This window comes from Bartonella ancashensis (assembly GCF_001281405.1).
GTDB lineage: Bacteria > Pseudomonadota > Alphaproteobacteria > Rhizobiales > Rhizobiaceae > Bartonella > Bartonella ancashensis.
Genome location: NZ_CP010401.1, coordinates 325,343 through 383,013 on the forward strand (window position 1 = coordinate 325,343; position 57,671 = coordinate 383,013).

The 57,671-nt window shown below is 40.7% G+C and carries 52 protein-coding genes and 1 pseudogene (2 of these 53 running past the window's edge); 24 read left to right on the top strand and 29 right to left on the bottom strand.

Features of this window, described 5'->3' with window-relative positions; genetic code table 11:
* The 3 genes from tilS to PU02_RS01445 all read right to left on the bottom strand — a co-directional run.
* On the bottom strand, positions 1-1,385 hold the 5' portion of the coding sequence (tilS, locus tag PU02_RS01435) for a tRNA lysidine(34) synthetase TilS (protein WP_053943757.1). Its footprint begins 199 nt before the window's first position; only the first 1,385 of its 1,584 coding nucleotides appear in the window; it begins with the start codon at positions 1,383-1,385; its stop codon lies beyond the left edge, outside the window.
* A gap of 567 nt (positions 1,386-1,952) precedes the next feature.
* The gene (gene pal, locus PU02_RS01440) at positions 1,953-2,486 is read right to left on the bottom strand and encodes a peptidoglycan-associated lipoprotein Pal (RefSeq protein ID WP_053943758.1); all 534 of its coding nucleotides are present in this window, start codon (positions 2,484-2,486) and stop codon (positions 1,953-1,955) included.
* A gap of 173 nt (positions 2,487-2,659) precedes the next feature.
* Positions 2,660-3,334 (bottom strand): DUF1013 domain-containing protein, encoded by a 675-nt coding sequence (locus tag PU02_RS01445; protein WP_053944611.1) that lies wholly within the window; start codon positions 3,332-3,334, stop codon positions 2,660-2,662.
* A 380-nt stretch (positions 3,335-3,714) separates the two neighbouring features.
* Here PU02_RS01445 and PU02_RS01450 point away from each other — a divergent pair, with 380 nt between their 5' ends.
* The gene (locus PU02_RS01450) at positions 3,715-4,461 is read left to right on the top strand and encodes a YebC/PmpR family DNA-binding transcriptional regulator (RefSeq protein ID WP_053943759.1); all 747 of its coding nucleotides are present in this window, start codon (positions 3,715-3,717) and stop codon (positions 4,459-4,461) included.
* Positions 4,462-5,587: 1,126 nt separating this feature from the next.
* On the opposite strand, the gene rpmE is transcribed toward PU02_RS01450, so the two are convergent.
* Entirely contained in the window at positions 5,588-5,809 is a 222-nt protein-coding gene (rpmE, locus tag PU02_RS01455) for a 50S ribosomal protein L31 (protein ID WP_053943760.1), read from the bottom strand.
* A gap of 185 nt (positions 5,810-5,994) precedes the next feature.
* On the opposite strand from rpmE, the pseudogene PU02_RS01460 reads away from it, so the two are divergent.
* Positions 5,995-7,806: pseudogene (locus PU02_RS01460) on the top strand (ABC transporter transmembrane domain-containing protein).
* Between the two features lie 459 nt (positions 7,807-8,265).
* Here the strand turns inward: PU02_RS01460 and PU02_RS01465 are convergent.
* The 4 genes from PU02_RS01465 to PU02_RS01480 form a co-directional block, all read right to left on the bottom strand.
* Positions 8,266-9,066, bottom strand: a complete 801-nt coding sequence (locus PU02_RS01465; RefSeq protein WP_053943761.1) for an inositol monophosphatase family protein — start codon at positions 9,064-9,066, stop codon at positions 8,266-8,268.
* A gap of 3 nt (positions 9,067-9,069) precedes the next feature.
* A complete protein-coding gene (gene efp, locus PU02_RS01470) occupies positions 9,070-9,642 on the bottom strand; it encodes an elongation factor P (RefSeq protein ID WP_053943762.1) in 573 nt (190 codons plus the stop codon).
* A 283-nt stretch (positions 9,643-9,925) separates the two neighbouring features.
* Complete coding sequence (locus tag PU02_RS01475) at positions 9,926-10,975, bottom strand: tetratricopeptide repeat protein (protein WP_053943763.1); 1,050 nt, start codon at positions 10,973-10,975, stop codon at positions 9,926-9,928.
* Complete coding sequence (locus PU02_RS01480) at positions 10,972-11,658, bottom strand: thiamine phosphate synthase (protein ID WP_053943764.1); 687 nt, start codon at positions 11,656-11,658, stop codon at positions 10,972-10,974. The genes PU02_RS01475 and PU02_RS01480 overlap by 4 nt, the downstream gene beginning before the upstream one ends.
* A gap of 136 nt (positions 11,659-11,794) precedes the next feature.
* Here PU02_RS01480 and PU02_RS01485 point away from each other — a divergent pair, with 136 nt between their 5' ends.
* The 11 genes from PU02_RS01485 (at position 11,795) to tolB (ending at position 21,100) form a co-directional block, all read left to right on the top strand.
* Positions 11,795-12,925, top strand: a complete 1,131-nt coding sequence (locus PU02_RS01485; protein WP_053943765.1) for an OpgC family protein — start codon at positions 11,795-11,797, stop codon at positions 12,923-12,925.
* Positions 12,926-13,156: 231 nt separating this feature from the next.
* Entirely contained in the window at positions 13,157-13,636 is a 480-nt protein-coding gene (locus PU02_RS01490) for a DUF1465 family protein (protein ID WP_053944612.1), read from the top strand.
* 190 nt (positions 13,637-13,826) lie between these two features.
* On the top strand, positions 13,827-14,324 hold the full coding sequence (gene ruvC / locus PU02_RS01495) for a crossover junction endodeoxyribonuclease RuvC (protein WP_053943766.1): 498 nt from the start codon (positions 13,827-13,829) through the stop codon (positions 14,322-14,324).
* A 9-nt stretch (positions 14,325-14,333) separates the two neighbouring features.
* A complete protein-coding gene (ruvA, locus tag PU02_RS01500) occupies positions 14,334-14,975 on the top strand; it encodes a Holliday junction branch migration protein RuvA (protein ID WP_053943767.1) in 642 nt (213 codons plus the stop codon).
* Positions 14,968-16,053 (top strand): Holliday junction branch migration DNA helicase RuvB, encoded by a 1,086-nt coding sequence (gene ruvB / locus PU02_RS01505; protein ID WP_053943768.1) that lies wholly within the window; start codon positions 14,968-14,970, stop codon positions 16,051-16,053. The genes ruvA and ruvB overlap by 8 nt, the downstream gene beginning before the upstream one ends.
* Positions 16,046-16,219 (top strand): hypothetical protein, encoded by a 174-nt coding sequence (locus tag PU02_RS06815; RefSeq protein ID WP_158404017.1) that lies wholly within the window; start codon positions 16,046-16,048, stop codon positions 16,217-16,219. Before ruvB ends, PU02_RS06815 begins: the two co-directional genes overlap by 8 nt.
* Positions 16,212-16,655, top strand: a complete 444-nt coding sequence (gene ybgC / locus PU02_RS01510) for a tol-pal system-associated acyl-CoA thioesterase (protein ID WP_053943769.1) — start codon at positions 16,212-16,214, stop codon at positions 16,653-16,655. Before PU02_RS06815 ends, ybgC begins: the two co-directional genes overlap by 8 nt.
* A gap of 534 nt (positions 16,656-17,189) precedes the next feature.
* Positions 17,190-17,897, top strand: a complete 708-nt coding sequence (tolQ, locus tag PU02_RS01515) for a protein TolQ (protein WP_053943770.1) — start codon at positions 17,190-17,192, stop codon at positions 17,895-17,897.
* 12 nt (positions 17,898-17,909) lie between these two features.
* Complete coding sequence (locus tag PU02_RS01520) at positions 17,910-18,362, top strand: ExbD/TolR family protein (protein WP_053943771.1); 453 nt, start codon at positions 17,910-17,912, stop codon at positions 18,360-18,362.
* A 64-nt stretch (positions 18,363-18,426) separates the two neighbouring features.
* Positions 18,427-19,746 (top strand): hypothetical protein, encoded by a 1,320-nt coding sequence (locus tag PU02_RS06820; protein WP_071628354.1) that lies wholly within the window; start codon positions 18,427-18,429, stop codon positions 19,744-19,746.
* 79 nt (positions 19,747-19,825) lie between these two features.
* The gene (tolB, locus tag PU02_RS01530) at positions 19,826-21,100 is read left to right on the top strand and encodes a Tol-Pal system beta propeller repeat protein TolB (protein ID WP_236824036.1); all 1,275 of its coding nucleotides are present in this window, start codon (positions 19,826-19,828) and stop codon (positions 21,098-21,100) included.
* A gap of 447 nt (positions 21,101-21,547) precedes the next feature.
* On the opposite strand, the gene PU02_RS01535 is transcribed toward tolB, so the two are convergent.
* The 4 genes from PU02_RS01535 to tkt form a co-directional block, all read right to left on the bottom strand.
* Entirely contained in the window at positions 21,548-22,573 is a 1,026-nt protein-coding gene (locus PU02_RS01535; protein ID WP_053943772.1) for a class I fructose-bisphosphate aldolase, read from the bottom strand.
* An 81-nt stretch (positions 22,574-22,654) separates the two neighbouring features.
* Positions 22,655-23,851, bottom strand: coding sequence for a phosphoglycerate kinase (locus PU02_RS01540; protein WP_053943773.1), 1,197 nt, complete (start codon positions 23,849-23,851; stop codon positions 22,655-22,657).
* A 234-nt stretch (positions 23,852-24,085) separates the two neighbouring features.
* On the bottom strand, positions 24,086-25,096 hold the full coding sequence (gap, locus tag PU02_RS01550) for a type I glyceraldehyde-3-phosphate dehydrogenase (protein ID WP_053943775.1): 1,011 nt from the start codon (positions 25,094-25,096) through the stop codon (positions 24,086-24,088).
* Positions 25,093-27,099, bottom strand: a complete 2,007-nt coding sequence (tkt, locus tag PU02_RS01555) for a transketolase (RefSeq protein WP_053943776.1) — start codon at positions 27,097-27,099, stop codon at positions 25,093-25,095. The genes gap and tkt overlap by 4 nt, the downstream gene beginning before the upstream one ends.
* Positions 27,100-27,399: 300 nt before the next feature.
* Here tkt and PU02_RS01560 point away from each other — a divergent pair, with 300 nt between their 5' ends.
* Together PU02_RS01560 and PU02_RS01565 are read left to right on the top strand one after the other, a co-directional pair.
* On the top strand, positions 27,400-27,675 hold the full coding sequence (locus tag PU02_RS01560) for a DUF4164 domain-containing protein (RefSeq protein ID WP_053943777.1): 276 nt from the start codon (positions 27,400-27,402) through the stop codon (positions 27,673-27,675).
* Positions 27,676-27,687: 12 nt separating this feature from the next.
* A complete protein-coding gene (locus PU02_RS01565; protein WP_053943778.1) occupies positions 27,688-28,062 on the top strand; it encodes a cell division protein ZapA in 375 nt (124 codons plus the stop codon).
* A 192-nt stretch (positions 28,063-28,254) separates the two neighbouring features.
* On the opposite strand, the gene PU02_RS01570 is transcribed toward PU02_RS01565, so the two are convergent.
* Positions 28,255-28,719, bottom strand: coding sequence for a DUF1036 domain-containing protein (locus tag PU02_RS01570; RefSeq protein ID WP_144417889.1), 465 nt, complete (start codon positions 28,717-28,719; stop codon positions 28,255-28,257).
* Between the two features lie 511 nt (positions 28,720-29,230).
* Between PU02_RS01570 and PU02_RS01575 the strand changes: the two genes are divergently transcribed.
* Positions 29,231-29,488 carry a DUF2312 domain-containing protein gene (locus tag PU02_RS01575; RefSeq protein WP_053943780.1) on the top strand — a complete coding sequence of 86 codons (258 nt, stop codon included), beginning with the start codon at positions 29,231-29,233 and terminating at the stop codon, positions 29,486-29,488.
* A 165-nt stretch (positions 29,489-29,653) separates the two neighbouring features.
* Here the strand turns inward: PU02_RS01575 and PU02_RS01580 are convergent, their stop codons facing one another.
* The 3 genes from PU02_RS01580 to PU02_RS01590 all read right to left on the bottom strand — a co-directional run bounded on the left by PU02_RS01580 (position 29,654) and on the right by PU02_RS01590 (position 32,611).
* Positions 29,654-31,477 carry an ABC-F family ATP-binding cassette domain-containing protein gene (locus tag PU02_RS01580; RefSeq protein ID WP_053943781.1) on the bottom strand — a complete coding sequence of 608 codons (1,824 nt, stop codon included), beginning with the start codon at positions 31,475-31,477 and terminating at the stop codon, positions 29,654-29,656.
* A 28-nt stretch (positions 31,478-31,505) separates the two neighbouring features.
* On the bottom strand, positions 31,506-31,877 hold the full coding sequence (locus PU02_RS01585) for a glycine zipper 2TM domain-containing protein (protein ID WP_053943782.1): 372 nt from the start codon (positions 31,875-31,877) through the stop codon (positions 31,506-31,508).
* 104 nt (positions 31,878-31,981) lie between these two features.
* Positions 31,982-32,611, bottom strand: a complete 630-nt coding sequence (locus PU02_RS01590; protein ID WP_053943783.1) for a thiamine diphosphokinase — start codon at positions 32,609-32,611, stop codon at positions 31,982-31,984.
* A 93-nt stretch (positions 32,612-32,704) separates the two neighbouring features.
* On the opposite strand from PU02_RS01590, the gene PU02_RS01595 reads away from it, so the two are divergent.
* Positions 32,705-34,219: a M48 family metalloprotease gene (locus PU02_RS01595; protein WP_236824019.1), complete on the top strand. Its 1,515-nt coding sequence runs from the start codon at positions 32,705-32,707 to the stop codon at positions 34,217-34,219.
* Between the two features lie 122 nt (positions 34,220-34,341).
* Here PU02_RS01595 and PU02_RS01600 read toward each other — a convergent pair whose 3' ends face one another.
* Positions 34,342-35,253, bottom strand: coding sequence for an RNA polymerase factor sigma-32 (locus PU02_RS01600; protein WP_053944616.1), 912 nt, complete (start codon positions 35,251-35,253; stop codon positions 34,342-34,344).
* 516 nt (positions 35,254-35,769) lie between these two features.
* On the opposite strand from PU02_RS01600, the gene PU02_RS01605 reads away from it, so the two are divergent.
* The 3 genes from PU02_RS01605 (at position 35,770) to PU02_RS01615 (ending at position 38,586) form a co-directional block, all read left to right on the top strand.
* Positions 35,770-37,338, top strand: a complete 1,569-nt coding sequence (locus tag PU02_RS01605; RefSeq protein ID WP_053943784.1) for a hypothetical protein — start codon at positions 35,770-35,772, stop codon at positions 37,336-37,338.
* 21 nt (positions 37,339-37,359) lie between these two features.
* Positions 37,360-37,701 carry a ferredoxin FdxA gene (gene fdxA / locus PU02_RS01610; protein WP_053943785.1) on the top strand — a complete coding sequence of 114 codons (342 nt, stop codon included), beginning with the start codon at positions 37,360-37,362 and terminating at the stop codon, positions 37,699-37,701.
* A gap of 300 nt (positions 37,702-38,001) precedes the next feature.
* Positions 38,002-38,586 (top strand): CarD family transcriptional regulator, encoded by a 585-nt coding sequence (locus PU02_RS01615; protein ID WP_053943786.1) that lies wholly within the window; start codon positions 38,002-38,004, stop codon positions 38,584-38,586.
* Between the two features lie 520 nt (positions 38,587-39,106).
* On the opposite strand, the gene rpmF is transcribed toward PU02_RS01615, so the two are convergent.
* Positions 39,107-39,286 carry a 50S ribosomal protein L32 gene (rpmF, locus tag PU02_RS01620; protein ID WP_053943787.1) on the bottom strand — a complete coding sequence of 60 codons (180 nt, stop codon included), beginning with the start codon at positions 39,284-39,286 and terminating at the stop codon, positions 39,107-39,109.
* A 165-nt stretch (positions 39,287-39,451) separates the two neighbouring features.
* Positions 39,452-40,171 (bottom strand): biosynthetic peptidoglycan transglycosylase, encoded by a 720-nt coding sequence (locus PU02_RS01625; RefSeq protein ID WP_053943788.1) that lies wholly within the window; start codon positions 40,169-40,171, stop codon positions 39,452-39,454.
* Positions 40,172-40,250: 79 nt separating this feature from the next.
* Between PU02_RS01625 and PU02_RS01630 the strand changes: the two genes are divergently transcribed.
* Positions 40,251-41,153 (top strand): polyprenyl synthetase family protein, encoded by a 903-nt coding sequence (locus PU02_RS01630; RefSeq protein WP_053943789.1) that lies wholly within the window; start codon positions 40,251-40,253, stop codon positions 41,151-41,153.
* A gap of 191 nt (positions 41,154-41,344) precedes the next feature.
* Here PU02_RS01630 and ispG read toward each other — a convergent pair whose 3' ends face one another.
* From ispG to PU02_RS01670, 8 genes are all read right to left on the bottom strand, one after another.
* Positions 41,345-42,586 (bottom strand): flavodoxin-dependent (E)-4-hydroxy-3-methylbut-2-enyl-diphosphate synthase, encoded by a 1,242-nt coding sequence (ispG, locus tag PU02_RS01635; protein ID WP_053943790.1) that lies wholly within the window; start codon positions 42,584-42,586, stop codon positions 41,345-41,347.
* A 920-nt stretch (positions 42,587-43,506) separates the two neighbouring features.
* The gene (gene atpC / locus PU02_RS01640; protein WP_053944617.1) at positions 43,507-43,923 is read right to left on the bottom strand and encodes an ATP synthase F1 subunit epsilon; all 417 of its coding nucleotides are present in this window, start codon (positions 43,921-43,923) and stop codon (positions 43,507-43,509) included.
* A 48-nt stretch (positions 43,924-43,971) separates the two neighbouring features.
* A complete protein-coding gene (gene atpD / locus PU02_RS01645; RefSeq protein WP_053943791.1) occupies positions 43,972-45,585 on the bottom strand; it encodes a F0F1 ATP synthase subunit beta in 1,614 nt (537 codons plus the stop codon).
* A gap of 19 nt (positions 45,586-45,604) precedes the next feature.
* On the bottom strand, positions 45,605-46,519 hold the full coding sequence (locus PU02_RS01650) for a F0F1 ATP synthase subunit gamma (protein WP_053943792.1): 915 nt from the start codon (positions 46,517-46,519) through the stop codon (positions 45,605-45,607).
* A 16-nt stretch (positions 46,520-46,535) separates the two neighbouring features.
* Positions 46,536-48,071, bottom strand: coding sequence for a F0F1 ATP synthase subunit alpha (gene atpA / locus PU02_RS01655; RefSeq protein WP_053943793.1), 1,536 nt, complete (start codon positions 48,069-48,071; stop codon positions 46,536-46,538).
* Positions 48,071-48,655, bottom strand: a complete 585-nt coding sequence (atpH, locus tag PU02_RS01660; RefSeq protein WP_053943794.1) for an ATP synthase F1 subunit delta — start codon at positions 48,653-48,655, stop codon at positions 48,071-48,073. The genes atpA and atpH overlap by 1 nt, the downstream gene beginning before the upstream one ends.
* A 638-nt stretch (positions 48,656-49,293) precedes the next feature.
* Entirely contained in the window at positions 49,294-49,911 is a 618-nt protein-coding gene (locus PU02_RS01665; protein WP_053943795.1) for a hypothetical protein, read from the bottom strand.
* A 73-nt stretch (positions 49,912-49,984) separates the two neighbouring features.
* On the bottom strand, positions 49,985-52,174 hold the full coding sequence (locus PU02_RS01670; protein WP_053943796.1) for a primosomal protein N': 2,190 nt from the start codon (positions 52,172-52,174) through the stop codon (positions 49,985-49,987).
* A gap of 348 nt (positions 52,175-52,522) precedes the next feature.
* On the opposite strand from PU02_RS01670, the gene fsa reads away from it, so the two are divergent.
* Complete coding sequence (gene fsa, locus PU02_RS01675; protein ID WP_053943797.1) at positions 52,523-53,176, top strand: fructose-6-phosphate aldolase; 654 nt, start codon at positions 52,523-52,525, stop codon at positions 53,174-53,176.
* Between the two features lie 8 nt (positions 53,177-53,184).
* On the opposite strand, the gene PU02_RS01680 is transcribed toward fsa, so the two are convergent.
* Both PU02_RS01680 and leuS read right to left on the bottom strand, forming a co-directional pair.
* Complete coding sequence (locus PU02_RS01680; protein ID WP_053943798.1) at positions 53,185-53,796, bottom strand: hypothetical protein; 612 nt, start codon at positions 53,794-53,796, stop codon at positions 53,185-53,187.
* Positions 53,783-56,401, bottom strand: coding sequence for a leucine--tRNA ligase (gene leuS, locus PU02_RS01685; protein WP_053943799.1), 2,619 nt, complete (start codon positions 56,399-56,401; stop codon positions 53,783-53,785). Before leuS ends, PU02_RS01680 begins: the two co-directional genes overlap by 14 nt.
* Positions 56,402-56,547: 146 nt before the next feature.
* Between leuS and PU02_RS01690 the strand changes: the two genes are divergently transcribed.
* Both PU02_RS01690 and acs read left to right on the top strand, forming a co-directional pair.
* Positions 56,548-57,228, top strand: coding sequence for a YggS family pyridoxal phosphate-dependent enzyme (locus PU02_RS01690; protein ID WP_053943800.1), 681 nt, complete (start codon positions 56,548-56,550; stop codon positions 57,226-57,228).
* A 255-nt stretch (positions 57,229-57,483) separates the two neighbouring features.
* On the top strand, positions 57,484-57,671 hold the 5' portion of the coding sequence (gene acs, locus PU02_RS01695) for an acetate--CoA ligase (protein WP_053943801.1). Its footprint extends 1,771 nt past the window's final position; only the first 188 of its 1,959 coding nucleotides appear in the window; the start codon lies at positions 57,484-57,486; its stop codon lies beyond the right edge, outside the window.

The window sequence follows — 57,671 nt, forward strand, 5'->3', positions numbered from 1 at the left end:
TGAGGATGTTCAAGGTCAATCAACCCTGCCTGCATCCCCCTATTAAGACAATATTTTGCCGACTTTATATCGGCTGGTCCAACCTTTACTGGCTCTTTTCCATTATTGGTAATCCAGTAACGTCCATCCCAAAGCAAATTATGCCCTGGTGCAATAACTTCTTCCTTCATATTGCGTGCTTCACGCCAACAGGCAATGCCACGATGTGTAACTTCAATCACAGCCCCTGCTAAAGTAAACCGTCTTTTTTCTAGGATAGGCTGTCCTTTTTCTGGATGCGACAAATTTTCTGGATGAGGAAAACATAATTTTTGGCCAAGCATAGCCAATTTTTGGGAAGGCAATAAATAAGAACCGCCCCCCATTAGCACCGCAAATAAACCAACAATAAAGGAAAATTCTGGCTGTTCATACAAAGAATCTTCCGGTCTTTTAATGAAACATCGCCCATAATTTACAGTAATATCTAGGGCTAAAATCAAATCTGCTATTTTTTGTGCCTGCTCGCGCCGTTGCAAAGCAGCATCATCGATTTTTTTAGCAAAAAGGACGATTTTTTGCTGAGAATGAGCAAGATAATGCCTCGCACGTACACGCTCATACTTTAAATCTTCATTGGTTGGATCATCAATCCACACCAGCTTTTGTGCATTGAGATAAGCGCGTAATGTTTGGCGCTCAACACATAATAACGGGCGAATTAAACGCACCTTCCCCCGCAACAGCGCCTCACGCGGGATGCAAGCCAAACCACGTTCACAGAGCATCTCTTTACCACGGAGCATCTCTTCTTCACCATAGAGCGTCTCTTCACCACGGAGCGTCTCTTCACGACACAGAGTTTTTAGCTTTTCATCATATGCGGTTCTTTCAGAACTATTCTTTGTACCCTCTTTTTGGCTCATTTGACCATCTTGGTTCATTTGACCATCATGATGAGGGAATGAAGAAACAGATTTTTTTTGAAGCCGTTTACTTCGCATATAATAAGTTTCAACCTGATCATTAAGCGTATGCCCCGTCATAATGACCCCAGCACCTTGCTTTTCCGCCTCTTCATACAATAAATTATAACGTGCTATACGTGCTTTTTGAGAAATATTTGTCTTTGGTTTTTTCTCTTCCCACCGCACAGTGACATGTTGTATCTGGTGTGCAAAGCAAATTGCTGCAACATCTTCTGCTTCCTGAGCTGATTCTCGACGTAACTGATGATCAATTGTCACAGCAACAATTTTAGGAGCAACGGGAATTTTTCTCAAATAATCTCTGACTAAAAACAATAGCGCTAGTGAATCACTTCCCCCAGATACAGCCAAAATAAGCTTCTGGCATTGAATAAAATCTGATGGTTTAAAAAGATTTTCCGTTAACTGAACAAACACGTGGTAACAACTCTGATCCTTGTTTCATAATATAAGGAAAATATACCATATCCTTTACTTATATAAATTTCTTTTGATAATCTAAACTCTATAAGACAGCATGATATAAAACCACTTCTCACAGCTATCAGCAAGAACAGATCCATTGAATAGCAAGCCGATCTATTGAATAATGGAGGCGACATAATGCACATCTCGAACAGCAGGAACACGAGACCCTCTTCTCCAAAGCCCACACAAGCCTACCTGTAAAGAGAATTTCTCAAATGCTTATTTTTAAAGGGATCCTTCAAAGGCCTAAAGAAGAACTCCTATAACGAGAAGATCTCAAAAAGAACCCCATAATTTAAAATGTTAAGAGAGCTACCCCTTACAGACTTTCCCTTGATGCACATAAATTGCTCACAAATAGCAATTGTTCACAATAGCGAACCCTCTGAACCCTCTTTGAGAGCAGATCTCCCCTTAATGGCGATGAACCTCTCTCAATTGAAATACAGAAATTTCGTATATTGCCTTATAACAACTTCGCCTTACAACAACTTCTCGATGCTCTTCAACGGCAGATTAATGCCCTTCAACAGCAGAAATCGCAATAACGGCTCGTCGATTTTGGTTCCAGCAAGAGGCATTATCACATACAGCTACAGGTCTCTCTTTCCCATAAGAAATTGTTTCCATTCGCCGTGGAGAAACTCCGAGAGATATCAAATAATCACGAACAGAAACGGCACGGCTCTGCCCAAGAGCCAAATTATACTCGCGTGTTCCGCGATCATCCGCATGCCCTTCAATTGTAATTCTATAATGAGGATACCTCAGCAACCACTCAGCTTGACGCCTTAAGATAGGTTTAGCTTCTTCTTCAACACTAGATGAATCAAGACTGAAGAACACACGGTCTCCAACACTTACTGTAAATTCTCTCACAGAGCCTGGCATAGCCCTACTGATCTGAGCATTGTGCCCTGCCCCAACTCCTTGCATAGAAAGATCCGCATCTCTATTGTAATTAAAACCTTTCCTGCTACACCCAGCTACCGCAAACAAGCACAAAAAAACTAAACTGAGCGGGTAAATACCCTTCTGAACCGATCTCATATACTTGTTCTCCTTATTACAAAAATCACATACCACAATATTGAAAAAGTGATGAAACTCTAATCTCTCGCCCCTAAATGACTCTTAATCCCTTTAATAACTATTTCGAAAGAATATTCTCTTCTAGCAATAAAAAATAGCATCATTGTGGAATGATATTCTCAATTGATGCCTTATATTTCTTCTTCCTGCTTTTTTTGTAAAGCATTCAATTTTGCAAAAACAGTATCCGCATTAAACTCTTTGTTGATTATTTCATCTTCAATAAAATTTTCTGTTACAGATGTGGGCAATAAAGTTTCATCTTTTTTCTCAGGAATAGGGCGGTTTTTCTCTGCACGTTTCAGTTCAATATCCAAATCTATTTGCGAACATAATCTCAAACCCACAGGATCCAGAGGAACGAGATTAGCACTATTCCAGTGGGTTCTGTTACGAATTTGCTCGATGGTTGTTTTTGTTGTTCCCAACAACCGTGCAATTTGTGCATCTTTTAATTCTGGATGATTTAACACCAACCATAAAATCCCATTGGGGCGATCCTGGCGCCTGGAAAGAGGAACGTAACGGGCACCTTTGCGCTTAACAACTGGAATATGCACTTTTGTTTCAGATATTTTCAACCGCGCCGTTTGATCTGCCTCAACACGTGCAATTTCACTTCGTGTCAGTTGCCCAGAGCTGATAGGGTCCAACCCCTTAATGCCATGAGCTGCTTCACCATCCGCAATGGCTTTAACTTCCAAAACATGTAAACGACAAAATTCTGCAATCTGCTCAAAAGAAAGCGCTGTATTATCAACCAACCAGACAGCGGTCGCTTTGGGCATTAAAAGTTGCGTTGCCATTTTTCTTGTATCCTCCATTATCTCTCTATCGAAGGTAAATTATCATTTCTTTTTACTCAGTTAAAACGGGAATCGCTTACTTTGAGAGTAAAAATTGTTAAGAACTACAGGATTCGTTATCTTTTACAAAACCCTATCTCTCCACCCCAGATAAACACAAGGCAAGAGACACCCCCTGGCACAAATAAACCGCGCCATAACAGCACCCCTCATCGTCTTTATAGCGCGATTTTTATACAACGACAAGACATCTCATGATACTTACCTGAAGATCTTTACCTTTAAGGTGATTTTTTTTATAAAGACATAGCTCAATTATGAAGCTTCCTGTGCGGCATTTATGCTCACAAACAAGTTTTAGGCATACGGAGAAAAGACCCATGGCTGGCCATTCACAATTTAAAAATATTATGCATCGTAAAGGGCGGCAAGATGCGATGCGTTCGAAAATATTTTCTAAACTTGCGCGTGAAATCACGGTTGCAGCCAAACAGGGATCTCCTGATCCATCCATGAACCCCCGTTTAAGACTGGCCATTCAGAATGCTAAGTCACAATCAATGCCCAAGGATAATATTGAACGCGCTATCAAAAAAGCTTCTGGGAATGATGTTGAAAACTATGATGAAGTACGCTACGAAGGCTATGGCCCTGGTGGTGTTGCTGTTATTGTTGAAGCACTAACCGACAACAGGAATCGTACAGCTTCTAACGTACGTGCCGCTTTCACTAAAGCAGGAGGAGCCTTAGGGGAAACAGGCTCTGTTAGTTTTATGTTTAATCGCATTGGGGAAATCATCTATAAAACTGAAGCAGGTAGTGTAGAAAAAATTATGGATGCAGCTATTGAAGCAGGAGCTGAAGATGTGCAATCTGAAGAAACAGGCCACCTTATTACTTGCTCTTTCGAAAATATCGGTGAGGTCTCAAAAACCTTAGAAGCAAGTCTTGGTGAAGCAGAATCAATTAAAACAGTTTGGAAAGCAAACATTCTTACCTCTGTTGATGAAGAAAAGGCACTTTCCATTTTACGTCTCATTACTACTCTGGAAGAAGATGACGATGTCCAAAATGTTTATGCTAATTTTGATGTGAGTGATGAACTTTTAGCAAAATTATCAGCCTGATTTTAGCAAAATTATTAATCTGAGGTCTCAACTATATCACGAGTATTGGATGTGGTAACGTGGGTTTGAGATCTAGAATGTTGTCAGCTTCAAGCCATCATTTTCGGCACACTCAACATGAAAGAGGCTCAACGTGGTTGCCATATACGAACAGACAGGCAGATGCTCCTTCTACACAGACAGGCACCCTCTTCCACACAGGCAAGAGCATTCCTTCCACGTAGCAGGTGCCCTTTCTATATAATAGGCGCTCTTTCCACGGCAGAGCCTCTTTCTACACAGGCAGGCACCCTCTTCCACACAGGCAAGAGCATTCCTTCCACATAGCAGGTGCCCTTTCTGCATAATAGGCGCTCTTTCCACGGCAGAGCCTCTTTCTACACAGGCGGCAGGCACCCTCTTCTACACAGGCAAGAGCGTTCCCTCCACATAGCAGGTGCCCTTTCTACATGATAGGCGCTCCTTCCACAGCAGAGCCTCCTTCTACGCAGGCAGACTCTCTCTTCTACACAGGCAAGAGCATTCCTTCCACATAGCAGGTGCCCTTTCTGCATAATAGGCGCTCCTTCCACAGCAGAGCCTCCTTCTACACAGGCAGGTACCCTCTTCTACGCAGGCAAGAGCATTCCTTCCACATAACAGATGCCCTTTCTACATAATAGGCGCTCCTTCTACAGCAGAGCCTCCTTCTACGCAGGCAGACTCTCTCTTCTGCACAAGCAAGCCCTTCTTTAGGGAATCTAATTTTTAAGGGATCAAGTTTTTTGTCAAAAACGAAAGATGTTTCTTTTTGTCTTCCAGAATGAAATTACGTTTTCTGAAAGAAGGCTTTTAGAAAATTTCCCCTCTTCCCTGCAAGGCTTTTCACACGCTACCTTTGTCTATCCTCACATTGCACCCTTGTTTACCCTCACGCAGTCCCCCTATCTATCTCACGCGGGCACCCTTGTCTAAAGAATCACAGTCGGCAACATCACCAGATAAATTGCAAAGAGCATTTTGCCAAAAAGCCGCAAACCTATCCGAAAAAGCGCAAGCGGCTCACCATCTATAACTAAAAACGGGCACCCTTCTTAGAAGGAACCCGCATTATCCTTGATCCTCTTCAAGACCAAGATCAAATCATTCAAACACCAAGACTACCAAAACGGCTCTTAAATTTCGAAACACGTCCCCCACGATCCACCAGTGTTTGAGAACCACCAATCCACGCCGGATGAGTCTTTGGATCAATATCCAAACGAAGAGTATCTCCCTCTTTTCCCCATGTAGAACGTGTGGTGTACTGGGTGCCATCAGTCATAACAACGCTAATCTTGTGATAATCAGGATGAATATCAGCTTTCATGCAGCAAACTTTCTATTTTTAAAAAGCAAAAAAGAGTTTTTTCGGTGTACTCTCTTCACCTTTTTGATATATTAATCGGATATCGCTCTCCCCCTATAACTGAGCATACATCAAAAAACAAGGGTTTAGGCAGTGTCAATCAATCAAAATTTTAAGCCAAATAGATGAAAAAACCTTCTCTCCAGATGTCCACTCCCCCTTCTGGACAGAAAAAGAACAGTGCTGATAAAAAGCGTTCTTTCTCTTTATTGTCTAATCTACGTCCCTATCTCTTTCGTCATCCCTGGCTTATTTTCTTTTCACTTATCTCTTTGTTCACAGCTGCCTTAGTCACACTCGCTTTCCCCATTGCCATTCGCCAAACGCTGGACCATTGTTTTACCTTTTCTCAGCATGACACAATCTCTCAGCATGACACAATCCATTTTTATTTTGGCGTCTTGTTGATATTAGCCTTTCTCTTGGCCCTTTCTTCGGCATGCCGCTATTATTGTGTCCTCACCCTAGGGGAACGCATTATTGCTGATCTACAATGTGACATTTTCTCCCATATCATCCACCTTTCACCCGCATTTTTTGACCATGCACACTCTGGTGATATTATGTCCCGGCTTTCAGCAGATGCAAGCCAATTGAGATTGGCCATTGGATCCAAAACTTCCACGGCTCTGCGCCATATTATTGTGGTCATTGGTGCCTTTGTCATGATGGTCGCGACCAATGCCAAATTGTCACTGCTTGTTATACTTGCAATCCCCTTCATATCTCTGCCTCTGGTTATTTTGGGGCACAGAGTCCGCAAACGCACACGGACAGCACAGGCTCGCTCGGCTAATGCTACTGTCTTGGCTGCAGAGCAAATGAGTGCCATTCGAACTGTGCAATCTTACACTTGCGAGAAATTTATCAAAACCCAATTTGTAATCCTGATTGAACGAGCTTTTCAAGCAGCACAAACTTCAGTGAAGCTGCGTTCTTTTTTTACAGGATTTGCTATTTTCCTCGTTTTCAGTAGTGTGGTTACCATTCTATGGATTGGATCTCAAGATGTCTTAAATGGAACGATGTCTGGCGGAACGCTTAGCCAATTTCTCCTCTATGCTGTTTTTGCTTCCGCAACATTTGCACAATTATCAGAAATTGGTGCTGAATTAATGCAAGCAGGGGGAGCAGCAGAACGCTTGTTCGAACTTTTGCAAGAAAAACAACCATTACCACCCTTCATCCTCCCCTCATGCTCAAAAAACCAGCCAGAGGTGAGATCTCTTTCAACAAAGTTTCTTTTCATTACCCTTCAAGACCGCAAAAAAAAGTCTTACAAGAGATATCTTTTTACAATAAAACCCGGAGAAACGGTTGCATTCGTCGGATCATCTGGGGCTGGTAAAAGCACTCTTTTTTCCCTCATTTTACGTTTCTATGACCCAGTAAGTGGTCACATCCAGTTTGATGGTCTTGATATTAGACATCTTTCTCTTCACGATTTACGCTCCTCAATTGCTTATGTTCCGCAAGACATTGCCATTTTTGATGGTACATTGCGTGATAATATAGCTTTTGGAACCCAACATGCATCTCAAGAGCAGATCATAGCCGCAGCTAAAACGGCCAACGCATATGAATTTATTGAAAATTTACCAGACGGCCTTGATAGCCATGTTGGAGAAAAAGGCGTTATGCTTTCCAGTGGGCAAAAACAACGCATTGGTATTGCACGGGCTATCTTAAAAAATGCTCCATTATTACTCCTGGATGAAGCAACCTCAGCCCTAGATGCAGGAAATGAGCATCTCGTACAAAAAGCTTTAGAAAAGCTCATGCACAACCGAACAACGATAATCATCGCTCACCATTTGACAACAGTTCTAAAAGCAGACCGCATTCTCATGATCGATCAAGGCGAACTTGTTGAAGAAGGAACTCATGAACAACTCGTTTCCCAAAATGGTATCTATGCACAATGGATTCAATTGCAGTTTTCACCCATAAAAAATTGAAGAGAGTAAAACATCACTTCCCCTTACACTACGTTCCTCTCACACCATAAATGTCATTTCCTTATCTTATCGTAGGCAAATATCCTGCTTCGCTTCGTCCTAGCTTATTTTGCCAACATTCTCCCCTCTGCATAAGCCATGTTCCACTTGCCACGAATAACATTCCCTCAAATGCAAACAATATTGTCCCTGGTACAAAATTGTCTCTGGTGTCAATAACTTGGTGTAAACAATATTCTGTGTAAAAAATATTCTCTCCCCCTCAGCGGTGCACCCTCTCTTCCTCTTTAGCAGTCTCTTTAGCAGTGCATTCTCTCATTATCTCTATGCTAGGCGACCATTAACGCGATAAATGCGCTCTTTCGCTCAAAATAAGCGCCTTTATATGCAAATTAGTGTTTTTAAAAATCAGCGTCTTTATGTGATAAGTCTAACAATATAATTGGATGATGGGGTATTTCACGATTTTCTTAAGGCAGATTTTGCAAGAGTTTTTTCTAACTCTGAACAGATTATTTCATTTCCAGAAACAATATTTTTAACGTGTGAAGGGTTCTTTTCATCTGCCTGAATATTGACAAACCCCCCAGCTTCACGCATCAGCACAGTGCCAGCGGCAACATTCCACATGGACAACGCATCATCCCAAAAACCATCTAATCTTCCAATTGCAACATAAGCCAAATTAAGAGATGCAGCCCCGAAACAACGTACTCCTGCAGCTTCAACCGTCACCGCATGAATACTAGAAAAAGAACCATTATACACTTTCCCCAAACGAGGCATCCCCGTTCCAATAACGCAACTTACGAGCTTTTTTCGCCCAGCCACACGACAACGTCGGTCATTAAAGAAAGCCCCGTGGCCGCGTTCAGCTGTAAAAAGTTCATCTAAAATAGGATTATAAATCACAGCTGCGACAAACTGCCCTTGACGTTCTAAAGCAATTGAAACAGCAAAAAAAGGGATCCCATGTGAAAAGTTGGTCGTTCCACCTAAAGGTTCAATAACAAAACGATGCTGGGCATCTTCTCCTATGATCTCTTCTGAATGTTCTGTAGAAAAACTAAATTTTGGCCGTGCTTTCATCAATTCAGTCAGCAAGGTCCTTTCAGCTTTGTGACTTGCCTGACTAACATAGTCCGCTGGTCCCTTCAAAGAGACCTGCAAATTTTGAACTTCACCATAATCGCGTATTAAAGAGCGACCTGCCTTGAGAGCTGCTTGAACCATGACATTCATGAGAGCAGAACGCGCCATATTTTATCCCTTTTCACTTGCACGACGAATATAAGTTAATTCATTCGTATCAACAATAATCCTCTCCCCCGACTGAATAAAAGGAGGCACAAGAATGCGCATACCATTATCAAGAACAGCAGGTTTATAGGATGCTGTTGCCGTTTGTCCTTTAATTGCTGGATCAGCTTCAGCAATAGTAACCGTTACCTGATCTGGCAATGATATCCCAAGGGGCTTTTCTTGGTGTAGTTCAACTGTAACTGTCATACCATCTTGTAAAAAAGCAGCACGATCTCCGACAAAATCTTTTTGCAATTCAAGCTGTTCATATGATTGCGTATCCATAAAAACCAACATATCGCCCTGTTGATAAAGAAACGTGAAATCTTTTTGTTCGAGCCGCACTTTTTCGACAGTTTCTGCTGCACGAAATCTTTCATTAAGCTTCGTTCCATCGACGATATTTCTCATTTCAACCTGATTGAAAGCACCACCCTTACCAGGTTTTACAGCATTACACTTCACAGCAACCCAGAGGCTCCCTTGATGTTCAATCACATTACCGGGCCGAATTTCATTCCCATTAATTTTCATTGTTTACATCCAATTGTCGTTTAAATTCGATTTCATTGTTTCAATATCTCTTCATTATTTGAGAGATTTTGCATTGTGTATCTCAGCTTTTCAACTTTTTGCAAGAATATTAAAAAAGAAAACTTTTTAAAAATTCTGTCATTAAAATGATCTCAAGCCCTCTCACACAAATATCTTAAAGACCTCTCTTATAGCATCCTATTTACTGATAAATTTGAGAAGTCTCTATACCATGAGAGGCAAATTATTTATCCTATATTCTCTTTTATTCTCTTAATGTGATTTAAAGCCATGACGTTAGCTGAATAGCTTTATTTTGGGATTCTTTTAACTGGGCCTCTGTCATATTTTTCAATATCTTATCAAGATCGGGTGCCTGTGCATCGCTTCTTTGTGCTACCATGTACCATGCAGCGGCCATAACCACATCCTTTTCAACCCCCATACCATTCAAATAAAGCCTTGCCAAATTAATCTGCGCCGGTATTGCGCCATTGTGGGCATTCTGAAAGAGCAGAGAAAACGCTTTTTTAAGATCAACCTCTCCTCCACGGCCTTGTATTAACCATTGTGCCAAAATAATTTGGGCTGTTGCATTCTTATGCTGTGCTGCAATAGAGATGAGCTGCCGCGCATATCCTTCATTTTTGGGATATTTTTTAGTTCCAACAACCAAAATCTCTGCAGCAGCCAAAGCAGCCTCTGAATCTCCCAAAGCAGCGCCTTTCAAGAAAAGTACCAAAGCTTCATTGGTATTTGTTTCATCATCACGCTTAGATACATCTGCCACTTGGAGAGCTGATTGAGGAGGTGCGCTTTTTTTAAGGAGCAATTGCCCAGCATAAAAATAAGCCTCTCTCAGTCCGGCTTGCACAGCTTGATGGATCAATTCTTCGCCTTTTTCCTGATTTTTTGGAACAAATGTTCCATTAAACATCATCAATCCATAGCGTAATTGTGCGTGTGCATCGCCTTGTTCCGCAGCACGCCCAAGCCATAAAGCTGTACATCCCCCATCAAAAGGAAGAGCATAACCTTCCATACATATTTTTCCGACTAAGGTTTGCGCATATGGGTCACCATTTTCAGCGCGCTTAAGAGCTAAACGCAAAGCCGTCGAATAATAACCTTGGTAGTAATAATCATAAGCTTCATCATATTCTCCTGGCTTGATAGGTTGGGATGCACTCTTTCCTTCACCAATTGTTGAATCTTGCAACATCTTTAACGGACTCTGCAATTTTTCTATTTCACTTTTTTCAGCATGAGCTGCATTCGTCATAAAAAACGAAAAAATTGCTAGAATTATCCTACGCACCAAATATTTCATCATGATAGAATCCTTCCTCTAGGCAAAGGTGCATTCCTGCATTTTTGTACTATTTTTCCCAAAAGAGCTACAGCATTTTCATGAGCGAAAATCATCTCTTCAATAGCTATAAACTCACACGCTGTTTTTATGGCTTCATCGACCATTCCTTCATCACTTCCTGCCTGAATAATAGCAGGAATTTCCATTATTTCTGCCCACCATCGTGCTAGAGAAAGATTGCGTGAATGAGCGTGTGGTTTTTTATCCGCACCTAATTTTCCAAAAAATAAATAATCGACACCAGATTCAGCAACAACCATCGCCGTATGACGATCGCGTATATTACCAAAACCAATAATTTTATTTTCTTCTTTTGCCCGATCCTTAAAATTTTGGCAAGCGTCAATATCTCCCTCAAAATGTATCCCATCTGCTTTAACGCGGCCAGCAATACGGCTATCATCTACAACAATAAGGGCTGCACCATTTTGCTGAATTGCATCACCATAACGTTGAATTTCTTTTTGTAAAAAAAATTCATCACCCTGGCATTTCAATGAATCATAAACAATTACACAAGGAAAAAACCCTGTCTGCAACACCGAATGCAAATATGAAGGCTCCAAATTACGCCGAACATCCACAGTTAAAACCAGCTGAGGATAGAGGTGCGAAGCCGTTATCTCTTTGTTGTATTGTACCATAGACTATCCTTGCATACTTGCAGTGTTTTATCTTATATAGCCGATGTAATTGACTCTAACCACCAACGCGTTTTGCCTTTATTCATTTAAAAAGAAATCAATCTCACTGATCTCCTCACAGAAAGCCTCTTTCTCGATGACCTATAACAATGTTGTTTCCCATTCTTCAGCGTCATCTCACCGGAACACACATGTTGATGTTTTTCGTTCTTTAGCGCTATTAACAATTTTCATCAATCATATTCCTGGAACAATCTATAGCCATATGACACATAAGAACTTTGGCTTTTCTGATTCGACAGAGGTCTTTGTTTTACTCTCAGGAATTGCACTTGGACTAACATGCAAAGAAGATTTTCCTCAAGAGATAAAAATAACAACGCATATACGCAAATCTTTTAAGAGAGCTTTAAAATTTTACACAGCATATCTTTCAACCAGTTTTATTACATTGTTCTTTTTTATAGGAGCTTTTTTTATTTGGCAATGTGATCAACTTATCGCAAAGAACAACATTAGTTTATTTATCACAGATCCCTTCATTGCATTTCTCAGCTTGCTGAGTTTTGGTCATCAATTAGGCTATAATAATATTCTTTCTCTCTATATCGTTTTCGCATTATTTTCTCCTTTTGCTCTCTATTTAAGCAGCAAGAATAAAGGGCTCTTTCTTTTGGGTTCATTTGTCCTTTATTTGGTATGTAGTTTTTATAGAACTGCTCCTCCCTCCTACCCACTTCCTGGGCATTGGTTTTTAAACCCCTTATCGTGGCAATTTCTTTTCGTCATTGGTCTCACATCCACCTTATACATCAAGCAGGGTGGACGCATTATCTGTCGCCCCTTGATTATTTTTGCTGCAATCAGCTATCTTATCTTATCGTTATTATGGGTTCGTCTTCACTGGTGGGGCAGTTTGGCGTGGATCGGCTGGTCTTGGCCATTATTTGACTTTAACAAAACATTTTTAGGTATTCCCCGTCTCCTGCATATCATCTCTTTATCCTCTCTCATTCTCTGTCTTCCATGCTTATATGAACGGTTTAACCTTTCCAATAGACATTGCCTGACAATTTTAGGAAAACACGGGTTACCAGTTTTTACAACTGGTACTGTTGTTGCGATGGCTGCACAAGTCATCAATATTTTAACAACAAGAACATTCTTATCCGACAGCTTCTTGGTTTTTGGTGGTATTGGTTTGCAATTTGCCGTTGCCTATTGTTGTGAATATTATGCAAATCGGAAATTTCGCCTTTCTTCATAGCTTCACGCTTTCAGTGTCCTCCATTAACTTTGGTATTAACCTTGGTTTTAAAAATGCCTTGCACAATCTGAAAAGACAAGGCATTGTAGGCTCTGATGCAATTGAAAGAAACATGTTTTATGTGGTATTTCTTTCCAGTTTTATCGTCTTTCCTTTTTCATATTGGAGAATGAAAACGTGAAATCTTACGACGACCACTCTCAAGATGGCAGCGCAGATGATCCCATTATTATGGTTGAGCATAATGCGTTCGATGCCACGCTGGACCGCCTTTATGATGAGACAATGTCGTTAATCGAAGAAACTGCCGATTATATTGACCGAGAAGGTAAAGTAACAGCACGCGACCTTCCGTTTGAAATATCAACCCTTTATGCGAAAGAAGCAATGTATCTCAGCACACGTCTGATGCAAATTGCCTCTAGGCTCCTCTTATTTCGTGCAGAACGTGAAGGGGAAATGTCCCCTGAACAAATAGAGAAAGAAATTGCCAAAATATCCTTTCGCACACTCTCTCTTGGGCCACAGGCTGTGTACTGGCAAGAATTACCAGGAATTTTTCGGGACTTTGTTACACGCTCTCTGCGTTTAGAAGAACGCATGCGGCATATTCATCACAGTAAAGATAAAGGCTTTGTTCATAATCTGAAACAGATCAATCCTGTAAATGAGCATATTCAAAAGCTTAAAAGAGCCTTCCAGCATTCTTAGACCAATATTCTTAGAATTGTGACGATAAATCGATAAATCACTCCTCCAGAGGCTTTCATTTTTTCTCAAGGGCTTCCATTTTTCTTCTTTAATCCTGGCTCTCATTTTTCCACATTTCACGCGATTGTGGCATTTTCTGCCTCCACCACTCCATCTATCCAAGGGCAAAAAAATAACATAAAGTTCTTTCATGTTAGAAGTGATTCGTATTATAGGCATTGACCCAGGGTTACGACGAACAGGCTGGGGGATCATCGACTTTTCTGGAAGTCACCTTCAATTTGTTGCAGCCGGAACGATCCATTCTGATGCACAGAATCCTCTTGCTTCAAGGCTCTGTCAGCTTCATCAAGGTCTTTCAGACGTCGTTCATCAATTTATGCCTCACGAAGCAGCTGTTGAGCATGTTTTTGTCAATAAAGATGCTACAGCCACTTTAAAACTTGGTCAAGCACGCGCGATTGCACTTCTTGTCCCCGCACAAAGTGGACTGCCCGTTTTTGAATATGCACCAAATACAGTTAAAAAATCTGTCATTGGTGTTGGTCATGGAACAAAGGAACAAATCCATAAAATGGTTAAGATGCTTCTTTCTCGTGCTGAATTTGATGGTTCTGATGCTGCTGACGCACTTGCACTTGCATTGTGTCACAGTATGCATCGCAAAAGCCTTTCTCATCAACGATAAGGAAGGGTCATGATTGGCAAATTAAAAGGTATTCTCGATGGTGTCTTTGAAGATCATATTTTGCTAGATGTTCAAGGCGTTAGTTATGTTATTTTTGTTTCCAGCCGTCTACTTGCTTCTTTACCAGCAGAGGGAAGCACCCTTCATTTATTTATCGAAACGCATGTTCGTGAAGATGCAATTCGTCTTTTTGGCTTTGAAACAAAGGTTGAGCAAGATTGGTTTTGCCTTTTGCAAAATGTTCGTGGTGTGGGAGCTAAAGTTGCTTTGGCAATTTTGGGTACATTGTCTCCTTCTCAGCTTGCACAAGCGATCACACTCAATGATATTGCAATGATCAGCCGTTCCCCTGGCATAGGAAAAACTGTCAGCGAAAGAATTATCAATGAGCTTAAAAATAAAGCATTGCCATCTCAAGTTTCTCATCAGAGCATAACTCATATTCCCATGAAAGAATCAGACCCATCCCACCAAATGGTCACTGATGCACTTTCTGCCTTAATGAAACTTGGATTTGAGCGTGATAAAGTAAGCTATGCTCTTTCTAAAGCTATGAATAGCCTTGAAGGAAAGGACATATCTTCAGCTCTTCTCATTCGCCATAGCCTACAACTTCTTTCTTCTCATTCGACAAAAGGTTCAGATGCATAAAAACGATAATCAACGTCTTCTTGGCAATTCTTCTTTTCCGGATGATCCTGATCGTTCCCTAAGACCACAAATTTTAAGTGACTTCATTGGTCAAGAAGCAGCTCGCGCTAATTTAAAGATATTTATTGAAGCCGCAAAGGCACGTCATGAAGCTCTCGATCATGTTCTTTTTGTGGGACCTCCTGGCTTGGGGAAAACGACCCTATCGCAAATTATGGCAAAAGAGCTTGGTGTTAATTTTCGTTCCACTTCTGGTCCTGTTATTGCTCGAGCAGGTGATCTAGCGGCTCTTTTAACAAATTTAGAAGATAGAGATGTTCTTTTTATTGATGAGATTCATCGTCTAAGCCCAGCTATTGAAGAAATTTTATATCCTGCCATGGAAGATTACCAACTTGATTTAATTATTGGAGAAGGCCCTGCAGCCCGTTCAGTAAAAATTGACCTGGCTAAATTTACTCTAGTAGCAGCCACAACACGGTTAGGTTTACTGACAACTCCTTTACGAGATCGTTTTGGCATTCCCATTCGGCTAAATTTTTATACCATTGAAGAATTAGAATATATCGTGAAACGCAATGCACGTCTTTTCTCTGTTCCCATCAGCGACGATGGAGCGCATGAAATTGCTCGTCGCGCACGCGGAACACCACGTATTGCAGGTCGTCTTTTGCGCCGTGTTTGTGATTTTGCTTTAGTTAAAAACGCCTCAACCATTGACCGAACCCTTGCTGATAGTGCTCTTTCCCGGCTTGAAGTTGACCATCTTGGCCTTGATCCACTAGATCGTAATTATCTCACTCTGATTGCAGAAACTTTTTTAGGAGGCCCCGTTGGTATTGAAACAATCGCCGCAGCTCTTTCAGAGCCACGAGATGCCATTGAGGACATTATTGAGCCTTACCTTTTGCAACAAGGTTTTATTCAACGCACCCCTCGTGGACGCGTGATTACAGAAAAAGCATGGGCGCATTTGGGGCTGCCTGCTCCAACGCAGACTGGATCAAGGCAAGACATTGCAGCACCCCATTCTCAATCATCAAAACAACCTGATTTGTGGGAACAAAATAATGACTGACACACCGCAAAACACCTCTTCTTACATTCACTCCTTTCATAATCTTCAAGCATGGGCGCATTTGGAGCTGCCTGCTCCAACGCAGACTGGATCAAGGCAAGACATTGCAGCACCCCATTCTCAATCATCAAAACAACCTGATTTGTGGAAACAAAATAATGACTGACACACCGCAAAACACCCCTTCTTACATTCACTCCTTTCATAATCTTCAAGCACGTGTTTATGTTGCAGATACTGATTTTTCTGGAATTGTTTACCATGCACGTTATTTGGAATTTTTTGAACGCGGTCGTTCAGAATTTTTACGAACAATTGGTTTAGATAATATTGGTTTGGCATCGAATTCACAAAGTGAAAAGCTTTTTTTCGTTGTGCGACGCATGAATATTAATTTTTCCCGCCCTGCCCAACTTGATGATCTTCTAACAATAAAAACACGGATCAGTCATATACAAGGTGCTCGTCTTTTCATGGCTCAATCAATCATGCGAGACGAAATACTCCTCGTTGAGGCCAATGTTGAAATTGCCATTATCAACCAAGAAGGAAAACCAAGGCGCATTCCCCAAGATCTCTTTCCTCCTCAAAAAAGCACTTAAAACAAACCTACAGCTACGAACCTGAAATCTTCTTTCCGCAAAGGAACATTGCAACGTCACAAAAGGTTGGAGCGTTGCAACATCTCGCAAAGGGCAGGAACATTGCAACATCGCGAAGAGATCGGAAGAAGAGAGAAGAGCAATTGCCTTCTTGTAGTTTGCAAAAAATGATGTCCTTCTTCTGATCTCTTCTCCCCAATCTTTTCCTCTTCCAGCTTTCTTTCATCAAAATCTTTTTTCTAGAAAAGATCCTTTTAAGAAAACTCTAATATCCACTCTTTCCCCCAGATTATTGTTTTTTGTTCTCCTTAATCTATATAATCCTGCTTTGTTCACATCTTTCAAAACTATTTTATATTTTCTAAAACTGCTTCACATTTTCTAAGAGAAAATCACTCTTTACTTATCATAGCCATTTTTATGGAAAATAATTTACTTTTTCAAATTTTAAAAATGACACAATATATCAAAAATTAAGACTTATGAGATATATGAGACCCCTCAGAAACACGTAATTTGTAAGGAATAGAATTTATGCCGCATGTAGAACTTGCCAATCCAGAGGTCATGGGTATGTGGGCTTTGTTCGCGCAAGCTCATTGGGTTGTTAAAGCTGTAATGATTGGCCTTATCATTTCTTCTGTATGGAGTTGGAGCATTATCCTAGAAAAGATGTTTATTTACCCCAAAATACGGCGTGATATAAAACAATTTGAAAATTTTTTCTGGTCTGGACAGACTTTAGAAGAACTTTATGCAACATGCAAAAATAAAAATGTCACGAGTATCTCTGCAGTTTTTGTTGCCGCAATGGTAGAATGGAAAAAGTCTCTTACAAAGGGCATTCATAGTTCTCTCAATCTACAAACGAGAATTGAAAAAGCGATGGACCTCACCTTGGGACGTGAAAGTGCAAAAATAGAATCGAAGTTGATCTTTTTAGCAACTATCGGATCAGCAGCTCCTTTTATAGGCTTATTTGGAACAGTTATTGGTATCATGAATTCGTTTTTATCAATTTCGGCTTCTCAAAATACATCTCTTGCAATTGTTGCCCCTGGTATTGCCGAAGCACTCTTGGCAACAGCAATTGGCCTGTTCACAGCAATTCCAGCTGTTATAGCTTATAATAGATTAACTCATGAAAGCGCCAAAATCATCGCACAGATAGAAGATTTTGCTGACGAATTTTCAAGCATCATATCGCGCCGTATTGATGAAAAGGTTGCGTCAAATTTGTAAAGGAAAAATTTTATGGCCCTTTCTGTTTCTCCTATTTCTCGGAAAAGCTCTCGAAGGCGGTACCGTTCCCACAACCATTTAATCAGTGAAATTAATGTCACACCCTTTGTTGACGTCATCCTGGTTTTATTAATTATCTTTATGGTCTCTGCCCCTCTTTTAGTTAATGGTGTTCCGCTTGATTTACCGCAAAGTCATGCTGCTCCCGTAAAAATTGATCGTTCTCCTTTAACCATCTCCCTTGATGAAAAGGGGCGCTTAGCTATCAATAATGATTACTATGATAATTCTGAAGCTCTCATTGCACAATTGCAAAGCCTCCTAGTAACTGATCCTGCACAAAGCACACAGCGTATTTTTGTCCGTGCAGCTAAAACGATTGAATATCAAAAAGTTTTGCAGCTTCTTGCAGATATTCAAAAGGCTGGTTTTTCAAACGTTGCACTAGCCAGTTTAGCATTATAGGATGTGCGATCCCCTGTAATTAGGTGAACCGCTACAGAATTGACACGAACATGGACAACAAATAATGGTGGATACTCGCCAGCAAAGAGATGTAACGAACAATTCTTCTAATAGCTCCATAAAATGGAGCTTAGCATCCTCTTTTGCGCTTCATGGTCTCTTGCTTAGCTTTGGAGTGATGAATTTTACTCATCCCACACCTCCTCCCCAGCAGCTAGAGGCAGTCCCTATTACTTTAGCTCCTCTTAGTCAAGAACTTTCCCTTCTGCAAGGTTCTCTGAGTGCTCCTCTTGATAAAACTCCTAGTGTTAAACCCACAAAAAACCTCAGTGAACTCGAAGAAGCACGTCATATAGGGGATGGAACATTAGATCATAAGACTCCTTTAAACCCTCGAGAAAAACCACGTGACATTGAAACATATTCCCCTTCATTTGGTGAAAAAAGCGCTCTAGAAGCACCACAAAAAACAGAGCCTAAAACAGAGCCTAAAACAGAGCCTAAAACAGAGCCTAAAACAGAGCCTAAAACAGAGCCTAAAACAGAGCCTAAAACAGAGCCTAAAACAGAGCCTAAAACAGAGCCTAAAACAGAGCCTAAAACAGAGCCTAAAACAGAGCCTAAAACAGAGCCTAAAACAGAGCCTAAAACAGAGCCTAAAACAGAGCCTAAAACAGAGCCTAAAGCGGCTCCAATAATACCCAAAAATGCGCCTGAGATCCCTCTTTCAGAAACCCACAGCGACACGATAGCAGATCTGCCCCTGAAGCTACCAGCTCCAATAACGCCACAAAGTAAGCCTAAATCCGCAGAGAAGAAAGCTCACGATGAAACAACAGTAATGCAAATACCAGAAAAAGCTCCTCTACCACAAATTAAAATACGCGACAAAAAATCACAAAAACCTGCAGATACCTCTCCTAAAAAAGGTGAGCAAACCATTGACGATATCCTCGCAATGGACGAACAAAATCTTATAAATCGCGCAGCCGCACAGGGTGGTGGAGCAAAACGCTCTCACAATCCAGAGGCCCAAGGTGCTCGAGAAAAAAGTGGAAATTCAACAGATATAGCCCAAACACTTGTTAATCTTGCAGGTGCCTGTATTCAAAAAAAATTGAAACTTGTTGCAATTGGAAGTAATTTACAAAATCGCCCGATTGTACGACTACAGTTTCAATTAGACTATAATGGGATGGTACAGGGAGAACCAATTATCGATACACTGCAAGGAGATGAAAATCAAAAAGGCGTCATGATGCAGCAGGTGTATGCTGCTGTTTTTGCATGCCAACCCTATGCAGATCTCCCACGTGACCAATATAATTTATGGGGGCAAGGATTTGATTTCAATATTGATCCTCTTCAAGGAAAGGCTTCATAAAATGGTTCTTTATTTGTTTCAGATAAAAGGGGGGAAATTTATGACAACCATAAAAAAGAATTTTCTTTTTGCCTGGCTTATGATCAGTGTGTCTATGGGTTTCTTCTCTTGTTTTTCTGCCCATGCACAACTGAAAGGAACCATTGCTGACGCTGACTTTAACCCCATTTCTATTGCTATCACAGACTTTGTTTCCAATGATTCAACGGGAGAGAAAATCGCTGCTGTTATCACAGCAAACCTTGAACGCTCAGGGCTTTTTTTGCCACTTCAAAAAACCTCTTTTTCTGAACATATTACCGACCCAAATAGTCAACCTAATTTTTCAAATTGGCAACATGTTCAAGGGCTAGTCACTGGGCATGTTCACCGAGAAGTCACAGGACGGTTAAGAATTGATTTTCGTCTATGGGATGTTGTTAGCAAAAGGCAGCTCAAAGGAAAACGCTTCTACACAGCACCAGAACATTGGCGACGTGTTGCGCATATGATCTCGGATGAAATCTATAGCAAAATGACAGGAGGAGGTGGGTATTTTGATACACGCATTGTTTTCATCGATGAAACAGGCCCACAAAATGCACGCATTAAACGACTAGCTATCATGGACCAAGATGGAGCAAATTTGAGCCACCTCTCTGACGGTAATGAACTTGTTCTCACCCCACGCTTTTCACCCAATAGGCAAGAAATTACCTACATGGCTTACGACAGTAATAAAACGCTCAATATCTATCTTCAACAAATTGAGATGGGGCAAAGAGAATTAATTGGAACCTTCAACAATATGACTATTGCTCCGCGCTTTTCGCCTGACGGACAAAAAGTGATTATGAGTCTCTTACAAAATGATGGGAGCGCAAATCTCTATACCATGGATTTACGCACACGGACCACAACGCGTCTAACAACTACAAAGGCTATAGATACATCCGCCTCCTATTCGCCAGATGGAAAGAAAATTGTCTTCTCATCTAACCGTGAAGGAATGCCACAGCTCTATATCATGGATGCAGATGGAAAAAACCCTCATCGTATTTCTGAAAATGATGGTAGTTATTCCACGCCGATCTGGTCACCACGGGGTGATTATATCGCTTTCACGAAGCAACATCAGGGCCAATTTTCCATTGGCGTCATGCACCCTAATGGAAAAGGTGAAAGGCTTTTAACAACAGGATTCCATAATGAAGGGCCTACTTGGGCACCAAATGGCCGCATCCTCATGTTTTTTCGTCAAGACGCAGAACAAGGAGCATACCTCTACACCATTGACATCACCGGACGTAATGAGCGTAAAGTACCCACAACCCATAACGCTTCTGACCCGGCATGGTCCCCTTTGTTAAACTAAACCAAAAGACATCATAACCGGAACAGTCTTCACAATATTTTGTAGAGTGATCTCCCTTAAGATTTTATAGGCCGACCTTCCCTAAGTAAGACTAACCTTCCTTAAGTAGATGTGCACAACAGTGGACAGATGATAGAAAGCCTTTTGCGCCACAGTAATATTTTCTCGCTTTCCACTCAATGTAATAAATCCCAAATCAAAGGATAATTCACCATGTTACATTTGTCCCTATTGCTCCTCTTTTTTCACTTCACGAATATTCTTTTACTTCATGAGTAATCGAGGGAACAAAACATAGTGCACACCCATTCCACAGGCAAAAATCTAACAAGATTCCCCCATTAGCGCTTAACATAAACTGCCTTTATATTTAACATAAATTGCCTTTACATCAGGAATGCAAGCACCAAGAAAATGGGGAGATATGCCCTTAATTATACTAAAATCTCAAGATTTTTCTTGTTCTATTGTCCATTTTCCTAAGGCAGCAAGATGATTCATCCTTGCACGATGATAAAAAGCCTTTTGCGCCACAGTAATATTTTCTCGCTTTCCACCCCAAGCCTTCAAAGCAGCAGCCTGTAATGCGCGCCCATACGAAAAAGTTAATTTCCAAGGCATAGCTCCCAAAGCATTCATAGCAGATAAATGAGCCGTTGCCTCTTCATCTGATTGCCCACCTGAAAGAAAAGCAATTCCCGGAACAGCAGAAGGAACTGTCTGTTTGAGAGCATGAACGGTTTTTTCAGCAACCTCCTCAACAGAAGCCTCACGCGCATCTTTGCCGTCAATCACCATATTAGGTTTTAGAATCATTCCTTCACATTGAACACGCGCCTCAAAGAGTTCTTCGAATACCATTTTTAAAACAGTATGCGTCACATCAAAACAGCGTGTAATAGAATGCCGACGAAAGGGACCATCCATCAATACTTCAGGTTCCACAATCGGTACGAGACCAACCTCCTGACATAAAGCAGCGTAGCGTGCCAAAGCTTGCGCATTTTGGCGCAATGCACCTCTTGTCGGTAAAGAGCTATCATCAATCGCAATAACAGCACGCCACTTAGCAAAACGAGCCCCTAAAGCGTAATAATCTTTTAAACGCTCACGCAATCCATCCAACCCTTCAGTAATTGTTTCATGCGCAAAAGCTGCTAACGGCTTTGCTCCTGTATCTACTTTGATCCCCGGTAAAGCACCCACATCACGGATGAGATCTGTCAAATTTTGACCTGTTGATGCCTTTTGGCGTATCGTTTCATCAAATAAAATCACACCAGAAATAGCACATTCCATAGCTTCTTTTGCTGTAAACAGCATTTCACGGTAATCACGACGGCTCTCTTGGCTTGACTCAACACCGATAGCTTCAAAACGCTTTCCAATCGTAGCCGTACTTTCATCTGCTGCTAAAATTCCCTTTCCTGCATTGACTAAAGCAAAGGCGATATCTTCAAGACGTTCTCTCATTAAAAGCTCCTCTCTTTCCTATTTCAAAACGAGCGTAATAAACTCTCATATCTCACTTAAATATACTAAAAACATCAATTTTTAGGTCTGTATCAAAACAGATATTCCGGGGAGTGTCTTTCCTTCCAGCCACTCCAAGAATGCTCCACCTGCTGTCGAAAGATAGGTAAATTCATGAGCAACCCCGGCATGATTAAGAGCAAAAACTGTATCACCACCTCCAGCAACCGAAATCAACTGCCCCTTCTGGCTACATGCTGCAACATGGCGTGCCACTGCAATTGTCCCACGATCAAAAGGAGGTATCTCAAAAACACCAAGTGGCCCATTCCAAAGAAGCGTTGCAGCAACACCAACAACCTTGTTGATATGCTCGATAGCGCGCTCTCCAATATCCAAAATCATCTCATCTTCAGCAATAGAATCGACAGAACAACAGCGGTGTGGCGCATCTTTTTCACATTTCGACCCCACTACAACATCCACTGGTAAAACAAGCGTACAATGAGCTTCCCGTGCCTTTTCAGTGATATTTTTAACCGTATCCATAAGCATTGGTTCACACAGAGATTTTCCTATAAAACAGCCACGCTCCATCAAAAAGCTATTGGCCATTCCCCCTCCAATAACCAAATAATCAACCTTTGAGATTAAATGATTAAGCACAAAAAGCTTACTTGAAACCTTAGAACCCCCAACAATAGCAACCACAGGATGCTTAGGCTCATCAAGACCTTGTTTTAAGGCATGGAGCTCATTTTGAAGAGCATAGCCTGCATAAGAAGGCACATAGCGCGTAATAGCCTCAACAGAAGCGTGCGCTCGGTGAGAAACAGAAAAAGCATCATTAATGTAAAGATCCCCATATTCTGCTAATATTTTAGCAAAATCACCATCATTTTCTTCCTCACCTGGATAAAAACGGAGATTTTCGAAAAGGAGAATTTCACCATTCTGCAGAGCTTCAACAGCCACACGAGCTGAAGGTTCTAAGCATTCCTTTACGAAGCGAACTTTTTGCCCCATAAGGGTTTCTAGTGCCGTCGCAACAGGAAGCAGTGACAATTCTGGTACAACCTTCCCCTTAGGCCGACCACAATGTGAAAGGAGAATGAGCCGTGCTCCCCGCCTTTGAAGCGCAACCAGTGTTTCCTTGTGCCGTTCAAGACGCGTCTGATCGCAAACCTTGCCTTGTGACATCGGCACATTAAAGTCCACCCGTACTAATACGCGTTTTCCTGTAACATCAACGTCATCAATTGTACGCAATGTCGTCACTATCCTTTATGCTCCTATCTTGTCCACTTCATTGCTACCATCTCCCCTTTAACTCTCCCTATTTTTCAAAAACTTCTCAAAAAGTCTTATACCCCTTATTAACGAATATTCTTCTCCTATAAAGAGCAACCTCTTGATATCGAGACCATACCCCATATCATTTGAAAACATGCTCTTTTGTTTTTTTATGAAGAGTCTTCTCGTAGTCTTTTTTTCAAAAAATCTGATCATTTTTTACAGAGTTTTAGCGAGAGCAACAGCTGTATCACTCATGCGATTTGAAAATCCCCATTCATTGTCATACCAAGCAAGCACCCGACATAAAAGACTGTCAATTACTTTAGTTTGGTCCTCTTGAACAACTGCTGAATGAGGGTCATGATTAAAATCACAACTAACGAGTTTTTCCTTTGTATATCCTAAAATTCCCTGAAGCGCCCCTTGAGAAGCAATGTACAAAGCTTCATTGATCTCTTCCACTGTTGTAGAGCGCTTAGCCACAAATGTTAGATCAACAACAGATACATTAGGCGTTGGAACACGCAAAGACACGCCATCTAACAAACCCTTTAGTTCTGGCAAAACCAACCCCACAGCCCGAGCAGCCCCTGTTGATGTTGGAATTATTGAAAGGGAAGAAGCTCGTGCACGATAAAGATCATGGTGTGTTGCATCCAAAATTCGTTGATCCCCCGTATAAGAATGGATCGTTGTCATAAACCCTTTTTCAATACCAACAGTTTGGTGTAAAACTTGTGCGATAGGCGCCAAGCAATTGGTTGTACAAGAAGCATTTGAAACCACTTTATGCTCTTTATTGATAGCTTGGTGATTAACCCCATAAACTACCGTTAAATCTGCACCCTCAGATGGTGCAGAAACGAGAACACGCTTTGCTCCTGCTTTTAAATGAGCGCTTGCTTTATCCCGCGAGGTGAAGTGGCCTGTACACTCCAACGCAACATCGATATTGAAATCCTTCCAAGGCAAATCTATTGGGTCACGTTCTTTCGTTATACGAATCGGGCCATATCCAACATCAAGAGCATCATCACCTACCACTTTGACAGTTGCAGGAAAATGTCCATGCACTGAATCATGGCGCAACAAATGTGCATTTGTTTCCATTGGAGCTAGATTGTTGATAGCTACAACTTGAATATCCTGACGCCCACTTTCAACAATAGAACGCAAAATATTCCGTCCAATACGACCAAACCCATTAATTGCGACACGAACACTCATTTCACGTTTTCCTTATTGATCTGTGCAAGCTTTTCTTTCGCACTAGTTATCACTTTTTCGCATGTAATACCAAAATGTTGATACAAAGTATCTATTGGTGCACTTGCACCAAACCCCTCCATTCCAATAAACACACCATCTGTTCCAATGAAACTGTCCCACCCCTGTCGAACGGCAGCTTCAACAGCAACTTTAACAGGCGAATTACCAATTAACGCCTTCTGGTAAGAAACAGACTGTGCGAAAAACAACTCAAAACAAGGAACAGAAACCACACGCGTTGCAATTCCTTCTGCTTCCAGGACAGCATGTGCTTTAACGACAATATCAAGCTCTGAACCTGAAGCAAAGATTGTCACCTGAGCTTCATCACTGGCTGCCAATAATTCATAAGCCCCTAATGCACAAAGATTATCTTCTACATTTTCTTGGCGTACAAGCGGCACATTTTGTCTGCTTAAAGCCAAAGTAGAAGGTGTCTTGAGAGATTTTAAAGCCAATTGCCAACATTCTACGGTCTCAACAGCATCAGCTGGTCTAAAAACATAGTGATTTGGTAGAGCACGTAGTGCCGCTAGGTGTTCAACCGGCTGATGCGTAGGCCCATCCTCACCAAGACCAATAGAATCATGGGTCATCACATAAACAACACGCAATCCCATTAAAGAAGACAACCGCATAGCAGGACGCATATAATCAGCAAAACACAAGAAGGTCCCTCCATAAGGGATAAACCCTCCATAAAGAGCCAACCCATTCATGATGGCTCCCATAGCATGTTCGCGAATACCATAATGGAGATAACGCCCTGAAAAATCATCAGCGGTAATAGATTTCATTTGGCTGCTTTTGGTCAGGTTAGAACCTGTTAAATCAGCTGACCCACCAATTGTTTTGATAACAGCATCATTGATAACTTCAAGAACCATTTCTGAAGCTTTACGCGTTGCAACAGCAGGACACTCCTCAACCAATTGCTGCTTATAAGCATCAAGCACTTGATCTAAATCGCTTGAAAGCTCCTCTCGCATAAAATATTCAAATTCAACGCGCTTTTCGACTGGTAAAGCGGATAATTTATTCTCCCATTCTTGCCACTTTTTAGATCCATTCAAACCAGCCAAACGCCAAAGATCAAGAATATTTGGTGGAATGGAAAATGGCTCAGCATCCCAACCCAAAGCTTTTCTGGTTGCTGCACTTTCTGCTGCCCCCAAAGGTGCCCCATGTACCTTATTTGTTCCCTCTTTTTGTGGAGAACCAAAACCAATCTTTGTTTTACAAGCAATAAGCGTTGGTTGATCGGAGTTTTTTGCTTTTTTTAATGCTCGTGCCAGTGCCTTTTGGTTGTGCCCATCAACCTTTATCGTATGCCACCCAGACGCTCTAAAACGAGCTTCCTGATCTGTACTATCAGCAAGCGAAATGGACCCATCAATTGAAATTCCATTATCATCCCACAGCACAATCAATTTATTCAACTTTAAATGACCTGCCAAAGCTATTGCTTCTTGGGAAATCCCTTCCATTAAGCACCCATCACCAACAAGTGCATAAGTGTAATGGTCAATCAAATCACCAAAACGCGCATTAAGCAGGCGCTCACCCAATGCCATTCCAACAGCATTAGCCAACCCCTGTCCCAATGGCCCAGTTGTTGTTTCAATTCCCGCAGCATGCCCATATTCTGGATGACCTGCAACAGGAGACCCTAATTGGCGAAAATTGCGAATATCTTCGAGAGAAATATCTTCATAACCCAACAAATACATAGCAGCATAAAGCAGCATAGAACCATGCCCTGCTGATAAAATAAAGCGATCACGATTAAACCAACAAGGTTTTTTGGGATCATGAACTAAAAATTGTGTGTAGAGAACTGTCGCAATATCTGCAGCTCCCATCGGCAAACCGGGATGGCCAGAATTTGCTTTTTCAATTGCATCAATCGCAAGAAACCGGATGGCATGAGCCATTTGATTTTGTCGTTCAGTATTTGTCATGAGCGATAGACCATTTTATATTGGGTTCCATTGTTATTCTTTCGACAACGCGAGGCATAGCCCTCCCACTCATATAGACCTCTCGAAATCATGTATTAACGTTATTTCCACCTTACTAGATCCATAGTCATTTATGCTAACAATCCTTAAAAATCCAGTTTTTAATGACAATTTCTTACAGTTTCTTACTGCTTTTCTTGCTAAAACAGCTTACATGTTCCAAAATACAATAAACGTCTGAAAAAAAGTGTGTAGTGATTCGTTTTTGCACAGAAATTTGATAATTAAGGTAAGATTGCAATGAATCAGGAAACGCAAATGCTGCCAGAAAAGCTAAATCAGTTGAATAATGCTCTCAAACATTTAGAAAAAACTGTCATGAATCACACTGTTGTTATTGACAAGCACAGTGAGTTGGAAGAAGAAGTGCAAAAAATCAATGCTGACCGAAGCCACCTCGCTCAAGAGCTAGACAGAGCTGAAGCTCATGCAGAACAATTGAAAACAGCGAATAAAGAAGTTTCCAAGCGGCTTATTCATGCAATGGAAACGATTCGCTCTATCCTTGATCGCTAGAGGATGAAGACCATGGAAACTGTTTCTGTCACGATTGATGGAAAAATATATCGTATGGCCTGTGATAAAGGGCAAGAAGACCATCTCACCCATCTTGCAGCCCAATTAGACAAATATATTTCTCATCTCAAAAGTAATTTTGGAGAAATTGGTGACCATCGTTTATCTGTCATGGCTGGCATCATGATCCTTGACGAGATGGAAGAGCTCAAAAAAGAGCATCAAAAATTGAAAGAAAATCATGCACTTTTTGTGCAAGAAAACCAAGAAAAAGACCAAAATACGAATAAAATTTTACACAATTTAACGCAACGCGTTGAAAAACTTGCTCATCTTCTCAACAGCAAACAATCTCAGGAAACAGAACAACAAGAGCTTCTTCTCTAAATGTTGTCGATCTTAAGATCCACAAAGCCCTTGGTAAAAATTTAAAAAGAAAAGCCGACCGACGGCTCGCATTAAAATCTTAAAGATCTCCCTTAAAATTTTCTATCTCCATAAGGTTTTTCAAGCTTTTTTCAAAGATTATTTTGCCTAAATACTTTCCCACCTTTTATTTGGAAAAGAGAAGATTATCGGCTATTCTCTGTCTGGAGAATTTAACATTCCCTCAGGAAGTTTTAAAGCAGGGTTATTAAAAAGAAAGCTATCTGTTAGCTGAACTGTCCAGTTTGCTTGATTTTCTGTGTCAATTTCTTCAAATTGAGCCTTCTGAAATCCTCTCGTAAAACAGTCACGAACCCCTTCAATGAAAAAAGAACTGTCTTTCACACACATTGTCACAGGGCCATTCCACTTTCCCTTTTTTTTCGCATCCTCAGCATGCATGTAATAAAACCGCGATGCCAGTGGGCCATCAATAAGAGTTTTGCACTCTTCTGTCGGAATAACCCACCATCCCTCGCTCACCCATCCTGCAGGTGTGCGATAGCCAAGAGCAACGCCCACGGTTCCTTGTGTCTCATTACAAACCCTAAAATCGGCTTTTGCACCATTAACGAAAAACAGCAAAAGGAAGATATTTAAAAATATCCATCCCAACATTTGCCTTTGAACAATGCTCCGAAAAAAAATCTTTTGTTGTTTTGTTTTTTGCAAATGCCCCTCATAACAACAACCTTTATCTTCAGCCATAGATCTCTTCTCTTTTCTTAAGACCTTCTAAATCGATCCATAATGCACTATTATTATTTTAGTTTCCCTCTTCCCCATCCTTTTTTCCATTATCCTGCAAATTTAAGGATTCATTTTTCTATTTTTCCCTGCAAGATTAAAAATTTCCCCTCTAATATTAAAAAGTGTTTAATATCATGATGTTAAGAAAATATTCTTAACAGAATCACCTCAAAAATTCACATTATTTTTTAGTACTCCTTGTATATATATCGCTTCATCCCCATTACAAAAAGATTAAAAATCTTGGAAATCCTAAAAAATGCTTCAATTTGAAATATACGTAAAAAGAAACTTTGAATCTTTCCTTGTTTTTCAAGCATCCTCAACATAGATTCTTACCGTAAAGATTCTATGGATAACCCTCTTGGAGACAATGATCATGAACACTGTAGCTGACCAAACTCACGCAATATCCGTTAACCAATTACGTTCTTTTGTTGAACGCATTGAACGATTAGAGGAAGAAAAAAAAGCAATCGCTGACGATATAAAAGACGTCTATACAGAACTCAAAGGTTCTGGTTTTGACAGCAAAGCTGTGCGCAGCATTGTAAGACTAAGAAAAAAAGAAGACCACCAGCGCATCGAAGAAGAAACCGTCATTCAACTTTACAAAAACGCTCTTGGCATGACCTAGTAACCCTTCAGGACAGCACCTTCAAGACGGTACCCTCAGGACAGCAACCTCAAGGTAACAACCCCAGGGCAGCAACCCCAGGGCAGCAACCCCAGGGCAGCAACCTCAGGACAGCAACCTCAGGACAGCGCTATCGAGACTGCAACCCTCAGGGGACATACACCATTAATGAACATTTTGTGCAATTTCTTCACGCAAAAGTTCCAAGTTCAACCACTCTTCCTCTTTTTGTGTGCAAGAAGTTTTCTTCTCTTCAAGCATTATGGATAGCTGTTCAAAACGTATCTTATCATTACAATAGAGCATTGGATCAGATAATTCTTGCTCAATATTTTTAATCTCATCATGTAAAAGAGCGATCTGTTTAGGTAGTGTTTCCAACGCATATACCTGCTTATAAGACAATTTACGCAATGGTGTTTCCGCACCCAGTGGTGTTTGTTTATCCTGCTCACGAATATGCGGTTTTTTTTGTCCCTGATGGGGCGATGGTGATAATGCGCGTTGTTTTCTTTGCGCTATCATATCACTGTAACCGCCAGCATAGAGAATCCAACGTCCATCTCCTTCAGGTGCTAAAGTATGTGTAACAGTCCGATCCAAAAAGTCTCTATCATGACTAACGACCATTACTGTTCCTGAAAAATCAGCAATAAATTCTTGCAATAAATCCAATGTTTCAATATCAAGATCGTTAGTTGGTTCATCTAGAATTAAAAAATTTGTCGGCTGAGATAAAAGCTTCGCCAACATTAAACGAGCTCTTTCTCCACCTGATAATTCTTTCAAAGGCGATCTCATTTGCTCAGGTAGAAACAAAAAGTCTTTCATATAAGAAACGACATGTCTTTCTTTCCCATTTATCAGTAAATGCTCTCCTCTCCCACTAGTTAAATAATGGGCCACTGTTTCATTATCATTCACAACACGCTGTTGATCCAATAAAGCTGGTATTAAGCGATACCCATGTTTAACAAAGCCGCTATCTGGCCTTTCTTTACCAATCAAAATCGAAAGTAATGTTGTTTTACCGACACCATTTGACCCCACAAGACCAATTTTGTTACCACGCTGAAGACGCAAGGAAAAATCTTTTATGATCACACGTTCACCGTAAGATTTTGAAATTTTCTTAGCCTCAAGTACCAATTGTCCAGAATCTTGGCTTTCTGAAGCAGCAAAAACTGCCTTCTCTGTCGGACCTTGATAAGTTCTGTACTGCTGTCTCACCTTTTTTAAGGCTTCTAAACGTCGCACATTACGCTTTCGTCGTGCTGATACTCCATGGAGCAACCAATGCTCTTCACGTTTAATATGGCGCCCCACTTTATGCTGATGACATGCTTCTTCTTCAAGCATTTCATCGCGCCAACTTTCAAATTCAGAAAAACGCTTTTCAAGCTTTCTTGTTGTGCCACGATCAAGCCAAATGACTGAACGTGTTACTGTCTCTAAAAATCTCCTATCATGAGAAATGACAATGATAGCTGAACGCAAATTACATAAAAACTTCTCGAGCCATTCAATAGTTGTTAAATCAAGATGATTTGTAGGTTCATCTAACAAAAGAATATCTGGTTGTGCTGCAATTGCACGTACCAAAGCAGCACGCCGCCTTTCACCCCCAGAAAGAGTTTCCATTTTTTCTGTTCCTGAAAACCCAAGATTATCCAATAATGTCCTAACAAAAGGCATATTATGCGCCTCACTCAAACCATCTTGTACATAAGCCCGTATATTTTCAAACTCTGAACAATCAGTCTCTTGCGATACATAACGCATCGTTGCTGAAGGATGCCGAAAAACTTCTCCTTCACTTGGTTCTAACATCCCAGCAGCAATTTTTAAGAGTGTTGACTTTCCGCACCCATTGCGCCCAACAAGAGCAACACGCTCTCCCTGCCCCACCGACAAACAAGCTTGGTCAAGCAAAGGAAGTGTTCCAAAAGTTAAGACAATGCGATCAAGACGAAGGAGCGGTACTGTCATAATCAGAAATGCAAATTACTGGATAAGATTACTGGATACAAGGTGCTGTATAAAGCGTCCCGTCTCTTTGGCTGTAGGTACATAATTGCACAGTTTGAGGACAAGGCATTTGATAGATCTGACCATTGCTATGACGGTACTGACACATTGGTTGCAATGATATGCTCTTACGCTCTTTTTTCTTATTTTGAGCAACCCCAGAAAATGTTCCGACAGCAGCTCCAAGAACCGCACCAGATGCAGCTCCATCTGTTGTTCCGGTAAGAGCTGCCCCTGCAATGGTTCCCAACGCTGCACCGCCAACACCATATTTAGCCACTCTTCTCTCTTCATCTAGACAAGCAACAGAAGAAAAACCGATCAATCCTACAACTGCCATTTTAAAAATTGGTTTGGACATATCTAACCCTTTCTTTATGAAAACCAAGCCCAATCGACAGCTCTTCTGTCGATTTATATTTTATTATACAGGTTCCATTCAACTTTTAAGAATGCCTCTATCAGTCAAAGCACAGAGGCAAGGATTATAGCTTTACCATGCTGTAAATGGCAACAAAAAGCACCGTCTACACGATTAGAAAGTGTCAATGACGATCCCAATGGTACATCTTTATCGCATAACGGCCATTGCACCCCTTGCAAAGTGAGACCTTTCAGATCAGATAAACCAATTAGACTAAACAAGCAACCATCAAGCAAGTCATAAGGATGAGCATTTGGCACAACAGGCCACCCCTCTTCCCGACCACTCGTCAAGAAAACTGGAATACCCTTTTCTGCTACCATAATTGCCTGTACTATGTGTGAAAAGCTGTGATCACTTCTATCATTTCCAAAAGCACCACATAAAATGAGCCTTTGGGCTCCTTGCTGCAAAGCTTTCTCGCAAGCCAATGCACCGTCAGTTGCATCTTTATCGACAGAAAAAACTTCACGAGGAACATCCCCATATTTCTTCAATAAGGCTTCATCGGAAGAATCAAAATCCCCTATCCAAAGCTCAGGCATCACACGAAGTGCTTCAGCATGCCGCATCCCACCATCCGCGGCGATGACTCGGCTTTCACGAATTTGGGAACATAAACGATCCGTGACATAAACATCCCCATTTAGTAATATTGTAAATGTCTTCATAACGTATTATGCTTTTTATGAAATTTCTCCTATTTACTCCTATAGACCATTATCATGAAAAAACAAAGGATCTTTGGAAACCAAGAGCGCATAATGACCAGCAAAAGTCTTAAAGGAAATTCACATAATCAAACAAAAAATATGAAGCAAAATCTTAAATCTCTTCAAGCTGCACTCTGTTTGGTAACATCTCTAGGTTTTACACTTCTCCTTTCTGCCTGCCACAACATATTTAATGTGTCACCCTTTTCTTCTTCAGAAAAATTTTCATCTCAGCACACAAATGACATCTACGCCACATTAGCTGCTACACATCATCCACGGATCTTACAAGCTCATGGTGGAGCTTATCATAACCCAAAGCTCGAACGCCTATTAATAGATATTGTTAAAAAGCTTGCTGCTGTCTCCCATAATCCCGGGCAGACTTATAAAGTCACAATTTTAGATTCAAGTAATATTAATGCCTTTTCCCTGCCAGGTGGATATCTTTATGTCACCCGCGGTATGCTCACTTTAGCTAATGATTCTTCAGAAGTTGCAGCCGTTTTAGCTCATGAAATTGCGCATATCACAGCACATCATGGCATTTTGCGCTTCCAAAAAGAAGCACAGCTTAAGAAAACTCCTCTGACTCACACCGACATTGTGTCATCTGCAAACTCTCAAACTGATGATACACTTCAAAAAAGAGAAAAAATGGCACAATTTTCGCGTGATCAGGAATTGCAAGCCGACTCTATTGGTATTGAAATGCTCTCTGAAGCCGGATATGATCCCTTTGCTGCTTCACGCTTTCTTCAATCAATGGAAGCATATAATGCATTTCGCAATATTTCAGGTAATGCGCAATCTTCATTAGATTTTTTAGAAACACATCCAACAACTCCGCAACGCATCCGTCTTGCACAAGAAAAAGCACATCTTCTCAATACAAGAAATAGCAACGAAATAAGTCGCGACACATTTTTACACTCTATTGATGGTATCATTTTTGATGGAGGCCTGCATGAGGGTTACATACGTGAACGAAAGTTTATTTACCCGCGATTACGCATCTCCTTTGAGATCCCGGATCGCTTTATCGTAAATACATCCCCCCATGCTGTTATATCCAGTGGTCCAGACAAAATTGCATTTCGTTTTGATGCCGTTCCTATTTCTGGCACTATATCTGCAAGCGATTATCTAAAAAGTGGCTGGGTAGCAAACCTCGATGAAACTTCTGTTAATCTTATCAAAATCGGAAATTTAGAAGCAGCTCGTGGCCGTGCATTTAATGAACATTGGCAATTTAGCATTATTGTCATCCCTTATGACAACCATTTTTTACGCTTTGTTACTGCAGCACCACACCAATCAGAAAACTTTCATCACATTGTTGAAAATATTCTACGAGGCTTTCGTCCCCTTTCATGGCTAGAACTGAAACGGATCAAGCCCTTAAAAATCCGAACTGTCCGCGTTAAAAAGGGAGATAGTATCGTCAATTTTTCCCAAATGATACAAGATGTACCCGACAAAGAAAAACTCTTCCGTATCCTGAACGGACTTACATCAACCGAAACCTTACAGGTAGGAAGCTTTGTCAAGATCATTACAGAATAAAAAGATCCTCTATTTCCTCTCATACCCTTTTGCATGAGTAAAGCATTCTTATTTCATGATAATTCGCAGAAAACACCCCTTTCATTGTAGAAAAGGCTCCTTTTATTGAAGTCACTTTTTTCTTAAAGATCGTAGGCTTCTTCAGAATTAGCTGTCAACAAAGCCTGACGTAATTTTTGCAAAGCACGTACTTCAATTTGACGGACTCTCTCTTTAGAGATTCCAAATTTTTCTCCCAAAGATTCTAAAGTTGCTCCCTTTTCACTAAGACGGCGAAAGCGAATAATTTCCATCTCACGCTCGTCAAGAATGTGCAGCGCATCATAAAGCCACTGTACACGTCTCTGCCCATCGATCATCTGTTCAATGACAGAATCTGGTAAGGGATTGTCATCAACCAAAATGTCCATTTTGGCTACGGGGTTATCGTCATATTCGGAAACAGAAACATTTAAAGAATTATCTACCCCTGAAAATCGAAAATCCATTTGTTCAACATCGCTTACTGAAACACCAAGCTTTTCAGAAATTGTCTTGAACATATCTTGTTTACTCAAAGTGCTGTCATTTTGTGCTAATTGAGCCCGCAGACGCCGAAGATTGAAGAAAAGAGCCTTTTGTGAAGAGCTTGTTCCTCCTCGAACAATAGACCAATTGCGTAAAATATAATCCTGAATAGACGCACGTATCCACCATGTCGCATAGGTTGAGAAACGGATTTCCCTATCTGGCTCAAAACGCGTAACAGCTTCCAAGAGTCCAACATAACCCTCTTGTACCAAATCTCCCAAAGGCATTTTAAAACTTTTAAAACGATTCGCAATCGCAATCACCAAACGCATATGCGCTGCTGCAATTTGGTGCATCGCTTCATCATCATTTTTATCTTTCCATCGCAGAGCTAAATCATGTTCTTTTTCCCACTCTAAATATGGTGCTTGCATCGCAGAACGCATCATATTGCGTCCCAAACTTCCATCAGTATTTTTATAATTATTGCTATTCTTATGAACAACATTTGAAATATTACCCATGACAGCCTCTAAAATCGAAAAGACAACAGACGTCTTCACAACAACGCTTTCCAATGAAAACGCATAAGTTGTATTCATGCGTAATACTCTTTAAAAGAGAGTTTTACAATCTAAAATTGTTTTTTTGTTACATAAATATTTCTAGATAAAAAACAGATATACTAAAAATAATTACTTTTATTCATGTTTTTCTAGGAAAAACTTGCGTATGATGTGAATCTCAGCGACGAATATTCACTAACAACTAATACAACCATAGCGGGAAATTTTATCATGGTCATCCCCCCTTAAATTGACACATAACACCCTATGCAACTTCGTATATTTGCAATAACGGTTTAAACGTCATAAAGTGCCAGGAAACAGCTTTTTAAGACGATGTAATTGATTTGAAGAAATACTTAAATATCGTAAGAGTGATTGAAGAAAATGCTCTCAATATGCTAAGGAAAGAATAGCCTGACTTTGTAACGGTCAAAATAACATTCTGGCCCAAAAACTCAGAAAGAAGTAGTTATGAATAGCGAACCAATTCAAAAAAATGATGTTTTTATCGAACAGTGCGGCCACGGTAAATTTGAAGGGTTTCGTTTTTATGCCCATAAAAATAACACGGATAAAACAACAAAAGAACAGGATATCCTGAGCGATGATGATTTAATTTCTGCTTTTTCGCAACGTGCTGCACGTTTTTGTGCTTCAGCTAACGCAGATTTTGCAATCAGTTCTGATGGTATCATTCGTTGGATTGGCCAAGCAGTTGGCAAACTCACACCGACCGAAGATATTTTAATGCCCAGCTTCATTCTTTTGGCTGATACGCAATTAACAGGGGAAAGTCGCGACAATGTCATTATACGACTAGAGCGCTTTGTTGCTTTTCATTTTGAAACTGCTTTAAAATCTCTATTTGATCTGCGCAATGCTCACCACCTTACAGGTCTAACACGTGATATTGCCTTACAACTCGTTAGCTCCTTGGGCATTATACCACGACGAAAAATTGCTAATATTGTAAAAAATATCGACCAACAATCGCGTGCAGAACTTCGACAATTTGGTGTTCGTTTTGGCGCTCTCCATATTTATGTTATACCTCTTATCAAACCAATTCCTGCTCAGGCTATAACGCTCCTATGGACACTTAAAAATGAAAGATGTGATACTACAGGCTTAAGTGAAATACTCGCTGCTTTGAGTGCTGGTCGCACCTCTCTGATTACTGACACAACCTACAACCCCCAACTCTATTCTTTGATAGGATACCAAATTTTGGGAAAGCGTGCTGTGCGTATTGATATCTTGGAACGCCTCAGTAACCTTATTCGCCTTGCTCTTAACTGGAAGCCCGGCATTAACCCTAAACCTGAAGGTGCTTACGATGGAAAGCGTTTCTTTATCACACCAACGATGATGTCTATCCTTGGTGCAAAAGAGGCCGATATGGAAGAAATTCTCAAAGGCCTTGGTTATCAATCACAACCATGTGACCTTACTCTGCTTAACAATGATTCTTCCGTTCAACAGCTCCACATCCAAAATGCAAAAACAGAGCATAATTGCCCTGAAGCGGAATGTGTAGGTGATCTATGGAAAGATATAGCATTGCTAAATATGGCACAAGAACAGGCGCTAAACAAAACACAGAAAGATAAAATATTACCAAGCCACTCTCAAGAATCTTTGAATTTTGAAAATTTTGTACCAGAAGCAGAACTCATCGGTGATTTTGCTAAACAAAAACAATCAGCCTCAGAGAGTAAAATTGTCTTATTGTGGCGTTACCAATATCGGAATACACGTCATTCCTATGGTAACCATTCCCGATCGAGAAAAAAACCGCAAGATAAACATGTAAGAACTTTCAAAGACAAAAAAAATACGACAAATGGTACTCCATTTCAAAAGAACACAGAATACACAAAAAAAACGAGAAGAACCGGCCCGACATATTCTGAATCCTCGCATAAAAAATCTTCTCCGATGCGGAATGTTCCTGACCCTCATTCTCCTTTTGCAAAATTAGCACAACTGCGTAATAGACTTGAAAATGACAAAACGGCCACTCCCCTTAAAAACAGGTAAAATAAGAAGGAGCATAAGGTTTTGACTTACGTTGTAACTGACAATTGTATCCATTGTAAATACACCGATTGTGTTGAAGTCTGCCCCGTTGATTGTTTTTATGAAGGTGAAAATATGCTTGTCATTAACCCGGATGAGTGCATAGATTGCGGCGTTTGTGAACCAGAATGTCCTGCTGAGGCTATTAAACCTGACACAGAACCAGGATTGGAGCAATGGTTAGAACTCAACCTTAAATATGCAAATAAGTGGCCCAATATTACTGCACGAAAAGATCCTCTCCCACAAGCAAAAGAGATGGACGGCGTTCCCAATAAATTAGAAAAATATTTTTCAGAAAATCCAGGGAGTGGTGATTTATAATAACAAAATGAACAAAATAACCCTTTAAATGTCCAAAATATTTTATGTACAAATGAAAAATTCTTGCGTGAAGTGATTGATTTTTTTCATTTAAGATGCTAGAAGTGCCTTGATATAGCTTTTCTGCTAGGTATTTTGTTTCTGCTTTTTTGCTACAAAGTAAATCTTTGTCGTCGGAGGGTGTTTGTTTTTTCGCTCTACTTAGGTAAGCATACGGGTACTTGTTCAAAAAATTTAGCTTTCAGGTGTTTGACCTATTTTCCAACAGTTGATTAGTAACAAAGGAAGTGAGTAAAAGATATGACGTCCCAGCAAAGCAAAGGTCCCCACGCTCATGGCTTCTCAGCTTCTGAATATATCGTTTATCCCACTCATGGGGTTGGGCAAATTGTAGCTATTGAAAAGCAAGAAGTTGCAGGGCAACAGCTGGAGTTGTTTGTTATTCATTTTGCTAAAGATAAAATGGATGTAAAAGTTCCTGTTACCAAAGCTCTTTCTATTGGCATGCGCAAATTATCTAAAGCTGATTCTGTTGAAAGTGCTTTAAAAGTTCTCCAAGGGAAAGCACGAGTTAAGCGGACTATGTGGTCACGTCGTGCACAAGAATATGACACAAAAATCAATTCTGGAAATTTTATTTTTATTGCCGAGGTCGTTCGTGACCTTTTTCGTTCAGACATGCAGCCTGAACAATCTTACTCTGAACGTCAGCTCTATACTGCCGCCCTTGATCGCATGGCTCGTGAAATCGCTGTTATCAATAATCTTTCTGAAACAGAAGCGATTGATTTAATAGAGATGCATCTCTCTAAAGGGCAGGAGCATAATTTTGAACCTAAAGTTGATAAAATATCTGAAGAGAATGGGGCAGTTTGCGCTGCTTAACAACGCTTTTCGCCGCTTAATAACACACGGAATTAAGGAAGCTTTTGTTTTCCAATTCTTTTTCTTGGTGTTTTTTATCTTTGATGCTTGATGTGTGGGATTATGTTTTATGTCTCTTGGATTTCGTGACATAGACGAAAGACTTCTTCTAGAAGTGTTTTTTTCATAAAGGAAGCAAGAAAATGCTGACCACATGCAGTGAAGATTGCGACCTTTTTAAAGTGAGTTGTGGCCCTTTAAAATATTAACTGTTTTTCCTTGAGAATGAAATTCTACAGGTATTTTATAATGCACGCGCTCAACAAAACGCACAAGCCCAACAAAACGCAAAACCTTTTAGTACAGCAAAGCAAGCAGAGCCTTTTAGTGCAGGGGGCAAAACCCCTCTCAAAATGAAAAACATGAAGATGTGAGTTCTCTTAATCAAGCAGAACTCCTTCTATTATAGAAGCCTTCTCCATTATAGAAGCTTTAATGGACGCGAATCTGCGAGATCTCCTCCCCTAGCAATAGCAGAAAACTATTTTTTAGGGGGTAACACGGAACGCCCACGATACATGCCTGTTTTCAAATCAATATGATGAGGGCGCCGTAATTCACCGGAATCCTTATCTTCAACATAGGTCGGTGCTTTCAGGGCATCAGCCGAACGACGCATACCCCTACGTGATGGAGAAGTTTTTCGTTTAGGTACAGCCATGAAGAAGGACTCCAAATTAACTAGAGAAAAGACAGCGCCGAGCTACAAACAAAATTTTCTGCATAGCACAACGGAATGACACCCCCCTATACACTGATTAAAGTCTTTTGACCAGAGTTTCATGCAAATTTTTATTCAATACTGCGTTTATGTTACCCACTATCATCAATTAAGGCAATATGTATAAGTTTTTGAAAAAATAATCCGCTGTTCTATAATACGAGATAACGTTAAAAAGTGATCTGTCGTTTGATATGGATTTCGCAAATGAGGATTTGGTAAACTAGCAACAAAAGCGGCAACCTGTGGAATAGTCAAATCCCGTGCATGACGAGAAAAATAGTGGAGAGAAGCTGCCTCTACTCCATAAATTCTGGGTCCCCATTCTACAATATTGATATAAATTTCCATAATGCGTTTTTTTGGAAGAATAAAATCTGCAATGAGAGAATAAATAATCTCAAGTCCTTTACGCACGTAAGACCGACTAGGCCATAAAAAAAGATTTTTAACCATTTGCATTGTTACAGTTGATCCACCTCGCCATGGCTTTACATCATCATTTAAAATTTTCCACAAGACATCCCAATCTACACCATGGTGACTGCAAAAATTATTATCCTCCGACATAATAATCCCTGAAGGAACTGCAGAAGAAATATCCGAAAGAGCAACCCATTCACGCTGATAAGAATTGCCTAACAAAGCATCACGCATCATCAGAGTAGAAACAGGAGAAATAAAGTTCCAACGGTAAATAAACAGGAAAATAATGGGAAGACAAAACAAAAATACAAAAAGGCAGACAACCCAATTAAGGAGACGATGGCAGTGGCACCATTTTTTTTGCCTACCGCGTTCTTTTTTTACAAAGCACAAGAACATTTTCAAATAACCATTTCATTTTTTACGAGCTTATCATAAAAAGAAGCAATCTATTTTGCAAAAAATAAAGGAAGCAATCATGACTGAATTCTCGAATCTTCTTGCAAAACATGCGAACACTATCGAACAACGGCTTCACATACTCTTAAACCTCCAAGTTCAATCAGGAGAAATTTCCCGCCCTGAAGGCTTACTAAATGCCATACGCTACGGTGTTTTGAGTGGAGGAAAATGTTTACGTTCTTTTCTCGTCATTCAAAGTGGTGTGCTTTTTGGGGTTTCTCCTGAACACTCGCTTGATATTGGTGTTGCATTAGAATGTGTTCACTGTTACTCGCTCATTCATGATGACCTTCCTGCTATAGACAATGACACACTGCGTCGTGGCAAACCAACTGTTCATAAAAAATTTGGTGAAGCCACAGCCATTTTAGCAGGTGATGCTCTTCTCACTTTTGCCTTTGAAATCATTGCACACAAAGCTTGTGCGCTAACGTCACAAACAAGATTAAACCTCATCACAGCTTTGTCACAAGCAGCAGGTTTTGGTGGCATGATTGGTGGTCAATTTCTTGATGTTGATGCGGAAAATAAGTCACTTTCCCCTGACGATATTGCGACCATACAACGCATGAAAACAGCCGCGCTGATCAGTTTTGCTTGCCAAGCAGGCGCTATTCTTGGCCACGCTTCTGAAGAACTAACACAACAACTTGCTGATTTTGGAACAAAGATTGGTTTAGCTTTTCAGCTAACAGATGATCTGCTAGACGTTACCAGCAACACTCAGCGTCTTGGAAAAACCGCAGGAAAAGATAAAGCAGCCAATAAAGCAACCTTCGTTAGTTGCTATGGTATTTCAGAAACACAAAAGAAATGTGAAGCTCTCATTGCTGAAGCTGAAAAGCTTCTTCACTGTTTTGGTGATGAGGCTACTCTCCTTAGACAAGCAGCTAACTTTATTGCAACACGCAGTTCTTAAAAGCATTACCGCCCTTATAATTACCTCTCTTACAATCACTGCCCTTACAATTACTTTTTCCGCAAACCAGAGATGACCTTTTCCAAGCAAATATCTCATTTGATAACAACTTTGTGCTTTTTACATTCTGTTTTCTACAATCACAACTCATCGAGGATGAGACAAGGCAATCTTTGTTTAACCCTTTGATTTCAATTTTGCCCAAAGCGCACGTGAATATACTCCCCCAAAATTTTTTGAAATTCCTCAGCAATGTGAGGACCTCGTAGAGTTTTCACCTTTTTTCCTTCAATAAACACAGGTGCAGCCAGAACTTCTCCTGTTCCAGGCAATGAAATTCCAATATCCGCATGTTTTGATTCCCCCGGGCCATTAACGATACACCCCATCACGGCCACCTTTAAACCTTCAATACCAGGATATTTTTTACGCCAAACGGATATATTTTTACATAAATCAGTTTCAATCTTTTGCGCCAACATTTGAAACACTGTCGAAGTCGTTCGACCACATCCAGGACAAGCCGCAACAGCAGGTACAAACTGCCTAAACCCCATAACTTGCAAAAGTTCTTGGCACACTTTCACCTCTCGTGTGCGATCTCCCCCTGGCTCAGGTGTTAAGGAAATCCGGATTGTATCTCCTATTCCTTGCTGCAACAAAATTCCTAAAGCAGCAGAAGAAGCCACTATTCCCTTCGTCCCCATACCTGCTTCTGTTAAACCTAAATGGAGAGCATGATCTGAACGCTGTGCCAAAAGGCTGTACACAGTAATCAAATCTTGCACGTCACTCACCTTAGCAGACAGAATAATTTTATCCCGCCCTAAACCAATCTCTTCAGCTGCAAATGCTGAATATAATGCTGACTGAATCACAGCCTCCCTCATAATTTCTGTGGCAGACAGAGGCTCTTTTCGCTGTGCATTTTCATCCATTAATCGTGTCAGTAAAGCAGCATCCAGCGATCCCCAGTTCACTCCAATGCGTATAGATTTATTATACTGGCAGGCGATCTCTATAATCTGGTTAAATTGCTGATCTTTTTTAGCTCCAAAACCAACATTACCGGGATTAATTCGATATTTTGCAAGTGCTTCAGCACAAGCGGGGTGGTTGACCAAAAGCTTATGACCAATATAGTGAAAATCACCCACTAAAGGAACAACAATACCTAAGCGTTCTAATTTTTCTCGTATCTTGGGAACTGCCGCAGCTGCTTCGTCACGATCGACAGTTATCCTAACCAATTGAGACCCCGCACGCCAGAGCGCACCAACTTGCTCCGCAGTTGCATCAACATCAGCTGTATCTGTATTTGTCATAGACTGAACGACAATCGGATGCCCCCCACCAACAACAACATCTCCAACCATCACAGCAACAGACTGGCGACGTTTTAAAGGTTTTGATAAATAATATGCTGTGCTCATCAGCTCCTCGTCGCCTTTCAAACTCGGCTGCACCACTCGTTACCGCGGCAGTATACCGCAAAAGTTATTAGTCAGAAAAAGAAATATCAAACTCTCATGAAAAAGAATATGCCGTTGGAAATAACATGCATGACATAACAAATAATGGCCTATCCGCTATTTCATTTGTTTTAAAATTATGAACAAATCTTACATCAATATCCAAGTGCAAAATACCATCCCCTCATTGTTTTATAAGATTTTTCTAAAACTATCCTATTTTTACAACACCTTAACACCGCAATGCGCAAAGATTATTGAATCTCGGCGTTACTTAAATTCTAGAAAACACTTTCTTTTCTAACGATTGGAAAATTTATACAATACAAAAACAACCAAGATTACATCCATTTAGTTTAACTCAAACCAATCATCAGTTATTTCCCTAAAACCAAACCTTACACCATATAACAATACTCATAAAACTACAGATAAGACAGTAATATTAAAAATAACCCTAATGACGTGCAGAATCTAAATCCATAGCAAATAACTGTAAGACACTAATTAAAACAAACACAAAAATTATAACTCAGCAAAAACACATCATTCAAACTGATAACGGATCTTCAAGCATAACAGGCCATGCTCCTTAATATTGAAAATCATAAAAGCAATTTTAGAACCATAAAATAGCAACCAAACAAGTGATCTCAATAGCTGGTTACATAAAAATCACCTATAGACCAGATAAAGCTGGGCGAACCACACTCATCTTAAAACTATGAGCTGATTGCAAAACAAAAGAAGAAATAATACAGATAAAATCCTCTAACCTGGATTTTTAAAAAAATAACCACACCAGAGAAGGGCCTCTTCCAGCAGACAGGTATCATCTCACCTTCTTTGCTATTTATGCCCACTTTATTTTGTCACTTTTGTTATTTTGTCTCTGATATTCCACCAACCGCTTCTAATTGATGTAAAAAATCTTCCATTGTATAGTTAGTAGTATCGTTCAAATTTGTTTCCAGTGTAGCCCGAACATTCATCATCCTTTGTTCCAAATCATCAAAGGACAAATTATCAACTGCAATAACAACTTCAGCCAAAAGAGAACAGTGCGTTGAAGTAATGTCAACCACCCCTCCCCCAAGAGCAAATAAGCGCTCACCAGAAGAAGACAAAACACGGATAGTTCCTGGCATAAGATCCGCCATCAAAGGCGCATGACCAGCCATGACCGTCAAATAACCCGAAGATGAAGGCAATGTAACAGACAAAACCTTCTCTGAAAAAACAAGCTTTTCAGGCGACACCAGCTCAAACAAAAAACCTTCTACCCTTTTATGTTCCACAGGGACCTCTTGTTCTTTCTCCAATAACCATCAAGCAGACAACTCCCCTTATGAAGAAGCAGCTGCAGCCAAACGCTTTCCTTTTTCAATTGCTTCATCGATCGCACCGACCATATAAAATGCCGCTTCCGGTAAATCATCATACTCGCCAGCGCACAAACCTTTAAATCCTTTAATCGTATCCGCTAAAGATACAAGCTTCCCTGGAGAACCCGTAAAAGCCTCAGCTACGTGGAATGGTTGTGAAAGGAAACGCTCAATTTTACGTGCCCGCCCCACAAGCAATTTATCTTCTTCAGATAATTCATCCATTCCAAGGATAGCGATAATATCCTGCAACGCTTTATAACGTTGCAAAATGGTCTGGACCTGGGATGCAACTTCATAATGCTCCGCACCAACTATCAATGGATCTAACATACGTGAAAAAGAATCGAGAGGATCAACCGCTGGGTAAATACCCTTTTCAGCAATCGCACGGGAAAGAACTGTCGTTGCATCCAAGTGCGCGAAAGATGTCGCCGGTGCTGGGTCAGTCAAATCATCCGCGGGAACGTAAATAGCCTGAACAGACGTAATAGAGCCCGTTTTAGTACTTGTAATACGCTCTTGCAAAGCTCCCATATCCGTTGCTAAAGTTGGTTGATACCCCACCGCAGAAGGAATTCTTCCAAGAAGCGCTGAAACTTCTGAACCTGCCTGGGTAAAACGGAAAATATTATCCACGAAGAAGAGAACATCCTGCCCTTCATCACGGAAACTTTCTGCAATTGTTAGGCCCGAAAGAGCAACACGTGCACGTGCTCCTGGTGGTTCATTCATTTGTCCATAAACGAGAGCACATTTTGATCCTTCAGCAGACCCACCATTATCCCTTGGGTTAACGTTAACACGGCTTTCGATCATTTCATAATAGAGATCATTGCCCTCTCTCGTCCGCTCACCCACACCAGCAAAAACTGAATATCCACCATGAGCTTTCGCGATATTATTAATGAGCTCCATAATTAGAACAGTTTTTCCAACACCAGCCCCACCAAATAAGCCAACCTTTCCTCCCTTAGAATAAGGGGCCAACAAGTCAACTACCTTAATTCCTGTAACCAAAATCTCTGATTCAGTTGATTGTTCTACATATTCAGGAGCAGACTGGTGAATAGAACGCGTTTTTGTTGTAGCGATAGGTCCTATTTCATCCACAGGTTCACCAATCACATTCATAATGCGTCCAAGTGTTGCCTCTCCAACAGGAACACAAATTTGCGTCCCCGTATCAAAAACTTCTTGACCACGTACAAGACCATCCGTTGTATCCATTGCAATTGTTCGAACAGTATTTTCACCCAAATGCTGAGCTACTTCTAAAACCAACCGATTCCCCAAACGATCTGTCTCTAACGCATTCAGGATATTGGGAAGCTTTCCTTCAAATTGCACATCTACAACAGCTCCAATTACCTGCGTAATCCGACCAACTTCCCCTTTAACGGCCTTTTTAACAACAGAGGAAGACTTCGCAGAAGAACGAGAAGCCTTCGGAGGCGACTTAACCTCTTCTTGAGACTTCGAAGAAGCAGCCTTTTTCACATCCGAAGAACGAACAGCTGGCTTCTTTGCTTCAACTTTTGATGCCGTTTTTTTTGATGTCGTTGCTTTTACCATCAATCCTTACCTTCTTAATTTAAAGCGCTTCAGCACCTGCAATAATTTCAATCAATTCCGTGGTGATCTGTGCCTGACGTTGACGATTATACGTTATCGTCAATTTATTAATCATCTCACCCGCATTGCGCGATGCATTATCCATAGCACTCATTTTTGCACCCATTTCACCAGCAACATTTTCAAGCAATGCTCGAAAGATTTGTACGGAAAAATTCCGCAAAACGAGCTTATTCAGAAGAGAAGTAGCATCCGGCTCATAATCATAAACGGCCGCCTGCAGCTCTCTAATTTTTTTCGTATTACCAGAAAGGCTTTTTCCTTTTTTAACAGGCTCTTCTTCTACTGTTATTGGAATCAACCCTAAAGTCATTGGACGCTGTGTTATTACCGAAACAAATTCGGAATAAAAAAGCGTACAAACATCAAAGGCACCTTCATTAAACAAATCAACAAGACGCTGGCTAATTTTTGCTGCATCAGCAAAGCTAACATGTTTAACAGAACGCAAATCAATATGATCAATCATCAATTCTTTAAAATCACGCGATAGAAGATCAGCCCCTTTTTTGCCAACGGTTAAAATTTTAACCGTCTTACCCTGAACATGAAGTTGAGAAATACGCTCACGTGCACAACGCACAATTTGCGTATTAAAAGCACCACATAGCCCGCGCTCAGAAGTGCAAACAACCAAGAGATGCACAGCATCCCTCCCTGTACCACGCATTAACAGAGGCGCTTCAACTTGCCCAATATCACGCTTTACATTAGCGACAATGGAAGCCATCCGCTGAGCATAAGGACGTGCAGATTCTGCAGCTTCTTGTGCACGATGCAACCTTGCTGCCGCAACCATTTGCATGGCCTTGGTAATTTTTTGTGTTGCCTTGACTGAAGCTATACGGTCTCTTAAATCTTTCAGCGACGCCATCTAAGCATTCCATTCACTAAGAAAAACTCTTCACAAAACAATCAAGAATAGAAACTAACTGATTCTTGATTGAATCTGTTATTTGCTTTTCAGTCCCAATTGCATTGAGAAGGTCGGGATAATCATCACGCAACAATATCAATAAACTCCGCTCAAACCGCCCTACATCAGAAACAGCCAAGGAATCAAGATAACCATTAACACCAGCAAAAATAACCACAACCTGTTCTGGCGTTGTAAGCGGTGAAAATTGCGGTTGCTTTAGCAGCTCCGTTAGACGCGCACCCCTATTTAAAAGATGCTGTGTTGAAGCATCTAAATCTGAACCAAACTGCGCAAAAGCAGCCATTTCTCTGTACTGAGCTAACTCACCTTTAATAGAACCAGCAACTTGCTTCATCGCCTTAATTTGCGCAGAAGATCCCACACGCGACACAGAAAGACCAACATTCACCGCAGGGCGTATGCCTTGGTAGAATAAATTTGTTTCTAGGAAAATTTGACCGTCCGTAATGGAAATGACATTAGTTGGAATGTATGCAGACACATCATTAGCCTGTGTCTCAATCACTGGCAACGCCGTTAAAGACCCAGAGCCATTTTCAGCATTCAACTTCGCAGCACGCTCTAAAAGACGGGAATGTAGATAAAACACATCTCCTGGATAAGCCTCACGACCTGGCGGACGACGCAAAAGCAAGGACATCTGACGATAAGCCACAGCCTGTTTTGAAAGATCATCATATCCGATCAAAGCATGCTGACCATTATCACGAAAATATTCCCCCATGGCACATCCAGCTAAAGGTGCCATAAATTGCATTGGTGCCGGATCAGACGCTGTTGCAGCAACAATGATTGAATATTCTAAAGCTCCACGCTCTTCTAAAACCTTAACAAATTGTGCAACTGTTGAGCGTTTCTGACCAACAGCAACATAAATACAATAGACCTTATCCTGGGCGTTTTCAGCGCCCTTTTCATGGAAAGGTTTTTGGTTAAGAAAAGTATCCAGCAAAATGGCTGTTTTTCCCGTTTGACGATCCCCAATAACCAACTCACGCTGACCACGGCCAATAGGAATAAGCGCATCAATAGCTTTCAGTCCTGTAGACATCGGCTCATGCACAGACTGACGCGGAATGATCCCTGGGGCTTTCACATCAACACGACGACGGTTCTTTGCCTGTAAAGGCCCTTTACCGTCAATAGGATTTCCCAATGCATCTACAACACGCCCAAGCAGTTCTGGTCCAACGGGAACATCCACAATGCTCCCAAGCCTTTGAACAGTATCACCTTCACGGATCTCCCTATCTGATCCAAAAATAACAACCCCAACATTATCCATTTCCAAATTCAGCGCCATACCACGCACACCATTGGAAAAGGAAACCATCTCACCAGCTTGAACATGATCCAAGCCATAAACACGAGCAATACCATCACCCACAGATAAAACCCGACCAATTTCTGAAAACTCAGCCTTTTGATCAAAGTTTTTAATTTGCTCTTTCAGGATTTTTGAAATTTCAGATGGTCTAATATCCATCAGCTGACCTCTTTTTTCAATGCAAGCTTAAGCGACAATAATTTTGTAATAAGGGATGCATCAACCTGATACGACCCAAAACGCACGACAAGTCCACCGAGAATCGTTGGATCAATCACTGATTGTAATATAACTTTTCCTCCAAGAATATTCTCTAAAGTCGTACATAATTTTTCTTTTTGATGAACATCCAATTGACGTGCAGAAATAACCTGCACCGAAACTTCTTTGCGAAAAGAAGCAACACGGCGCCGAAACGCATGTAAAATACCAGATAGAGCAGAAAGACGACGATTCACCGCAACAACATGCAGAAAATTGCGAACAATTTTCCCCGCACCTTCATTAGCCACTCCCATATTTTTGCAGATGGAAGTAAAGACACCAACCTGTTCTTTTGCTGAGAAGAAAGGATTTTTTAGAAAAAGCTTTAGGGCTTCATTCTGATCTAAAACAGCGTGAAAAGACACAAGAATCTTTTCCACATCATCAACACAACCGGCCTCTCGAACTAAACCAAAAAGCGCATCTGCATAGCGTTGGCTCACTAATGGTAACGATAGAAAAGAAAATGAATCCGACACGAAATCTCGCCTCTTTCCTTCGAATAGCTCTCTGAATATTGACCAGATGGAATAAATCACATACCCCAAACTCTAGGAAGCTCTTCCTAAAATCCGGAACAAAAAGACCTTTATTACCTAGCATAGACATAGCTAACGTGCAACACCACAAAGCCACGCTTTGTGAAATTTTAATAAATAATTCCAACAATCCTCAAAATTATTTACAAAAATGCTATTCATAATCCTTCTTTAAATCCATTAAAACCAATTATAGGATTGACTATTTTCTTTGAGTTAATACTGCACAAGAAAATCAAAAAATAAGATTTAACACAAGGCCACGGTCACATGACCACAACTTGTTTAAAAATAAGGAGAGATAGCCACAGCCCTCTTATTCAATGAAATGAATGCCATGGCATCAATACTGCGCATTTCTTGTTTTTCATTATTTCTTTTGAGCCCATTTTCAGAGATTAAGAGAAATACACCTTTTTCTCACCTCTCCCCCTCCGCATATTAACCACCCTTAACGCCAGCAATGTTGTTGTTCAAAACGTTAGCAATATTACTATTTAAAAAGGTGAAAGCGAAGGCATCCACGATAACACCCCCTTTTGGAAAAAACTAACCTAACTTTCAAGATTCACATTCTTTCAGGATTCACATTTTTCTCTGAGTCCTTTTTTGATATCCTCAGATAATAAAGCCAATTTGGTCATATCCGCTTCGTGAAACGTATCAAAAACTGATCCTGTTATTTTTTCTCCGAACTGAGATAACAATAAGTCCATTTTGAAGCTCTCATCAGCTAAACGAGCAACCATCACATCCTCTGAAAGATTGAGAAGAACGCCCTTTTCCATAATTTGATAGTAAGCATGTAAATTTTTTAAAACCTGTTCCGTAAGCGGCCCAATTTTCGGGGTTTCTGTATGTTGAAAACTAAGCATCTTATTGAAATCTACAATGTCACGCACGAGCACATCATGATAAGAGGTAATATATTGGTAGATCAATTGCCGTGCATTATTAACTGGAGAACCACAAAGAGCAGCCATCATTTGCTTTGGAGCCGCAATCATAGGCTTGAATATTTTGTACGACTCTCTGACCAATTTGTAAGAAAAAATGAATGCCGTGGCATCAATATTGCGCATTTCTTGTTTTTCGTTATCTCGAATAACTTTTGTTACCGACGAATGTGCTAATCCTCCCGATATACAGAAAAAACAGAGCACACCAAGAACAAGAAACCTTATTATCTCAGCCAAATCATTCCCCTTCTGCCAATCGTTTCTCTTTTATGAAACACCTTGATGAATGCATCCATTCTCTTAATCTTTTTTATAAAAAGCTTTGTGGATCAATGTCAATCTGCACCCGCACTACACTTGGCATTTTTGGTGCTTGAGCAAGCATAGTTTGAATAAATCCTTGCATATCAAAAGAACGTGGCCCATGCAGTAAAAGCCGAAAGCGGTAACGCCCACGGACCATTGCCAATGGCGCCTCTGCAGGCCCCATCAAGGATACATTCTGCACAACCGGGGCAGCTTGACGTAAAACACGGGCATAATTTTCTGCAATTTTGCGCATTTTTGAAGATATAATCAATGCCGCAAACCGCCCATAAGGTGGTAAATAATGCTTCTGACGAACGGCAAGCTCACGCACATAAAAATCATCACGCTGTTGCAAAAGCAGGGCTTGTATAACAGGATGGTCTGGTTGATAAGTTTGCAATAACCCCAAACTATCCAACCCCATACGTCCTGCTCTTCCTGTTACCTGAGACAAAAGCTGAAATGTCCGTTCTCCTGCTCGTAAATCACCATTGGCAAGGCTAAGATCAGCATCAATCACTCCAACCAAAGAAAGCCCCGGAAAGTGATGTCCCTTCGCCACTAATTGTGTCCCGATAATAATATCAACAGTTCCATTTGTTATTGATTCTAATTCACGACGTAATTGCCCAACACCCCCTTTTAAATCCGTTGATAAGATCAATAATCGCGCCTGCGGGAAGAGCTTTTGTGTTTCTTCAGCGATACGCTCCACCCCAGGCCCACAAGCAGCTAAATGATCAAGTGTTCCACATTCACAGCACGCCTCTGGAATAGGTTGACAATGCCCACAATGATGACATTTGAGACAGCCCTGCAAACGGTGTTCTACTAACCAGCTTGAACACTCCATACAATGAAACCTATAACCACAAATTCGACATAAGGTTAAGGGAGCATAGCCACGTCTGTTAAGAAAGAGGAGAGATTGTTCCCCTTTATCAAGGGTTTGTTTGAGTGCATCTTCAAGAGCAAAAGAAATAAAGCGTCCTTTCCCCACCCCTCCTTTCCGCATATCAACTGCCTTCAACGTCGGCAATGCAGCTGCTTGAAAACGTGAAGACAAGTGCACGCGCTGGTAGCGCCCCCACAAAACATTCACTTGGCTTTCAACTGAAGGGGTTGCAGACGATAAAATAACAGGGCACTGTTCAAAAGAACCCCGTGCAACCGCCATATCACGCGCATGATAAAAAATACGTTCTTCTTGCTTGTAAGCGCTATCATGTTCTTCATCAACAACAATGAGTCCAAGATTTTGAAAAGGTAAAAAAAGTGCCGAGCGCGCGCCGGCGACAATACGAACATGCCCTTCTGCAACTTGCCGCCACACACGTTCCCGACGACGCGGAGCTAAATCTGAATGCCATTCAGCAGCTAAAGCCCCAAAACGTGCGTGAAACCTATCTAAAAATTGTTGTGTTAAGGCGATTTCTGGAAGCAAAATTAAAATTTGCTTTCCCTCTCTTAGCGCTTGAGCCACTGCCTCAAAATAAACCTCTGTTTTTCCTGAACCTGTTACACCATCAAGGAGGAATACTTGAAATCGTGAAGAGGATACACCCTCCTGCAAAAAGACTGCTGCTGCTTTTTGATCTCCCTCTAAAATAGGCGGACAAAAATCAGGATTAGCCTGCGCTACAAGAGGAGATATCGGCAAAACAGCTTCTTCCAATACTCCAAGTGCCTTTAACCCTTCAACAACAGAAGGAGAAGTTCCAGCTGCATGTGCAAGACCAGAACGTGTCCACACCGCTCCATCACGGACTAACTCTAAAACACGTAATCGAGCAGCAGTTAAACGCTCAACCTCTCCTCCACAATAACGCAAACCAACGCCCTGTTCTTCAGGGTCTAAAGCAGCAGGAACACAAAGAACCAACCGTGCAATAAGACCGAGCGGAGTCATCGTATATTGACTAACAAAACGCAAAAAAGCAATCGTTTCAGCCTTTAAAGCCGGACAATTAAAAACACGGGAAATCGCACGTAACTTATCATAAGAGACAGGCTTTTCATCACCAGAAATATGTGTATCAACTGACACAACAAAACCACAAAGAGTCCTTCCCGCAACGGGAACCTGAACAAAGGAACCAACTCCTACCTCTGTAGCAGAAGAAACCTTGTAACTATAAGCATGAGACACAGGAATCGGTACTAAAACTGAAACAATTTTTATTTCTGACACGTCTGATTTTACCTTGTATCACTGCATTATTTTTTGCGCTTCATCAGGTTTTAAACCCTCATTTGAATATGAAGGTACCTGCTCTTAACACTTCTTTTTCATACAAATCGATCCCTATCTGTCCTTCTTCATCACCAATAGAGATTGATCCAAAATTTAACTTATAGTGTGCAATACAGCTATAGCTCTTCTCTTCATGCTTTTATTCACAATTATCCCATAACGCACAAACATAGATAAATTCATCTCTTGCTTTCACACTCAAGAATAGCGCATAAAACGATTTTAATGTGAGTCATCAGGTAACTTTCAATATTAAAGGCTTTAAATTCATCAAGGAGGCCAAGAATGAAATTTTTTGTGGATAGTGCGAATTGTGAAGATATCCAAGAATTACAAAATCTAGGCTTGGTTGACGGTGTCACGACGAACCCTTCTCTTATTCTGAAATCTGGACGCCATATTCTTGAAGTGACACGAGAAATTTGCTCACTCGTCCAAGGGCCTGTTTCTGCTGAAGTAACCGCAACAGACTTTGATACAATGATGAAAGAAGCAGATATTTTAGCAAAAATTGCTGAGAATATTTGTATCAAACTTCCCTTAACATTTGATGGGCTAAAAGCATGCAAAGCCCTTACAGAAAGAGGGTTAAAAACAAATCTTACTCTTTGTTTTTCTGCTACTCAGGCTTTGTTAGCAGCTAAGGCCGGTGCTACATTTGTTTCACCTTTTGTCGGAAGATTAGATGACTGTGGAATAAATGGTCTGGAATTGCTACACGATATCCGCACTATTTATGATAATTATGGGTTTTCTACACAAATTTTGGCAGCATCCATCCGTACGGTCACACATGTAAAGGAGGCCGCATTAAGTGGGGCTGACGTTGTAACAGTCCCACCAAAAATTTTAAAAGACCTAGTGTCACATCCTCTAACGGATAAAGGATTACAAATATTTTTAACAGACTGGGCTAAAACAGGCCAAAAGATTGCTTAAACCCTGCTCTAAAACCGCGCAAGCTCTCTGCTAAGCTGCATAAAAATTTGTTCAGCCAATTCTTCGGCTACACGTTTTTTTGCGTCACTTTCAGACTGCTGTGTCCCATGATTTTGAAAAAAATGACGATATTGGGCACTCGTCTTTACTGTCCCTCGCGCTACAACAAGATTTCTCACTTTATCCTCTAAGACATAAGAAGCCTGACCCCGCATTATGCCAACGGGACCTTGTTTCATTGCTTCCATTGCCAGACCTTGTTTCATTTTTTCCATCGTCAATTCACCACCTCCCCACAGAGACAGTTCTCCAGAAACAGATGTTTTTAGGGATAATTTATACACCGGCACTATAGGGCCTCCCCCTTTTTCATAGATAAGAAAAAGTATACGATTGCGTACCATTTGACCAAAACGATCAAGAGGTTCATCAACCACAATTGATGCAAGCTTTGTGGAAAAACTTGGTGAAATAAATATCGGAGGACCTTCCCTTATAACAGAAGTTGTTACTGTCTCCCTTACAATTTCTTGGTGGTAAAGAGGCTCAATAATGCAGCCAGAAAACAGCATCAATATCCATGCATAAAGGATTAAAGAACGTAAGTTAGAAAACGACATTGACAATCCTCTTTGGCACAATAACAATTTTCTTAATTGACTGTTTTACTAATAGTGCTTGAACAAAATCAAGTGCAAGAACAGCATGTTCAATAGCCTTTTGATCAGCTTCCGCAGGAACAATTACACTTCCCCGTTTTTTACCATTAACCTGCACTGGCAAAGTAATAAAATCTTCAACAATTAAAACCTTATTATAAATAGGCCAAGACAGCTCTGATACAAGTGTTTTCCCTCCTAAAATCGCATAACATTCCTCTGCCAAATGTGGCATCATAGGTGCAATCATAATGCAGAAAAAATCCATCGCTTGACGTAAAGCAGACTTCATCTCATCATCAAGCTTATCTGCCATATTTGAAAATGGCGCTATTACATTCAATAACTCGTATAAACGAGCAACAGACCTATTGAACGCCAGCTTTTCCAGGTCATCCTCAACGGCACAAAGCGTGCGGTGCACTGCCTTTGATAGCTCCAAGGCTTCTCCTTTTTTACCCTCACATGGCATTACTTCCTTCAGTACAGGAGCACTCAATGCAACACAACGCCAAACACGTTGTATGAAGCGATAAGCTCCTTCAATCCCTGCTTCTGACCAAATAACATCACGTTCAGGAGGAGAGTCTGACAACATAAACCAACGCACTGTATCAGCACCATAGGAAGCAATAATCTCATCAGGATCAATTACATTCTTTTTTGATTTTGACATTTTTTCGATTGAACCGATCGCCACCTCACTTTGATCAGTTAGTTTATAGGCGCAACGTTTCCCATCCTTTTCCACAATTTCCACTTCTTCTGGAGACACCCACCCTTGAGTATCACGGTAAGTTTCGTGAACAACCATGCCTTGCGTAAAAAGCCCTTTAAATGGCTCATCCACAAAAGTATGGCCAGTTAATTTCATGGCACGCATAAAAAAGCGAGCATATAAGAGATGTAAAACAGCATGCTCAATTCCCCCGATATATTGCTGAACGGGAAGCCATTGAGCTGTTATTGCTGGATCTGTTGGCCCTTGCGCCCAGGGAGCAGTGAAGCGAGCATAATACCAAGAGGAATCAACGAAAGTGTCCATTGTATCGGTTTCACGCTTGGCCGACTTGCCACAAGATGGGCAAGTCACCGCTTTCCATGAATCATGGCGTGAAAGAGGATTACCAGGTTGATCAAAAGTAACATCCTCAGGTAGAATAACTGGTAAATCATTTTGCGGAACAGGCACAACCCCACAATCAGCACAGTGAATCATAGGAATTGGGCACCCCCAATAACGTTGTCGTGAAATACCCCAATCACGCAGCCGAAACTGTACTGTTTTTTCCCCTTGAGGTCGATCATTTAGAATTTGCTTTTCAAGATGTTGCGCTACCTTCTCAAAAGCTTCCTTTGGTGTGAGTCCGTTTAAAAACCCCGAATTAATCATCACGCCATCACCAGTATATGCGGTTTCAGAAATTGTGAAACCGGCATCCTCTCCCTCAGGCAACACTACCGCGCACACAGGCAAACCATATTTACAGGCGAAATCCAAATCCCTTTGATCATGAGCGGGACATCCAAAAATAGCCCCTGTCCCGTAATCCATTAAAACAAAGTTAGCGATATAAACAGGAAGCCGAATTGCTGAATCTAATGGATGAACAGCCAAAATTTTAGTTAAAAAACCTTCTTTTTCTACTGTTTCCAATGCTTCTGTTGTTGTACTTCTGCAACGGCAACTTTCAATAAAACGACTCAGCTCTTGATCTTTTTGTGCTAATTTTTGCGCTAGAGGATGGTCCACAGAAAGAGCTAAAAAAGAGGCCCCAAACAAAGTATCAGGACGCGTTGAATAGCAGGTAATTTCATCAAATTCTTCACATAAATCTTCTGCCTGAGTTTTATCTAGAGCCCAGCGAATGAAAAGTCCTTGAGATTTACCTATCCAATTTTTTTGCATGACACGAACTTTTTCTGGCCATGCTTCAAGCCCTTCAAGACTTTTCAACAAATCATCACTAAAATCAGTAATTTTAAAGAACCACTGAGTCAATTCGCGCTGTTCAACCAGCGCACCAGAACGCCAACCACGACCATCCACCACTTGTTCATTTGCTAAAACTGTTTGATCAACAGGATCCCAGTTCACCTTGGCAACTTTACGTACCACAAGCCCTTTTTTATAAAGGTCTAAAAAGAGCATTTGTTGGCGATGATAATAGCTCACATCACATGTTGCAAATTCACGCGACCAATCTAAAGAGAGTCCTAGCTGCTTTAACTGCTGACGCATAACTGCAATATTTCTTTCAGTCCAAATTTTTGGATGCACCTTGTTCTGCATAGCTGCATTTTCAGCCGGCATACCAAACGCATCCCACCCCATGGGATGAAGAACATTAAATCCTTTTGCACGTTTATAACGCGCAATAACATCCCCCATCGTATAATTGCGCACATGCCCCATATGAATGCGACCAGAGGGATAGGGAAACATTTCTAGAACGTAATATTTCTCACCTTCATCTTCATGAGTGGTTTGAAAAATCTTCTTTTCATCCCAAACAGCTTGCCACTTTTGTTCTTGTGCACGTGCGTTATAGCGTTCAACTACCATCTCTATTATACTCTATCACCATACATTAAATAAAAAGCTCCTTAGCATCACCATGGATTAACATTATCGTCAACATTTTCAATGAAAATTGTAACAAGCTTTTATCAGTAATAACCTGAATCATAAAAAACGGAAAGCATAAGATCATGAATGAGATCGTCCCCTCTTCTCTCGAAGCATGGAGAAATATTCAACAAGAGATTGCTCAGACCTGTAAAGAATATCACCGCTCTGTTGATGATGTTCAATTAATTGCCGTTTCCAAAACAGTTTCTGCAGAAAAAATCATTCCCCTTTTACAAGCAGGGCACTCTTTCTTTGCCGAAAACCGCGTGCAAGAAGCTGCACAAAAATGGCCCCCCTTGCGCCAACAATTTCACACTCTTGAACTTCATTTAATTGGCCCTTTACAGTCCAACAAAACAGCAGAGGCTGTTAAAACTTTTGATGTTATTCAAACTGTTGATCGAGATAAAATAGCCCAAAATCTAGCAGAAGAAATGTGCAAACAAAAAAAATCTCTCCCTTGCTATCTTCAAGTTAATATCGGGCTAGAAACACAAAAAAGTGGTCTTGCACCGCAGGAAGTAATATCCTTTGCAAACCGATGCAAAAATCATCATGGACTTAATGTTATAGGTTTAATGGCTATTCCCCCATTACACAAAAATCCTGGACCTTATTTTGCCCTTCTGGCAAAATTGGCCAAAGAAGCGAACTTGTCAAAACTTTCCATGGGCATGTCAAATGATTTTAAAATCGCCCTTCAATTCAACTCTAATGTCCTGCGTATTGGTTCAGCTTTGTTTGGACAACGCCCTCTTTGAACAGTCCTTCTTTTCACCCTCTGTTCCCCTTGTTGCTCGTAGAAAATAAAAGGAAAATAAGCTAGCTACTTTTTCCATTTTACTGAAAATCTCTGTATGAGAACCTGTGAAAAAAGTCGTTGATTGCAAAGTTCTTATTCTAGCAATTAAACCTATCAGAACATCCTACCAAATATAATCTTGCAAAATTTAAAATTTACTTTTCAAGACGCTATAGTGTAATCTGGGCAGAAAAAATGAAAGAGGGGAAAATGCATGCCCAATAAGATCTATCAAATACCAAGTGATATCGAAAAAAGTGCTTTAATTAACCAAGAAACTTATCAACAATGGTATCAAGAAAGCATCAAGGATCCAGAAAGATTTTGGGCAAAACATGGTCAGCGTATTGAATGGTTTAAGCCCTACACAAAAGTCAAAAATACATCTTTTGATGATACAGT

Excerpts from the sequence above, each read along its gene's own strand:
- pal (WP_053943758.1), bottom strand. The coding sequence starts at position 2,486 with ATGAGATCGGTTCAGAAGGGTATTTACCCGCTCAGTTTAGTTTTTTTG.
- PU02_RS01445 (WP_053944611.1), bottom strand. The coding sequence starts at position 3,334 with ATGGCAACGCAACTTTTAATGCCCAAAGCGACCGCTGTCTGGTTGGTT.
- PU02_RS01450 (WP_053943759.1), top strand. The coding sequence starts at position 3,715 with ATGGCTGGCCATTCACAATTTAAAAATATTATGCATCGTAAAGGGCGG.
- rpmE (WP_053943760.1), bottom strand. The coding sequence starts at position 5,809 with ATGAAAGCTGATATTCATCCTGATTATCACAAGATTAGCGTTGTTATG.
- PU02_RS01465 (WP_053943761.1), bottom strand. The coding sequence starts at position 9,066 with ATGGCGCGTTCTGCTCTCATGAATGTCATGGTTCAAGCAGCTCTCAAG.
- efp (WP_053943762.1), bottom strand. The coding sequence starts at position 9,642 with ATGAAAATTAATGGGAATGAAATTCGGCCCGGTAATGTGATTGAACAT.
- PU02_RS01475 (WP_053943763.1), bottom strand. The coding sequence starts at position 10,975 with ATGATGAAATATTTGGTGCGTAGGATAATTCTAGCAATTTTTTCGTTT.
- PU02_RS01480 (WP_053943764.1), bottom strand. The coding sequence starts at position 11,658 with ATGGTACAATACAACAAAGAGATAACGGCTTCGCACCTCTATCCTCAG.
- PU02_RS01485 (WP_053943765.1), top strand. The coding sequence starts at position 11,795 with ATGACCTATAACAATGTTGTTTCCCATTCTTCAGCGTCATCTCACCGG.
- PU02_RS01490 (WP_053944612.1), top strand. The coding sequence starts at position 13,157 with ATGGTTGAGCATAATGCGTTCGATGCCACGCTGGACCGCCTTTATGAT.
- ruvC (WP_053943766.1), top strand. The coding sequence starts at position 13,827 with ATGTTAGAAGTGATTCGTATTATAGGCATTGACCCAGGGTTACGACGA.
- ruvA (WP_053943767.1), top strand. The coding sequence starts at position 14,334 with ATGATTGGCAAATTAAAAGGTATTCTCGATGGTGTCTTTGAAGATCAT.
- ruvB (WP_053943768.1), top strand. The coding sequence starts at position 14,968 with ATGCATAAAAACGATAATCAACGTCTTCTTGGCAATTCTTCTTTTCCG.
- PU02_RS06815 (WP_158404017.1), top strand. The coding sequence starts at position 16,046 with ATGACTGACACACCGCAAAACACCTCTTCTTACATTCACTCCTTTCAT.
- ybgC (WP_053943769.1), top strand. The coding sequence starts at position 16,212 with ATGACTGACACACCGCAAAACACCCCTTCTTACATTCACTCCTTTCAT.
- tolQ (WP_053943770.1), top strand. The coding sequence starts at position 17,190 with ATGCCGCATGTAGAACTTGCCAATCCAGAGGTCATGGGTATGTGGGCT.
- PU02_RS01520 (WP_053943771.1), top strand. The coding sequence starts at position 17,910 with ATGGCCCTTTCTGTTTCTCCTATTTCTCGGAAAAGCTCTCGAAGGCGG.
- PU02_RS06820 (WP_071628354.1), top strand. The coding sequence starts at position 18,427 with ATGGTGGATACTCGCCAGCAAAGAGATGTAACGAACAATTCTTCTAAT.
- tolB (WP_236824036.1), top strand. The coding sequence starts at position 19,826 with ATGATCAGTGTGTCTATGGGTTTCTTCTCTTGTTTTTCTGCCCATGCA.
- PU02_RS01535 (WP_053943772.1), bottom strand. The coding sequence starts at position 22,573 with ATGAGAGAACGTCTTGAAGATATCGCCTTTGCTTTAGTCAATGCAGGA.
- gap (WP_053943775.1), bottom strand. The coding sequence starts at position 25,096 with ATGAGTGTTCGTGTCGCAATTAATGGGTTTGGTCGTATTGGACGGAAT.
- tkt (WP_053943776.1), bottom strand. The coding sequence starts at position 27,099 with ATGACAAATACTGAACGACAAAATCAAATGGCTCATGCCATCCGGTTT.
- PU02_RS01560 (WP_053943777.1), top strand. The coding sequence starts at position 27,400 with ATGAATCAGGAAACGCAAATGCTGCCAGAAAAGCTAAATCAGTTGAAT.
- PU02_RS01565 (WP_053943778.1), top strand. The coding sequence starts at position 27,688 with ATGGAAACTGTTTCTGTCACGATTGATGGAAAAATATATCGTATGGCC.
- PU02_RS01570 (WP_144417889.1), bottom strand. The coding sequence starts at position 28,719 with ATGTTGGGATGGATATTTTTAAATATCTTCCTTTTGCTGTTTTTCGTT.
- PU02_RS01575 (WP_053943780.1), top strand. The coding sequence starts at position 29,231 with ATGAACACTGTAGCTGACCAAACTCACGCAATATCCGTTAACCAATTA.
- PU02_RS01580 (WP_053943781.1), bottom strand. The coding sequence starts at position 31,477 with ATGACAGTACCGCTCCTTCGTCTTGATCGCATTGTCTTAACTTTTGGA.
- PU02_RS01585 (WP_053943782.1), bottom strand. The coding sequence starts at position 31,877 with ATGTCCAAACCAATTTTTAAAATGGCAGTTGTAGGATTGATCGGTTTT.
- PU02_RS01590 (WP_053943783.1), bottom strand. The coding sequence starts at position 32,611 with ATGAAGACATTTACAATATTACTAAATGGGGATGTTTATGTCACGGAT.
- PU02_RS01595 (WP_236824019.1), top strand. The coding sequence starts at position 32,705 with ATGACCAGCAAAAGTCTTAAAGGAAATTCACATAATCAAACAAAAAAT.
- PU02_RS01600 (WP_053944616.1), bottom strand. The coding sequence starts at position 35,253 with ATGGGTAATATTTCAAATGTTGTTCATAAGAATAGCAATAATTATAAA.
- PU02_RS01605 (WP_053943784.1), top strand. The coding sequence starts at position 35,770 with ATGAATAGCGAACCAATTCAAAAAAATGATGTTTTTATCGAACAGTGC.
- PU02_RS01615 (WP_053943786.1), top strand. The coding sequence starts at position 38,002 with ATGACGTCCCAGCAAAGCAAAGGTCCCCACGCTCATGGCTTCTCAGCT.
- rpmF (WP_053943787.1), bottom strand. The coding sequence starts at position 39,286 with ATGGCTGTACCTAAACGAAAAACTTCTCCATCACGTAGGGGTATGCGT.
- PU02_RS01625 (WP_053943788.1), bottom strand. The coding sequence starts at position 40,171 with ATGTTCTTGTGCTTTGTAAAAAAAGAACGCGGTAGGCAAAAAAAATGG.
- PU02_RS01630 (WP_053943789.1), top strand. The coding sequence starts at position 40,251 with ATGACTGAATTCTCGAATCTTCTTGCAAAACATGCGAACACTATCGAA.
- ispG (WP_053943790.1), bottom strand. The coding sequence starts at position 42,586 with ATGAGCACAGCATATTATTTATCAAAACCTTTAAAACGTCGCCAGTCT.
- atpD (WP_053943791.1), bottom strand. The coding sequence starts at position 45,585 with ATGGTAAAAGCAACGACATCAAAAAAAACGGCATCAAAAGTTGAAGCA.
- PU02_RS01650 (WP_053943792.1), bottom strand. The coding sequence starts at position 46,519 with ATGGCGTCGCTGAAAGATTTAAGAGACCGTATAGCTTCAGTCAAGGCA.
- atpA (WP_053943793.1), bottom strand. The coding sequence starts at position 48,071 with ATGGATATTAGACCATCTGAAATTTCAAAAATCCTGAAAGAGCAAATT.
- fsa (WP_053943797.1), top strand. The coding sequence starts at position 52,523 with ATGAAATTTTTTGTGGATAGTGCGAATTGTGAAGATATCCAAGAATTA.
- PU02_RS01680 (WP_053943798.1), bottom strand. The coding sequence starts at position 53,796 with ATGTCGTTTTCTAACTTACGTTCTTTAATCCTTTATGCATGGATATTG.
- leuS (WP_053943799.1), bottom strand. The coding sequence starts at position 56,401 with ATGGTAGTTGAACGCTATAACGCACGTGCACAAGAACAAAAGTGGCAA.
- PU02_RS01690 (WP_053943800.1), top strand. The coding sequence starts at position 56,548 with ATGAATGAGATCGTCCCCTCTTCTCTCGAAGCATGGAGAAATATTCAA.